The sequence below is a fragment of the Bacteriovorax sp. BAL6_X genome, from assembly GCF_000443995.1.
Lineage (GTDB): Bacteria > Bdellovibrionota > Bacteriovoracia > Bacteriovoracales > Bacteriovoracaceae > Halobacteriovorax_A.
Genome location: NZ_AUMC01000009.1, coordinates 173,015 through 230,685, shown reverse-complemented (window position 1 = coordinate 230,685; position 57,671 = coordinate 173,015). Strand labels below are relative to the sequence as shown.

At 33.9% G+C, this 57,671-nt stretch carries 55 protein-coding genes and 2 tRNA genes (2 of these 57 running past the window's edge); 42 read left to right on the top strand and 15 right to left on the bottom strand.

Going from position 1 to position 57,671, the window contains the following annotated elements:
- The 6 genes in view from pseB to M902_RS09815 are tightly spaced (at most 2 nt apart) and all read left to right on the top strand, a layout consistent with a single transcriptional unit that may run on beyond the window.
- Positions 1–85, top strand: partial view of a UDP-N-acetylglucosamine 4,6-dehydratase (inverting) gene (gene pseB, locus M902_RS09840; RefSeq protein WP_021267695.1) — the final stretch only. It extends 932 nt beyond the left edge of the window; the window shows 85 of its 1,017 coding nt (coding positions 933–1,017); the start codon falls outside the window, past its left edge; the stop codon is at positions 83–85.
- On the top strand, positions 82–1,221 hold the full coding sequence (pseC, locus tag M902_RS09835; RefSeq protein ID WP_021267489.1) for a UDP-4-amino-4,6-dideoxy-N-acetyl-beta-L-altrosamine transaminase: 1,140 nt from the start codon (positions 82–84) through the stop codon (positions 1,219–1,221). Before pseB ends, pseC begins: the two co-directional genes overlap by 4 nt.
- 2 nt (positions 1,222–1,223) lie before the next feature.
- Positions 1,224–1,922, top strand: a complete 699-nt coding sequence (pseF, locus tag M902_RS09830) for a pseudaminic acid cytidylyltransferase (protein WP_021267511.1) — start codon at positions 1,224–1,226, stop codon at positions 1,920–1,922.
- Positions 1,919–2,197, top strand: a complete 279-nt coding sequence (locus M902_RS09825; protein ID WP_021267409.1) for a hypothetical protein — start codon at positions 1,919–1,921, stop codon at positions 2,195–2,197. Before pseF ends, M902_RS09825 begins: the two co-directional genes overlap by 4 nt.
- Positions 2,197–2,892 (top strand): SDR family oxidoreductase, encoded by a 696-nt coding sequence (locus tag M902_RS09820; RefSeq protein WP_021267516.1) that lies wholly within the window; start codon positions 2,197–2,199, stop codon positions 2,890–2,892. The genes M902_RS09825 and M902_RS09820 overlap by 1 nt, the downstream gene beginning before the upstream one ends.
- Positions 2,892–4,217 (top strand): fatty acid--CoA ligase family protein, encoded by a 1,326-nt coding sequence (locus tag M902_RS09815; RefSeq protein ID WP_021267555.1) that lies wholly within the window; start codon positions 2,892–2,894, stop codon positions 4,215–4,217. Before M902_RS09820 ends, M902_RS09815 begins: the two co-directional genes overlap by 1 nt.
- Here M902_RS09815 and M902_RS09810 read toward each other — a convergent pair.
- Positions 4,214–5,179 carry a PseG/SpsG family protein gene (locus M902_RS09810; RefSeq protein ID WP_021267737.1) on the bottom strand — a complete coding sequence of 322 codons (966 nt, stop codon included), beginning with the start codon at positions 5,177–5,179 and terminating at the stop codon, positions 4,214–4,216. The two genes, M902_RS09815 and M902_RS09810, sit on opposite strands and share 4 nt — an antisense overlap.
- Before the next feature lie 37 nt (positions 5,180–5,216).
- Here M902_RS09810 and M902_RS09805 point away from each other — a divergent pair, with 37 nt between their 5' ends.
- The gene (locus tag M902_RS09805) at positions 5,217–5,741 is read left to right on the top strand and encodes a GNAT family N-acetyltransferase (protein WP_021267681.1); all 525 of its coding nucleotides are present in this window, start codon (positions 5,217–5,219) and stop codon (positions 5,739–5,741) included.
- Here the strand turns inward: M902_RS09805 and pseI are convergent.
- Positions 5,738–6,772 (bottom strand): pseudaminic acid synthase, encoded by a 1,035-nt coding sequence (gene pseI / locus M902_RS09800; RefSeq protein ID WP_021267641.1) that lies wholly within the window; start codon positions 6,770–6,772, stop codon positions 5,738–5,740. The two genes, M902_RS09805 and pseI, sit on opposite strands and share 4 nt — an antisense overlap.
- 81 nt (positions 6,773–6,853) lie before the next feature.
- Here pseI and M902_RS09795 point away from each other — a divergent pair, with 81 nt between their 5' ends.
- From M902_RS09795 to M902_RS09785, 3 genes are read left to right on the top strand one after another with little or no spacing between them, the layout of a single operon-like run.
- Positions 6,854–7,534, top strand: coding sequence for a formyl transferase (locus M902_RS09795; RefSeq protein ID WP_021267421.1), 681 nt, complete (start codon positions 6,854–6,856; stop codon positions 7,532–7,534).
- 1 nt (position 7,535) lies between these two features.
- Positions 7,536–8,189 (top strand): PIG-L deacetylase family protein, encoded by a 654-nt coding sequence (locus M902_RS09790; RefSeq protein ID WP_021267500.1) that lies wholly within the window; start codon positions 7,536–7,538, stop codon positions 8,187–8,189.
- A gap of 32 nt (positions 8,190–8,221) precedes the next feature.
- Complete coding sequence (locus M902_RS09785) at positions 8,222–9,751, top strand: hypothetical protein (protein WP_156979802.1); 1,530 nt, start codon at positions 8,222–8,224, stop codon at positions 9,749–9,751.
- Here the strand turns inward: M902_RS09785 and M902_RS09780 are convergent.
- Positions 9,746–10,897, bottom strand: coding sequence for a hypothetical protein (locus tag M902_RS09780; protein WP_021267587.1), 1,152 nt, complete (start codon positions 10,895–10,897; stop codon positions 9,746–9,748). The genes M902_RS09785 and M902_RS09780 overlap by 6 nt on opposite strands.
- Complete coding sequence (locus M902_RS09775) at positions 10,894–12,114, bottom strand: UTP--glucose-1-phosphate uridylyltransferase (RefSeq protein WP_021267535.1); 1,221 nt, start codon at positions 12,112–12,114, stop codon at positions 10,894–10,896. The genes M902_RS09780 and M902_RS09775 overlap by 4 nt, the downstream gene beginning before the upstream one ends.
- Before the next feature lie 66 nt (positions 12,115–12,180).
- Between M902_RS09775 and M902_RS09770 the strand changes: the two genes are divergently transcribed.
- Entirely contained in the window at positions 12,181–12,945 is a 765-nt protein-coding gene (locus M902_RS09770) for a glycosyltransferase family 2 protein (RefSeq protein ID WP_021267404.1), read from the top strand.
- 39 nt (positions 12,946–12,984) lie between these two features.
- On the opposite strand, the gene M902_RS09765 is transcribed toward M902_RS09770, so the two are convergent.
- Positions 12,985–13,410, bottom strand: a complete 426-nt coding sequence (locus M902_RS09765) for a hypothetical protein (RefSeq protein ID WP_021267477.1) — start codon at positions 13,408–13,410, stop codon at positions 12,985–12,987.
- Positions 13,411–13,705: 295 nt separating this feature from the next.
- Here M902_RS09765 and M902_RS09760 point away from each other — a divergent pair, with 295 nt between their 5' ends.
- The 4 genes from M902_RS09760 to M902_RS09745 all read left to right on the top strand — a co-directional run bounded on the left by M902_RS09760 (position 13,706) and on the right by M902_RS09745 (position 17,556).
- A complete protein-coding gene (locus tag M902_RS09760) occupies positions 13,706–13,975 on the top strand; it encodes a helix-turn-helix domain-containing protein (RefSeq protein WP_021267660.1) in 270 nt (89 codons plus the stop codon).
- Between the two features lie 38 nt (positions 13,976–14,013).
- Positions 14,014–14,745, top strand: a complete 732-nt coding sequence (locus M902_RS09755) for a polyprenol monophosphomannose synthase (protein WP_021267402.1) — start codon at positions 14,014–14,016, stop codon at positions 14,743–14,745.
- Between the two features lie 7 nt (positions 14,746–14,752).
- Positions 14,753–15,697 carry a glycosyl transferase family 90 gene (locus M902_RS09750; RefSeq protein WP_021267705.1) on the top strand — a complete coding sequence of 315 codons (945 nt, stop codon included), beginning with the start codon at positions 14,753–14,755 and terminating at the stop codon, positions 15,695–15,697.
- 68 nt (positions 15,698–15,765) lie between these two features.
- On the top strand, positions 15,766–17,556 hold the full coding sequence (locus M902_RS09745; protein ID WP_040314560.1) for an LTA synthase family protein: 1,791 nt from the start codon (positions 15,766–15,768) through the stop codon (positions 17,554–17,556).
- On the opposite strand, the gene M902_RS09740 is transcribed toward M902_RS09745, so the two are convergent.
- Positions 17,536–18,909 (bottom strand): sulfatase-like hydrolase/transferase, encoded by a 1,374-nt coding sequence (locus tag M902_RS09740; RefSeq protein WP_198011891.1) that lies wholly within the window; start codon positions 18,907–18,909, stop codon positions 17,536–17,538. The two genes, M902_RS09745 and M902_RS09740, sit on opposite strands and share 21 nt — an antisense overlap.
- A gap of 343 nt (positions 18,910–19,252) precedes the next feature.
- Between M902_RS09740 and M902_RS09735 the strand changes: the two genes are divergently transcribed.
- On the top strand, positions 19,253–20,014 hold the full coding sequence (locus M902_RS09735; protein WP_021267490.1) for a helix-turn-helix domain-containing protein: 762 nt from the start codon (positions 19,253–19,255) through the stop codon (positions 20,012–20,014).
- Positions 20,015–20,023: 9 nt separating this feature from the next.
- On the top strand, positions 20,024–20,422 hold the full coding sequence (locus tag M902_RS09730; protein ID WP_021267452.1) for a hypothetical protein: 399 nt from the start codon (positions 20,024–20,026) through the stop codon (positions 20,420–20,422).
- 28 nt (positions 20,423–20,450) lie between these two features.
- On the opposite strand, the gene M902_RS09725 is transcribed toward M902_RS09730, so the two are convergent.
- The gene (locus M902_RS09725) at positions 20,451–21,659 is read right to left on the bottom strand and encodes a hypothetical protein (protein ID WP_021267561.1); all 1,209 of its coding nucleotides are present in this window, start codon (positions 21,657–21,659) and stop codon (positions 20,451–20,453) included.
- A 181-nt stretch (positions 21,660–21,840) separates the two neighbouring features.
- On the opposite strand from M902_RS09725, the gene M902_RS09720 reads away from it, so the two are divergent.
- The 3 genes from M902_RS09720 to M902_RS09710 all read left to right on the top strand — a co-directional run bounded on the left by M902_RS09720 (position 21,841) and on the right by M902_RS09710 (position 24,554).
- Positions 21,841–22,968, top strand: a complete 1,128-nt coding sequence (locus M902_RS09720; protein WP_021267623.1) for an ATP-binding protein — start codon at positions 21,841–21,843, stop codon at positions 22,966–22,968.
- A gap of 410 nt (positions 22,969–23,378) precedes the next feature.
- Positions 23,379–24,137 (top strand): helix-turn-helix domain-containing protein, encoded by a 759-nt coding sequence (locus M902_RS09715; RefSeq protein WP_021267686.1) that lies wholly within the window; start codon positions 23,379–23,381, stop codon positions 24,135–24,137.
- Between the two features lie 9 nt (positions 24,138–24,146).
- A complete protein-coding gene (locus M902_RS09710; protein WP_021267745.1) occupies positions 24,147–24,554 on the top strand; it encodes a hypothetical protein in 408 nt (135 codons plus the stop codon).
- A 23-nt stretch (positions 24,555–24,577) separates the two neighbouring features.
- Here the strand turns inward: M902_RS09710 and M902_RS09705 are convergent, their stop codons facing one another.
- The gene (locus M902_RS09705) at positions 24,578–25,777 is read right to left on the bottom strand and encodes a hypothetical protein (RefSeq protein WP_021267676.1); all 1,200 of its coding nucleotides are present in this window, start codon (positions 25,775–25,777) and stop codon (positions 24,578–24,580) included.
- Between the two features lie 200 nt (positions 25,778–25,977).
- Between M902_RS09705 and ribD the strand changes: the two genes are divergently transcribed.
- The 4 genes from ribD to ribE are packed head-to-tail and all read left to right on the top strand — an operon-like array spanning position 25,978 to position 28,861.
- Positions 25,978–27,111, top strand: a complete 1,134-nt coding sequence (gene ribD / locus M902_RS09700; RefSeq protein WP_021267417.1) for a bifunctional diaminohydroxyphosphoribosylaminopyrimidine deaminase/5-amino-6-(5-phosphoribosylamino)uracil reductase RibD — start codon at positions 25,978–25,980, stop codon at positions 27,109–27,111.
- Positions 27,111–27,761 (top strand): riboflavin synthase, encoded by a 651-nt coding sequence (locus tag M902_RS09695; RefSeq protein ID WP_021267526.1) that lies wholly within the window; start codon positions 27,111–27,113, stop codon positions 27,759–27,761. The genes ribD and M902_RS09695 overlap by 1 nt, the downstream gene beginning before the upstream one ends.
- Positions 27,754–28,401: a 3,4-dihydroxy-2-butanone-4-phosphate synthase gene (gene ribB, locus M902_RS09690; protein ID WP_021267644.1), complete on the top strand. Its 648-nt coding sequence runs from the start codon at positions 27,754–27,756 to the stop codon at positions 28,399–28,401. Before M902_RS09695 ends, ribB begins: the two co-directional genes overlap by 8 nt.
- On the top strand, positions 28,394–28,861 hold the full coding sequence (gene ribE, locus M902_RS09685; protein ID WP_021267478.1) for a 6,7-dimethyl-8-ribityllumazine synthase: 468 nt from the start codon (positions 28,394–28,396) through the stop codon (positions 28,859–28,861). The genes ribB and ribE overlap by 8 nt, the downstream gene beginning before the upstream one ends.
- A 167-nt stretch (positions 28,862–29,028) precedes the next feature.
- Here ribE and M902_RS09680 read toward each other — a convergent pair whose 3' ends face one another.
- From M902_RS09680 to mfd, 6 genes are all read right to left on the bottom strand, one after another.
- A complete protein-coding gene (locus M902_RS09680) occupies positions 29,029–29,772 on the bottom strand; it encodes an RNA methyltransferase (RefSeq protein ID WP_021267428.1) in 744 nt (247 codons plus the stop codon).
- Entirely contained in the window at positions 29,769–32,576 is a 2,808-nt protein-coding gene (gene uvrA / locus M902_RS09675; RefSeq protein WP_021267634.1) for an excinuclease ABC subunit UvrA, read from the bottom strand. Before uvrA ends, M902_RS09680 begins: the two co-directional genes overlap by 4 nt.
- Positions 32,566–33,423 (bottom strand): PdxA family protein, encoded by an 858-nt coding sequence (locus M902_RS15975; protein WP_021267554.1) that lies wholly within the window; start codon positions 33,421–33,423, stop codon positions 32,566–32,568. Before M902_RS15975 ends, uvrA begins: the two co-directional genes overlap by 11 nt.
- A gap of 5 nt (positions 33,424–33,428) precedes the next feature.
- The gene (locus tag M902_RS09665; RefSeq protein WP_021267451.1) at positions 33,429–34,349 is read right to left on the bottom strand and encodes a peptidylprolyl isomerase; all 921 of its coding nucleotides are present in this window, start codon (positions 34,347–34,349) and stop codon (positions 33,429–33,431) included.
- A 90-nt stretch (positions 34,350–34,439) separates the two neighbouring features.
- A complete protein-coding gene (locus tag M902_RS09660; protein ID WP_021267611.1) occupies positions 34,440–35,246 on the bottom strand; it encodes a peptidylprolyl isomerase in 807 nt (268 codons plus the stop codon).
- Between the two features lie 85 nt (positions 35,247–35,331).
- On the bottom strand, positions 35,332–38,826 hold the full coding sequence (mfd, locus tag M902_RS09655; protein ID WP_040314558.1) for a transcription-repair coupling factor: 3,495 nt from the start codon (positions 38,824–38,826) through the stop codon (positions 35,332–35,334).
- A 152-nt stretch (positions 38,827–38,978) separates the two neighbouring features.
- On the opposite strand from mfd, the gene M902_RS09650 reads away from it, so the two are divergent.
- The 18 genes from M902_RS09650 to M902_RS09560 all read left to right on the top strand — a co-directional run bounded on the left by M902_RS09650 (position 38,979) and on the right by M902_RS09560 (position 57,004).
- Positions 38,979–39,395 carry an NADH-quinone oxidoreductase subunit A gene (locus M902_RS09650; RefSeq protein WP_021267401.1) on the top strand — a complete coding sequence of 139 codons (417 nt, stop codon included), beginning with the start codon at positions 38,979–38,981 and terminating at the stop codon, positions 39,393–39,395.
- Complete coding sequence (gene nuoH / locus M902_RS09645; RefSeq protein WP_021267529.1) at positions 39,395–40,603, top strand: NADH-quinone oxidoreductase subunit NuoH; 1,209 nt, start codon at positions 39,395–39,397, stop codon at positions 40,601–40,603. Before M902_RS09650 ends, nuoH begins: the two co-directional genes overlap by 1 nt.
- Before the next feature lie 18 nt (positions 40,604–40,621).
- Positions 40,622–41,155 (top strand): NADH-quinone oxidoreductase subunit J, encoded by a 534-nt coding sequence (locus M902_RS09640; RefSeq protein ID WP_021267514.1) that lies wholly within the window; start codon positions 40,622–40,624, stop codon positions 41,153–41,155.
- Positions 41,152–41,457 (top strand): NADH-quinone oxidoreductase subunit NuoK, encoded by a 306-nt coding sequence (gene nuoK, locus M902_RS09635; protein ID WP_021267618.1) that lies wholly within the window; start codon positions 41,152–41,154, stop codon positions 41,455–41,457. The genes M902_RS09640 and nuoK overlap by 4 nt, the downstream gene beginning before the upstream one ends.
- Positions 41,458–41,478: 21 nt before the next feature.
- Positions 41,479–43,662 (top strand): NADH-quinone oxidoreductase subunit L, encoded by a 2,184-nt coding sequence (locus M902_RS09630; RefSeq protein ID WP_021267610.1) that lies wholly within the window; start codon positions 41,479–41,481, stop codon positions 43,660–43,662.
- An 18-nt stretch (positions 43,663–43,680) separates the two neighbouring features.
- The gene (locus M902_RS09625; RefSeq protein WP_021267725.1) at positions 43,681–45,213 is read left to right on the top strand and encodes a NuoM family protein; all 1,533 of its coding nucleotides are present in this window, start codon (positions 43,681–43,683) and stop codon (positions 45,211–45,213) included.
- Positions 45,214–45,231: 18 nt separating this feature from the next.
- Positions 45,232–46,707: an NADH-quinone oxidoreductase subunit N gene (locus M902_RS09620; protein ID WP_021267433.1), complete on the top strand. Its 1,476-nt coding sequence runs from the start codon at positions 45,232–45,234 to the stop codon at positions 46,705–46,707.
- 1 nt (position 46,708) lies between these two features.
- Positions 46,709–47,008: a hypothetical protein gene (locus M902_RS09615; protein ID WP_040314557.1), complete on the top strand. Its 300-nt coding sequence runs from the start codon at positions 46,709–46,711 to the stop codon at positions 47,006–47,008.
- Between the two features lie 26 nt (positions 47,009–47,034).
- Positions 47,035–47,859, top strand: coding sequence for a hypothetical protein (locus tag M902_RS09610; RefSeq protein ID WP_021267482.1), 825 nt, complete (start codon positions 47,035–47,037; stop codon positions 47,857–47,859).
- A 428-nt stretch (positions 47,860–48,287) separates the two neighbouring features.
- Positions 48,288–48,548: a hypothetical protein gene (locus tag M902_RS09600; RefSeq protein ID WP_021267620.1), complete on the top strand. Its 261-nt coding sequence runs from the start codon at positions 48,288–48,290 to the stop codon at positions 48,546–48,548.
- Positions 48,549–48,715: 167 nt separating this feature from the next.
- Positions 48,716–49,831, top strand: a complete 1,116-nt coding sequence (locus tag M902_RS09595; protein WP_156979800.1) for a hypothetical protein — start codon at positions 48,716–48,718, stop codon at positions 49,829–49,831.
- Complete coding sequence (locus M902_RS09590; protein ID WP_021267468.1) at positions 49,828–50,667, top strand: hypothetical protein; 840 nt, start codon at positions 49,828–49,830, stop codon at positions 50,665–50,667. The genes M902_RS09595 and M902_RS09590 overlap by 4 nt, the downstream gene beginning before the upstream one ends.
- The gene (locus M902_RS09585) at positions 50,657–51,640 is read left to right on the top strand and encodes a hypothetical protein (protein ID WP_021267588.1); all 984 of its coding nucleotides are present in this window, start codon (positions 50,657–50,659) and stop codon (positions 51,638–51,640) included. Before M902_RS09590 ends, M902_RS09585 begins: the two co-directional genes overlap by 11 nt.
- Before the next feature lie 37 nt (positions 51,641–51,677).
- Positions 51,678–54,848 carry a tetratricopeptide repeat protein gene (locus M902_RS09580; RefSeq protein WP_021267512.1) on the top strand — a complete coding sequence of 1,057 codons (3,171 nt, stop codon included), beginning with the start codon at positions 51,678–51,680 and terminating at the stop codon, positions 54,846–54,848.
- Positions 54,849–54,907: 59 nt separating this feature from the next.
- Positions 54,908–54,993: transfer RNA gene (locus M902_RS09575), tRNA-Ser, on the top strand.
- A 14-nt stretch (positions 54,994–55,007) separates the two neighbouring features.
- Positions 55,008–55,095: transfer RNA gene (locus M902_RS09570), tRNA-Ser, on the top strand.
- Between the two features lie 265 nt (positions 55,096–55,360).
- Positions 55,361–55,924 carry an outer membrane beta-barrel protein gene (locus M902_RS09565; protein WP_021267420.1) on the top strand — a complete coding sequence of 188 codons (564 nt, stop codon included), beginning with the start codon at positions 55,361–55,363 and terminating at the stop codon, positions 55,922–55,924.
- Between the two features lie 99 nt (positions 55,925–56,023).
- Complete coding sequence (locus tag M902_RS09560; protein WP_021267458.1) at positions 56,024–57,004, top strand: alpha/beta fold hydrolase; 981 nt, start codon at positions 56,024–56,026, stop codon at positions 57,002–57,004.
- A 6-nt stretch (positions 57,005–57,010) separates the two neighbouring features.
- On the opposite strand, the gene M902_RS09555 is transcribed toward M902_RS09560, so the two are convergent.
- Positions 57,011–57,671, bottom strand: the 3' portion of a protein-coding gene (locus M902_RS09555) for a bacteriohemerythrin (protein ID WP_021267736.1). The gene runs 836 nt beyond the window's last position; the window shows 661 of its 1,497 coding nt (coding positions 837–1,497); its start codon lies off the right edge, out of view — the gene reads right to left on this strand; its stop codon occupies positions 57,011–57,013.

Here is a 57,671-nt window from a genome sequence, read left to right as displayed (position 1 = left end):
TACAAATACTGAATGGGTTACTGTTGAAGAATTAAGAGAACTTATTAAGGAACATGTTGATCCAAACTTTAAGGTAGTTGAATGATACCATATGGTAAACAAGATATTAGTTCTGCTGATATTGAAGCGGTAGTAGAAGTATTAAAATCACCATTCCTTACACAAGGAAAGTGTGTACCAGAATTTGAAGAAGGCCTCATTAAATATACTGGTGCTAAATATTGTTCAGTCATGAACTCTGCAACTAGTGCACTACACTTGGCATATTTGGCATTAGGTGTTGGACAAGATGATATCGTTTGGACTACTCCTGTTACATTTGTTGCTACATCAAATGCTGCATTAATGTGTGGTGCAAAAGTTGATTTTGTCGATATTGAAACAGATACATTGAATATAAGTGTTAAGGCCCTTGAGGAAAAATTAAATAAGGCGCAATTAGCTGATAAGCTCCCTAAAGTTGTTACACCTGTTCATATGTGTGGACAGAGTTGTGATATGAGAGAAATATTTGAGCTCTCTAAAAAGTTTGGTTTTAAAATAATTGAAGATGCTTCACACGCAGTTGGTGGTGAGTACCTAGATACGAAAGTAGGTTCATGTAAGTATAGTGATATTAGTATCTTTAGCTTTCATCCTGTAAAAATTATTACGACAGCTGAAGGAGGGGCACTTCTTACTAATAATTCTGAAATAGATAAAAAGGTAAAGCTTCTAAGAACTCATGGTGTTACTAAAGATAACCTCCAAAGGTCGAATGAAGGATCTTGGTATTACGAACAACATGAACTTGGTTATAATTATCGAATGACAGAACTTCAAGCCGCGCTTGGAATATCACAACTGTCTCGTTTAGATACTTTTATTGAAAGAAGAAACGAAATAGCTGATATTTATATTTCTTTTTTAAGCAAAGAAAAAATTGATTTTATAAAAGTAAAAAATGACCGTAAGAGCTCTTATCACTTATTCGTAATTAAAGTTGAAGCAAATAAACGAAAAGAGATATTTGAAAAACTACATTCGTTAAATATTGGTGCCCAAATACATTACTACCCAGTTCATAAACAACCTTATTATCAGGAAATAGCTGAGTATTCTAACTTAGGAATATCTGAGTCGACATATAAACAAATTATTTCTATTCCTATGTATTCACTACTTAAGCAAGAAGAAATTGATTATATATGCGATACTCTAAAAAATGTAATTAAGGAGTAGTTATGTCTGCAATCGCTATTATTACTGCAAGAGGAGGGAGTAAAAGGATTCCTGGAAAGAATATAAAAGACTTTTGTGGGAAGCCTATTATTGCTTACTCAATCGAGGCAGCGCTAAATTCTGGTATTTTTTCTCGTGTGATTGTATCAACTGATGATGAAGAAATTAAAAGAGTGAGTGAAGAATATGGAGCAGAGGTTCCATTTATGAGAAGCGATAAGAACTCAGATGACTTCGCTACAACTGCAGATGTTCTTAAAGAAGTAATATTAAACTTAAAAGAATTAGGTGAGAGTTACGATCATTACTGTTGTTTCTATCCTACTGCGCCATTTGTTACAGGTGATCATCTTTTAAAAGCTTTCAAAGAGTTTACTAAAGATAAATTTGATAGTCTGATCCCTGTTACAAAGTTTTCATTCCCTCCGCAAAGAGCATTTTTTTTAAAAGAAAAAAAAATATTAATTGATGATAATGAAAGTTTTCAAAAGAGATCTCAAGATCTAACTCCTTTATATCATGACTGTGGTCAATACTATTTCTTTAAAGAGAATGTAATTTTAGACAATATGGGTCTCGTAAGTAAAAATACCACTTATGTATTAAGGGACAATTTATTTGTTCAAGATATTGACGAACTATCAGACTGGGATCTTGCAGAAATTAAATTTAAATATTTAAGAGAAAAGGAATTAGTATGAAAGATAAAATAGAAACAATCATTCTAGAAGCATTAAATGAAGTTTTAGAAGATAATGGTATTGATCATAAACTTAATAGTGAAGATATACTTTTTGGAGACAAAGGTATTCTGGATTCTATGGACCTTGTTAATGCCTTAGTTGAGATTGAATCAAGAATTGCAGATGAATTTGATAAAGATATATCGATTGTAAATGAGAAGGCTTTTTCAATGAAGAATAGCCCTTTTTCTAATGTGAATCGTTTGACTGAATTTGTTAGTGAGCTTGTATAATGATTATTTTAGTAACTGGTACAAGTAGGGGGATAGGTCGTGCTACTGCAGAGTATTATCTCTCTAAAGGTTTCATAGTTATTGGTTGTAGCAGATCTTTTGATAATATAATCGAAGATAAAAACTATAGACATTACATTTGTGACGTTACAAATGAAGATAATATTAAAACAATGATCAGGAGTATAAAAAAAGAATACTCTTATTTAGATGTTTTGATTAATAATGCGGGAATGGCATCTATGAACCATTTCTTGTTAACACCAAAATCGACATACGATAAACTATTTTCCGTAAACACTTTAGGAACATTTTTGATGTGCAGAGAGTGCTCAAAAATTATGAGAAAATCGCAAAATCCTTCTATAGTGAATTTTACAACTGTAGCTGTACCCCTTAATTTAGAAGGTGAGGCTCTTTATGTTGCTTCAAAATCAGCAGTAGAGTCTTTAACAAGAGTTATATCTAAAGAACTGTCATCGATGAAAATTAGAGTTAATGCAATTGGACCTACTCCAGTTGATACATCATTGATTGCAGGTGTTCCAGAAGAAAAGATTGAACTTTTATTAAAATCTCAAACGATTAAAAGAAAAGGCAAATTTGATGATGTTTTAAATGTTCTAGATTTCTTTGTTAGTGAGAGAAGTACATTTATAAACGGACAAATTTTATACTTAGGTGGAGTTAATTAGTGTTTTCTAGTCATATTGAGAAAATATTTGAGCTTAATAAAAATAAAGTTGCTCTTGTAAAAGATACAGAGATCACTTATCGAGAAGTACTTGATTCTTATAAAAAGTGGAAAAATATTTTAGAAGAAAAGAAAATTCCTAATGGAAGCGTTTTTTCTGTAAGAGGAGATTATTCAATCGACTCTATTGGTCTTATGCTTGCTTTGATTAAAATAAATTGTATATATGTACCTTTAGCTAACACTGTAAAAGACGTAAGAGATAAGCTAAGGATTGCTGAAGTTGAATTTTTTTACGATTTTGAAACTAATAAATTTGAAGACTTAAATACACAAACGAGTCATGAAATTTTAGTTGGTTTAAAGAGAAGTATGAATCCAGGATTGATACTTTTTTCTTCTGGGACTACAGGTGAGCCAAAGGCATCTGTTCACAACTTTTCACCTATGCTTAATAAGTATTTAGATGGTGGTAAGGCAATCAATTCGATAGCCTTTTTATTATTTGATCATATTGGTGGAGTAAATACTTTACTTTATACATTAGCTAATGGTGGAACCTTAGTATTACCTCAGAATAGAAACCCAAGTTATATTTCTAAGTTAATTCAAGATTATAAAATTGAAGTACTTCCTACCTCACCAACTTTTATCAATATGCTTCTTGTTTCAAAAGCATTTTCACAGTACGACCTTTCATCATTAAAAGTTGTTACTTATGGTACTGAACCAATGCCACAGTCAACATTGAACTCATTTGTTAATGTTTTTCCAAATGTTAAGATGAAACAAACTTATGGCTTATCTGAAGTTGGTATATTAAGAACAAGATCAAAGTCTAATAATTCTCTATGGATTGAAATTTTAGAAGATAGTCATCATAGTTTTAAAGTTGTTGATGATATTATCTTTATTAAGTCTTCAATGGCCATGCTTGGTTATTTGAATGCCCCTTCTCCATTTGATGAAAATGGTTGGTTTAATACTCAAGATAAAGTACTTAAGGATGGTAACTTTTATAAAATCCTGGGTCGTATTTCAGAAATTATTAACGTTGGTGGAGAGAAAGTATATCCATCAGAAGTCGAAAGTGTGATCCTTTCACTAGATGAAGTGAGAGATGCTATTGTATTTTCTAAAGAGAATAGTCTTGTCGGAAATGTTGTTGCATGCAAGGTTCAAATTGATGATATTAACAGTCAGAAAGAAATAAAATCAAAGATTAAAATTCTATGTAAAGAAAAGTTGGAAAAGTTTAAAAGACCAGTTTATATTGAGTTTACTGATTCTGGTTTTTCAGGTGATAGGTTTAAGCGTAAACGTTAGTTGAATACTTCCATATAATTATCTGGATTGATTTCTTTTATTATCGATTTTTGCCTTTCTCTTGTTTTATGTATACTTAGTTTATCTCTTAAAGCAGTTGATATTGTTTTTTTTAGTTTGCTAGTGCATAAATCATTTATATGTCCAAGATTAAATGCGAGTTTTTGATTTATTAGTTCTTTAAAATTTTTTTCTTGGTTGTCCGCAGTCTGGATTACAAAGAATGGTTTTAACATGGATAACAGTTCAAAAGATGTAACACTGGGCGCGCTGATAACGAAGTCTTTATTTTTAAAAATATTATATATCTCAACTTCATTCAAGTTCCAGTAAAGTTCAACATTCATTTCTTTAAGTTGTCTATACTCGGGATGTAATGGATTTATAATAACGGAAATCTTTATATTTAACTCATGGAGTACTTTCACTATTTTTACTATTCCATTATATTTAATCCCTCCGCCAAGAGTGATTAATGCATTTTTAAAATTTAAACTATAATTATTTGATTTTTTTTTAATATTATTTAAAAATATAGGTCTAAGAAGGGCGTACTTAATCCCCTTGTACTGTTCTTTAATTTTATAAATTTCATTAGGACCATTTAAGTTATAGTTTATAATAGCGTCACAATTAATGTCTCGATCATTTAAATCATCTATCATTATTAGTTTTTCGCAGTTTTCTTTTAATTTTTTTTGAAATTCTAAAGTGAAGTCATAACCATCAAGAACATAAATAGATTGAGGATCTATTATAAAGTCAGGACTTTGGAATGAAGTGAATGAGTCTATATTGCAATATTTAAGTTCATTAAAACTATTGATAGAAAAATCAATGTCATTTACTATAAAGGAGATATTAAAATGATCCTTCATCATATGATATAAGCTGACGCATCTAGATATATGGCCTAAGCCTCTATTTTTATCACTTACTGTTACAATTATTATTTTTTTCATTAGGTTTAGTATACATGAGCAAATAGGGATAATGAAAATGTTTAATTTTAAAGAAATTTCTGAAAACGATCTTGAATTAGTTCTTAAATGGAGAACATCTGAACATGTAACTAAGTTTATGAATACAGATATTCAAAATTCAATTGAAAATCAAAAGAAGTGGTTTAAAGCCTATTTAAAAAATGATGAATATAAGTTTTGGATTATTAATTATGACAATAAAAGAATAGGGAGTATATATCTTGATGAAAAGGACATGTCTTGGGGTTTTTATATAGGAGAAAAAAAATATACCTTATTAGGCCCAATGGTGCTTCCATATTTTTATAATTATATATTTTTAGATAGATACAAAGATTTAGAGTATATAGATGCAGAAGTTTTCAAAAACAATAAAGCGGTAATTAAAATACATAACAAACATGGTTATGAAAAACTTAATAATGAATATAAGGTTATTAAAAGTGATAAAGAAATTGTTTTGTGTAAATATAGGTTGTTTAAGTCGAGTTGGTTGGCTCTAGAGAAAAAGTATAAAAGATTTAGAGCCGATTTTCCTTAAGAAATCGACTCCCATTTTACAGCTTCTCCGAATGAAACATCTTTGCTAACTCTTTTTCCAATTAACTCATGGAAATATTTTGGAGGAAGACCATTTCCTGGTCTAACTCGTCTAATATCTTCTTCTTTTATCAAGTCTCCTGCTTTTAGATCGTTTACAAAATAAATTGATCTTCTGTGCTTTTTGCTTGCTGATTCTTTTTCTCTGTTTGAAAAATCATCTTTCCCAAGAGACTCCCATGCTACTTTTGTTTCTTTGCATAGAGATCTTAGTTCACTTGGTTCTAAAGAGAAATCTGAATCAGGACCCTTGTCACTTCTATCTTTTATAAAGTGTTTCTCAATAACTGTTGCTCCTAGTGTAACGCTTGCGATAGCTGCTGTATTACTTAAGGAGTGATCAGATAAACCGATATCTACATTTAACATTTCTTTAATAGTATTCATCATTCTGAGATTAAAGTTTTCAGCTTTTGTGGGATAGCTACTTACACAATGTAAAAAAACAACATTATTGTGATACTTTGTTATTGTAGCATGAGCCTCCTTGATTTCTTCAAGCGTGGACATTCCAGTAGAAATAATTATAGGTTTCATTTTTTGAGCAATATAATCAATAAGAACTAAATCAGTCATTTCAAATGAAGCAACTTTATAAGCGGGCACATTAAGCTCTTCTAGAAAGTCAACAGCACTTTCATCGAATGGAGTACTGAAAATTGTAATATCAAGCTTTTGAGCATAGTTAAATAACTCTTTGTGCCATTCCCATGGAGTATATGCTTCTTTGTAAAGATTGTAGAGAGTATAGCCGTCCCATAAGCCGCCAGTTATTTTGAACTCATCTGTATCTATATCTAATGTCATTGTATCAGCGGTATATGTTTGAATTTTTACCGCATCTGCACCAGACTCTTTTGCAAGTTTGATGAGTTCTTTTGCTTTATCAATGTCTCCATTATGATTTGCAGACACTTCTGCGATAATATATGGATTATTATTTGGACCGATTTCTCTATTGTTGATTTTCATACTATTAACCTCTGTGTATGATGATTATATATTAAATATTTTGAAAAATATAGATGACGAGCTGTTTCATAGGGAGAAAAATTGGATAAATTTATTATAGCAACTTGGGGGGAGTGGAATGTTGAAAACTTTGAAAAATACTTCTCAAATGACGATAGATATATCTTAATTAAAGAAAAACATGAATTAACTCAAGAACTCTTAGAATCTATAAATCCTAAGTACGTTTTCTTTCCTCATTGGTCGCATATCATTCCTAAGTCAATTTATGATAATTATAATTGTATTGTTTTTCATATGACAGACTTACCTTACGGTAGGGGAGGGAGCCCATTACAAAACTTAATTGTAAATGGTAAATCTGAAACTAAAATTTCAGCAATTAAGGTTGTTAAGGAGCTAGATGCTGGTCCTGTATATACTAAATATGACTTGAGTCTTGCTGGAACGGCCCAGGAGATATTTACAAGAGCTTCTGAAATAATATTCCGAAAATTAATACCTATGATTGTAGAAAAAAATCCAACCCCTGTTGATCAAGTTGGAGAAGTAACAAGCTTTAAAAGAAGAAAGCCAGAAGATGGCAATTTAGAGAATTGTAAGGATATTTCTCAAATTTATGATTATATTCGAATGTTAGATGCTGAAGGTTACCCTAATGCATTCTTAGAATTTAATGATTATGTTTTAACATTCAAAAAAGCTCAAATGGAAAGTGGTGAAGTTCGAGCTGAAGTTATCTTTAAGATAAAAGAGGATTAATATGGAAGTATTAGTTATCGTTGCTCATTCTGATGATGAAGTAATAGGATGTGGTGGAACAATTGCCAAGCATGTTGCCAGCGGTGATTCTGTTTCATTGTTAGTGATGACTGATGGAGTAAGTGCTCGTGGAAGTTCTGAAGATGCAGAAATTCGTGAGACGGCTCTTTCTTTATCTTGTAGAAATCTTGGAGTAATGGAGTATAAACAATTGTCTTATCCTGACAATGAAATGGATAGTGTTAGCTTACTATCTATTGTTAAAGGAATAGAAGATTTTGTAAAAAATAGGAACCCTCAAATCATATACACACATTCTAACAAAGATTTAAATATTGATCATCAAATTACGATGAGGGCTGTAATGACAGCATTTAGACCACAACCAAATAGTACTGTTAAAGCTATTTATGGCTTTGAAGTATTATCTTCGACTGAATGGAATACTGAACAGTTTAACCCTGTTATGTACAATGTACTAGATAAAGAACATATGTATAAACTGGAGAAGTCTTTAGCTATTTATAAGGAAGAGATGAGAATTGAACCTCATTCTAGATCAGTAACGAATATTATTAGACAACGTAAGTATAGAGGTTCATGCGTTGGTCATAACTATGTAGAAGCTTTTGAAGTTTATAGGGATTTAAAATAATAATGAAAGTAGGATTAATCAATTTTTTTCCAATGCGTCCACATGTGGAACATATGTATTTCATTTCAAAATGTTTAACTAAACTTGGGCATGATATTCATTATTTATCTTGTGCTGGTGGAGAATCGAAGTGCTATTATAAGATAATTTCTCAAAAGTCAGATCGTCTAGCATGTTTTCAATGTAAATTAGGTGGCTTTAAATCATATGATGATTCAAATATATCATATGTTGATATTGATAAAAGAGCATCGATTGAAGATAAGATGTTTGATTGGCCAAGATCTTCTAGTTATACGGCATTTAGAGTTGAAGAAGGATTTGAAGAAATCTTTATGGAGAAGTCTAATAAAATATATGATGAGTTACTTCTTTCAGTAGCAACTGTTTATGAACAAACAAAAGAATGGATTAAGAAAAATAGTATTGAATATGTAATGGTTTTTAATGGTAGAATGGATATCTTACGTGCTTCTCTTGAGGCTTGTAATGATTTGAATATACCTGTGAATACAGTTGAACGTACTTGGTTTGGTGATGGTATACAGCTAAACTTTAGAGGAAATTGTTTAAACTTGAAAGATATTACATTTATTCATGAGCAATACAAAGATAAGCCATTAACAAAATTTCAACTTGAAAAAGTAAAAAGTGCATTCCTACCACGATTTAGTAATGAAGATAATAATGAATGGAGAAACTATAATAGAAATAGATCTGAATATGATTGGAATACATCCGTATCTGGTTTAAAGTGTTTAATTTTACCTTCAAGTAAAAATGAAGTTTTAGGACATCCTGATTGGAAGAATCCTCATAATGATAGCTATAAAGATGTATTTTTAAAGTGTATCGATAAATTAGGTATTGAAAGACATAATGTTATTTTACGTGGTCATCCTAATTGGTCAGAAAGAATTGGTTCTGCGGAAGGTATGCATATTAATGATGATTTTAAAAAATGGTCAAAAGAGGTTGGAATTAATTATATAGAATCTCATGATTCAGCTGATACCCTAGGATTGATTAAACAAGCAGATGTAGTTCTTCTCAACGGTAGTTCTTCTGTGTTTGAAGCTGCATTTCTTGGGACTCCTGCGATACTAGTTTCGCCTTGCTTTTATTATAGTGCTGGCATAAGTAAAAATGTTTTTACAGAAGAAGAAATCCAAAGACTAGATTTGAGTTGTATAACTAAATATAATCATGGTGAAACACTAGTTAAGGCTGCACGTTTTATCTATACTCATGGTTTTAGATATGCACAGTTTAATGAAAGTGTTAAGGCTATCACTACAACTGAATATATCTATAAATTTGATGAAAGTATTATGTCAAAGTTGAAGTATTTCTTAGAGAATAATGACATTGCTTCTAATGATGAAAATTATAGTGATTCTACAAAAGATGAAGAAGAGTTTGTTAATGCTATTCTTAAAGGTGACTTTAGTTATAATCGAAAATCTAATGCCATTAGTGATGATTTTGTTAAAGTAAATCGTAGGTTCTTTTATAAACCTATTGATTGGATTAGGTCGCTTATGAAAAGAGGTGATTTATAGTTTTTGTGATTTTTTAGTGAGACCAAGTATGTAATAACATATTATTGCTCCACTAGGAATGTATCTCATAATAGGCGTGAATATCATTGTTAGTAAAATAACTGCTAATAATGCTGTATCTTTGAAAACAAGATTTTTAATACTGATAATTAATTCTCTTAAGAGAACTCCGTAAAATATAATGAATGGTATAATTCCTTGGTTTACTAATATCTCTAAATACTGAAAGTCTGAATAAATATATTTGTCAGAAATATTAATCAGTTTAAAGTTAATTGTATTTACTGAGCTAAGTTGTGCAGATCTGTTTATAAGGCTAAGTGAAGAAGTGTATTTAAGATCTATAAACTCACTTAAGTAAGGGATTTTACTTAGCAGTATTTTTATTAAGTACATATTAAATAAATTTTCAAATGAAATATGAATTAAATAAATAATAGATGTAATTATTACTATTAATTTGAGGTAGGTATTTAGATTCTTGGTAAAGTTGTTATTTGTTAGTTGTAGTTTAATTATGAATAGATGGATAACGACCAGATAAATTACTATGGCTGCTAATGACCCACAGCTTATTATTGCAACATTTAAAATGATTAAATCGAGATAATTTAAACTCTTAGATTTGATTTCTAAACTATTATTCAACTTGAGTGTTATATAGAAAATAAGAATAAAATAGAAGTTTGCAGGTGAGCCAAGTGCTCCGATCATATCTTGTGATTCCCAAGGTGAGAAAGGGAATAAAGCTAACCCTAGAAGGATAGATAGCCTGAAATTGATAAATATGAAGTTATATACTTTTTTACTATCAAAAGAATTTAAAATATTTCCTAGAATGATTGAATATATAAGGTTTCTTTGTTGTAGTAGAATATTTAAATTTAGTGTGATAGCTAAGTTAGTCAGTGTTGGCACTATAATTGAAATTGAAAATAAATTTGTAAATGATTTTAAAATTAATTTTATATTAAGTATTAAAATAGAAATTAAAATTAAATCTTTAATAGCTTTTATATGTTTTGGTGCTAAGGAAGTGCCTTGATTAAAGTCGAAGAAATAGATATAGCCTAAGTAGTAAAATAAAAGAGAAAATAGAAAAAGTGTAATATTTTCTGATGTAAAATATTTTTGTAGGCTTCTCATAAACTTAAAGATTTGAAATGAAAGATTGTTTCATTAAAGCTCTGATTTTCTAAGATGTAATCAAAATCATCCATTTTCTTAATCGGATTAAAAAACTTCGCTCTATTTTCTTTATTCACATTAAGAATATGAACTAGATTCTTTTCTTGATCTCTTGCAATACGATCAGAATTAAGTAATACCGACCCCATTGCCCCCTCTAGCTGTACATATTCACCTTTTTGATTTTTGATTAAATCAGGAAGTGCTATTTTATAATCTTTAACTGCATTAAAATTAACGAGTACTAAATTCGTATTAAAAAAAGCATCATCGTCTTCTTCGCGTAGTCCAAGCTTTTCAAAATACTCTAACTGCCTAGCTTGTTCAGCTTGAGCTTTTTCCACAATTGTTAGATATGTCTTATCGCCTTCAACTTTAAGAGCAATCTGACCACCTTTCATATCTCTTTCTGTTTTCGTCGTCGTAACCATGACAACCGGAATATTCTCTGTGAGCATCCAGTTAACAATAGCACGATCTGGCGTTGAGCTAAGATCTTCCCCGTTTCCGATACAGGCTACTAAGTTATCACCTTCAGGCCTTGGACCTTTAAAGACTTCGTAACCAAAGATACCATGTCCAGCCGGAGCAAGGCGTTCAGTTGTAAGCTTGCCATTCTTAATTGTTGGAAGTTTTTGTTGAACAACTGAAGCTAAGCGAGAAAAATTTTCGTTTAAAAGATGTTCACGCTTTTTCCACATCTCATCAAGGTTTGGCTTCACATCATTATTAACTAGGTCCTGTAGGACCACTTTTTTAAATGAGCTTGTTTTTTTTGAGGCTTGAATAATTTGCGCTTCAGCTAGTGAGATAGCACCGAATTCTTCAGTTTCTATATAGAGGTCTGTTGATTTTGAACCAGGTGTTGAGCGGCCATACTTTTTTAAGTAGTTGCTACGATCAAGGCTTGAGCCAAGGCCGCCATGCATTTTTCTTAGCCAAAGGGTACAGTCAACGACTTCTTTTGTAGAGTAGCGTTGTTTGATGTCTTCGTATGAATGAAAAGGAAGTTCATCACGAAGGAGTTTTCTTGGAGCAATTGCTGTAGGATAGACTCCTGTGTCATTTTCAGGGGTCGCAATTGTTAAGTGTTCAGCTTTTTCATTTAACTGAGAAAGCAAACCCTCAAAATATTCGAACTCGATCGGATTAGTAATAAAATCTTTTAAATTCATAGGGCTAGAGTATGGCATAGAATTAAAGAAATTTTAATATTAAAAACTACGTGTTAAATTTATATAATGATGATTTCAGTAATAGTGATCACACTAAACGAAGAAAGAAATATCGAGCGATGCTTACAGTCGCTTGATGGCCTCGTTGATGAAATTGTCGTAGTCGATTCATTTTCGACTGACCGCACACAAGAGATTTGTGAATCATTTGAAGGTGTTCGGTTTATCAAGAATGCTTTTGAAGGTCATATTCAGCAAAAAAACTTCGCCATCTCTCATGCTAGTCACGATTATATCCTGTCTCTTGATGCTGATGAGGCCATATCAAACAAGCTACGTGATTCTATCTTGGCGATCAAAGACAATCTTGGTGACTATGATGGCTATAATTTTAATCGTCGTAACTGGTATATCGATCGCTGGATCTATCACTGCGGTTGGTACCCAGATCGTAAGCTTAGAATTTTTCATAAAGATAAGGCCAAGTGGGGAGGGGTAAACCCACATGATATTATTGAGGTGTCTCCAAATTCCAGGACTAAATTTCTTGATGGAGATCTTCTGCACTATACTTACTTTTCAATTGAAGAGCATATTGCTCAGCAGGATAAATTTTCAACTATTGCTGCGAAAGCCTATTTTGACATGGGTAAGAAGTCGACAATGTTTCAAGTGATAACGCGCCCTGTCCTTGTTTTTATAAGAGATTATATTCTTAGGGCCGGATTTTTAGATGGTGCTCGTGGCTTTATGGTTTGTTATATCAACGGGCTTTATGCTTTTCTAAAATATGCCAAGCTTCGTGAGCTTTGGCTTAAACATAATCTATAAAAATAATGCCCTCTTTTCTGAGAGCATTATTTCAATCAATTACATATTCTGAGTTAATTCGTAATCTGTAACAATATTATCTTTAAAACTGATAATGAGAGACTTTGATGTTCCTGAAAAGTCAGTACTTTCCGATTCAGAAAATGCTCCACCGATAATTCCTAGAGGTCCTGGAATTAGTCCAAGGAGAGCTCCACCTCCACTGCTTTCATTTTGGATAGAAAGTTTTGATGATGAATAGGCCCAGACTTCTGTATTGTCAGCACTCATAGTGGAGTTAGTCGGCCCACCAAATGTTTTTAATACTTCTGCCTGAGTAGTCACACCTTTTACTAAGTGCTTTTTTACAGTCATAGAATCATAAGATGTTACTTTTGCATTGTTTTTTTGTGAGTTTGATTTTGGTTGCGTTGCGCAAGATACGAATGAGAGTAGTAGTGGAAGAATGATGATTAGCTTTTTCATAGTGGTCTCCTTGTTAAGCTTTGTGGCTTTATAAAGAGATTTTGTAAAAAGGGATAAAATTTTCGAAAATGAAATACGAATATTCAAAATTGAAAAAATATTCAATAAAGCGCATGTCTTTTATGCCTTTAACTGCATATCTTAAGTGTGAAATTCAGACTTATGCACACAAGTGAATATTTTGTGAATAATTTGAAGTTATATGCACTTGAAGTAATAGTCGCACAAAAATCGATTCATGTTATAATTTAAATAAATCAATATCTGTTTTACGGATGAAACAGGGAGAAACTTAATGAGTTATGACAACTTAGACCTCGAGTTTTTTGAATATGCCAAGACGGCAATCAAGCAAAACGACTACTATGACATTGACCTAAAGGCCTTAAGAAAATCACTTGGCTTGAAGCAAACGGATCTTATTGGAATTGACCAGCCAGATGTATCTAAAATTGAGAATCGCCTTGATCTGAAACTATCTACTTTGAATAAGTACGCGAAGGCTTGTGGGCTTAAGATGGAGATTGTGTTTCACCCTAAAAACTCTGGAAAATTGGTGCAATAGACGATATCTTGAATCCCTAAGAAATTATGGAGAAATCAGTGAATCAACTTCCTTGGAACAAGTCGTTAATTATCATTCCAACATACAATGAGATCATGAATATCGAACGCATGATCGATACAATTTTTGAGAAATACCCAGAAGTATCTCTCTTAATTATTGAGGATGGATCTCCTGATGGAACGGCAGATGTTGTGAAAAAGAAAATGGAAACAAATTCAAATCTTCACATCATCGAAAGAAAAGGAAAGCTTGGTTTAGGGACGGCCTATATCACTGGATTTAAATGGGCCTTAGAAAGAGAATTTGATTTTGTCTTTGAAATGGACTGTGACTTTTCTCACGATCCAGATTCTGTAAAAGATTTATTAGCGGTAGCTCAAGAAAATGACCTTGTTATCGGCTCTCGCTACATTGATGGGATCAGAATTATCAATTGGCCATTTAGAAGATTACTTCTATCTTACTGCGCTTCAATTTATACGCGTTTTATGACAGGAATTCCTGTTCAGGATACAACTGGTGGATTCAAATGTTTTTCTAGAAAAGCACTTCAAGCTTTAAACCTAGATGGAATTATTTCTAATGGTTATATCTTTCAACTAGAGCTTAATTATAAAGTGTGGGCCAAGGGCCTATCGGTTAAAGAAGTTCCAATAATCTTTTATGAGCGTCGTGACGGACAATCAAAAATGGGTGGTGGAATTATTTTTGAAGCCTTCTTTAACGTCATTAATTTAAGGCTTAGAAAAATCTTCGGAATGTTATAGAGATCATATGAAGCAAGTATATTATCTAAAGAATGCTTTAAAGTTTTTAGTGCCTAAATGTTGGTACAGAAACAAGGCCAGTAATATACTTAAGGCATACGAAAGTTCAAAAGACACTTATATTGAAGATCGCGTAAATTATTATAATAAATTAACGAGCTCATTTACGCTTCCTGAATCTGAAAACGAATTAAAAAAAGAAAAAAATATTCCTCGTACATTAAAGATTAAAAACTTCAAAAAGTATGAAGGAACCACTTACTTCTTCGATATTCTAGATATTATAAGACATTTCCCCCAAGAGTTTAGGTTTCGTTATGAAGCTGGAGATGTGACTTATGTTCCAGAACTTCCAACTTTCATTAAAAGTAGACCTGTATCAAATAATGAGAACTCAGTTGTTTTAAAACTTAATAAGGTCAGACATTTTAATTTTATAGATGACTCTTTTTCATTTGAGGAAAAGAAAGACATGGCCGTATGGAGAGGTGCTGCTCTAGTTCCTCAAAGAAAGCAGGTCGTGGAAAAATTCTATAACCATCCTCTTTGTAATATTGGACAAGTTTCTCCTATTGAAGGGAACCCTTGGGAGAGAGAGTTTCTTTCGATTGAGGATCAACTTAAATACAAATTCATTATTTGCTTAGAAGGTAATGATGTTGCCACAAATCTTAAGTGGGCAATGTCATCAAACTCTCTTTGTATTCTTTCTAAACCAAAATATGAGACTTGGTTCATGGAAGGAAGGCTTGTTGCGGGCAAACACTATGTTGAAGTTAAGGATGATTATTCAGATCTACCTGAAAAACTCCAGTATTATATTGAGAATCCTGATGAGGCTAAGGCCATAATCAAGAATGCACATGATTGGGTAGAGCAGTTTAAAGATGAACGCAGAGAGTTATTAATTTCTCTTCTTGTTGTAGAGAAGTATTTCAACTATTTACAATGAGAAACGTTAAGCTTTTGATTTAATTGCACTCTTTTTTCTATGTTAAGAAAGTGTTAAGATAGTTAACTATGTTCTTCACTACAAAAGCACTTTGGTTTCTATATTTTTATTTCAATACATGGCTAATTTTAAAGTGGCGTCTATATAACTCGCTGCATACAGCAGATTATTTAGTTATAGCTGTTGGTTTTGTTTTGATTTACCTCTACAGTGAAGCAATAAATAAGCTTGTGAAGCCTATATTTCTTCGTGTAGTTCTAAGTATTTTTCTCATTTGTTTATACTATATTGCTGGTAAGTATCATTTTCGAGTAAAGACTAGCTTTGATTTAGTGGTTTTCATTTCTAATTTTAGAGAAACATTTAACGCTGCCAGCGGAGATGTAATTCTAAACACAATGAAGCTTAAAGACTTTTACGAAACTTTAGCACTAGTTCCATTACTTCTTTTTGCACAATTTAAATTCAAGATTTTTAATCTTAAAAATCAAATAAACCCTGTAAAAGGACTAGGGCTACTTACTTCATATCTTGTGTTGATTTTTGCTCTACCATATCCATTTGGAGAAATTTCATATTCAGTGAAGTCTGTCGTGGAATCATTTAGGCCACTAGAAGCAAAACATACTTATAAGGTAGAAAGAGAGATTTCATCTCACTTTGAACAAGTTAGAAAACCTAATATTATTTTAGTTTCGATGGAATCCTTTAATGGCCTTTATGTTAATAAGAAAACAAAGAGCGGAAAAGAGATTACCCCTGTTTTTAATTCATTGTTAAAAGAAGGTCTTTCAATTGAAGACTTCTATGGAAACTCAGTTCAAACAGTTAAAGGACAATTTGCAACATATTGTTCTCAAGTACCTCTAATTAGAGGAAAAGCTTCATATCAACTTGATAATACTTTGATAAAATGCTTACCGAAAGTATTCTCTGAAATTGGCTATCAATCGTACTTTCACAAATGTTTTCAAGACTTAAGTTTTGATAATACTCATAACTTCATGGTGGATATTGGTTTTGATCATATCCTTAAAACGGATATGTCACAAATGACTGAATATGAAAGAACGCATAATGTTTGGGGTTGGGGAGTTCAGGATGATATTTCTTATAAGCAATTTGTAAAAAATATTAAGAATATTACTTCAAAAAATGACAAACCGATTTTTGCTACAATTCATACGGTATCTCATCATATGAAATTTGGTAATGTTCCAAAAGAACAACGTGAACTTTTCCCTGAGCAAAGATCGAAAGAAGAGGCATTCCTTAATTCTTTAAATGTTTCAGATAAGTATCTAGGGACATTGATTGAAGAATTAAAAGCAAATGGATTATATGATAACTCGCTAATCATAATTACGGCCGATCATAGTTATCCTAATGGTGAACATGGATTCTATGATGCACAAACATCTTACTTTCAAGAGTTCTTTAAAATTCCATTTTTAGCTATTTGGAAAGGCGAAATTGCTCCTCAAGTAATTAAAGAAAAAACATTTTCACAAGTTGATATCCTTCCTACAGTTTTAGACTTGATGGGAATTTCTGAAAAAATTGAAACGGCCGGAGTATCAATGCTTAGTGAGCAGGGATCGACTGCCTTACTCGTTCAACCATATAATGGTGTTACACTTGCTGCTGTTGAATGGCCTTATAAATTAGTATGGCAGAAGAAATCTGATAGAAAGTTACTTTTTAACTTGATGATAGATCCAAAAGAAGAGAACCCTATTTCTGATAAACCTGAAATTACCGCAAGGCTTTGGGATAAAATGGATTATATTATTTTCAGTGAAAATCGCTTTTTGAATTTAAACTCTACAAAGAGAAAATTACTTTCTGCTAGTGAGTGATGCTTCCTCAATTTTAGGAGTAAGGCTTCTTAGAAAATTATTTGTCTTTCTTTCGTAGCGCTCAAGAAGTGTTTTTTCATTTGAAAAAAGATTCACTCCCATACCTAAACGATCATCGATTCCAAGTGCATGTAAAAGGGTTGTTCCTATATCAAGTGTAGAAGCAGGCTTGAGATTATTCATATCTTGTTTTTCTATATTATAGAAACGTAATAAATTTCTTCGTGGAATACTTTTAAGTAGATGACTCGCAGTTGTTTTAAGGGCCAAGTGGTCAGAAGCTAATATGATTAGTGTTTCACCATTATCTTCTTCGAGTATTTGTCTGATGAAATTGGCAATATTTCTATCTGAACATTTGATTGAGTTTAAGTATGGGTTCTTACCATCTTTATATTTTAAATCACAAAGAGGTGACTTGTGTCCTTTTGGATAATGGGTATCAAGCGTAACTAAGAATAGACCAAATGGTTTATTTTGACTTTTAAGTTTTAGATATCTTTGATAGCTTTCCTCTAGTAGATACTCGTCATAAACACCCCACTGGCTAAAGTATCTATCTTCTTTGTATTTATGTCTAAAAAAGTTAATACCAGTAAGACTTTTAAATCCATGATTCTTGTAGAATTGTCTTGTTCCAGCAAAATCTAGTGCACCACCTTGTATATACTGAAGATCATAGCCAGCCTCTTGTAATTTATTTCCAAGACAGCTAATTCCTCCCATGAATTTGCCAGTAATTGAAGGAACGGAAAAGACACCACATTGTGAGGCAACCATTCCCATCATTGTTGAACCTGTACCGTAGACTTGTTCTACATTTTTAAAATCGATATAAGTTGAATCATTCTTTTTAAGCTCTGTTATTAAGCCAGGAAAGATATCTTCATTAAAAAATGTTCTCTCAAAACTTTCCGCATAAATATAGATGAAACTCCTTGGTTTCTCAGTTATCACGACTTTTGAATTATTTTTTAATTTAGAAATATTAATTGAATCTATTTCATCGAAATGAGTATAGGGCCTAAACCACTCATAGAAATCACTTGTTGCTGGATTGATTAAAATAGCGATAAGACCAACTATTGTTACAAAATAATTATTCTTAGCTGTCGCCTTCTTACTTGCAATAAGTAAGAGTGCTATTGTTATAAGGATATAGAGGAGGGCCAATATTAATTGCGGAATAAACTCGCCGTAGCCTGTTCCTTCCCAACTTGTTAGTAGTTGAAACTTAACAACTTCATTTACTCCTGCACCAGTTAAACTGTTTGCGACATAGTAGCCAGCGATAAAGAATGTGTTGATTAAAATAATTGGTAGAGAAATCTCGAACCTCTGGCCCTTTTTCATGGCCAAAATATAATAGTTAATGAAGAAAATTGAGGCCAATACAAGCATAAGGTACGCGGGTCCTTTTCGTGATTTCAGTAGTTTATTAAACTCTTTGTATTTATTTTATAGTGAGTTAATCGTATTTACAAAGATTTAGAGCTTACTTATTCCACATTGAAATAATTCATTTCATTTATGAAAAATTCGAGAAATTTCACTTATGAAATTTTATTTATGTCTCATCAAATACTTAACAATAAGTTTTATTAATAGTTTTTACAGTGTTCATAAATTCTATTGGATTATGGTGTATGAAGAACTACTAAACAACTTTGGGATAATTTAGAGAGAGGAGAGCAAAATGGATAAGGTTTTTCTAGAAAGACCTTCGGTAAACGAAGTTTTGCGGGACAAGATCAGAAAGTACAAAAAAGAGCATTCCCGCTTAAGTAGCAATCAAATTGCTAGAAGGCTTGGGCTTCCGCCTTCAACATTTCATCGCCTTGAAATGGGTGATGTTAAAAACCCTGGTCTCGACATTTGTGTCACAGTCCTAAATGGCCTGTGCTCAAAAAAAGAGACTGCGGAATTTGTGAGGGAATACTTCCCTGAGGTGCATGAGAGTTTGTATGGGCATTTTCAGGAGTCACAAACACTTGAAGCTTTTGATGAGTCTGAAGAAAGATATTTTCATGATAATTCAACATATAGAATGATGATTCTTGCGACAACAAAGGCAGGCTTATCTGAGAATTATGTTTTGCAAGAATATGGACGTAAAGGGCATGCAAAGTTTATGAAGCTTGCTGCAAAAGGGATTCTTACAAATAAAAATGGCAATTTTTATGCTTCAAAGGATAGCGGACTATTATCAGATTTTACGTTGAATAAGTTATTAACTTTTGTTCACACAGATATGTGTAATGAAATAAATGAACTAGGTTCCCCTGTTAGTACTCTTAGAAATACTTGGTATGCTTCTGTTGACTTGAAGAAGGTTAGTTCAGAATTCACACAGTTAACGGATGAGTATATATATCAGATTCGAAGAATAATGAACAAAGAAGAGTATAAAGGTAATGACGTCGTTTTAATAAATAATTTAATAAGACATGTTAAATAGGAAAATAATATGAAAAAGATAATTTTAAGTTTTATAGCTGTATTTCAATTTATTAATGTTAATGCATTGAATTTAAGCTTAGTAGGAGAAACAGGTGGAAATTCAAATACCTTACCAATTGAAAGAATAAAAGAAATCTATGACTTTGATAAAGATAAATGGAATATTGGAGATTATAGTTATGATTCTTATTTAAATAGATGGATATTGAAGACTAAGACAAGAGTACTTAGTGTAGACAGTATTGAAATGGTTGATATGTACACAGATAAGCAAACAGAAGTGCTAAACGTTTCTAATGATTTTAAAAATAAGTATAAAAACAAAGTTCCAGCAAAGCTTTTAGAAAAAAGATTGAAAATGAAAGTTAAGTTTAAGGATTATAAGTTTGATGATTTTAAATATTGAAAGTAGGAGAGGTTTTACCTCTCCTTTTTTATTTACAGAATTCTAAGTCATATTTGTTAAAAGTTTTAGGGTTATATAGATATTTGATTCTTTCTTGTCTCGTTTTGTTGTCATTAAAGCTTCTAAGAATAGGACCATCGATTTCAGTTTTTGAAAAGTCCAACTTAATATCTTCAATATCACCATCGTAGAGGTAGTAATCATAATCTTTAAAACCAGCATTATTAAAAATGAAAATATCTGAGCGTACGATATAGGCTCTATGACTAATAGAAGATAAAGTTGTCTTTTCATTTATTTCAAAAATATTATTATCAAAATTGATGTAATAGTTAGAATCAATACTTGTACTTTGAGGTGCTTTTGTAAAACATTTCGTTTTAGTTACGAATCTATTTGGTTTAATAAAGTTAATTTCAAGTAATGAGTCTTCAAGTTCCATTAGCGGATATTCCATAGCAAACATTCCAATAGCGAAAGCGTCTGAAGAATCAAGATTTATAGTTATATTATCAATCTTAGATATTATATCAATTTCAACTTTTTCACCCTCAAGACTAACACCCTCATACAACGCAATCTCTTCATGCTTCTTAGTTAGAAAACCAATCACATTTCCGTCTTGAGAAATGAGTGCGCCATCTTTAACACCATCACAATTTTTGATGTTAAGAAGTTGGGATTCGTTATCGAATGAGTTAGCGTAAGCAAGTGAGGCGTATGTAAGTTCACATGATTGTTTTGTAAGGACTCCAAATTTATCAAAGCTTAATAGCTCAACTGAATTATTATCAGGGTCTGGAATTGAGATTGTTGCTAGAGTTTCCAATTCTTTGGCAGTAGTAAGTTTAAGAACTTTGTCGTTAAATTCGTTCGATAGCACTTCTTCAACTGATGTGACCTTGATTATTTCTCCGGCCGTTGTTTGGATATGAAATGTGTTGCTTGCTTCGGCGCAGTTTTGTGAGATCAGAACTTCTGTTGCTGACTCGACTATACCGGCACAAGTTACTGATTTGTCGTTTGTTTTAACTGCAATAATCCCGTCTGGGCACTCATGGCCTTCGCAGAAATTTCCAACCTTGGCATTAAGAATGACTTTGTCCGAATTACTATCTGTTGGTTCCAACTGATTTGTGTTTGGTGTGTTGGAGCTTAAGACCTTTTGTGCATCCTTTGAGCACGAGGCCATCGAGAAAGCTAAGATTAAAATAAGTGGTGCGATTAACTTGTTCATGAAGCTAATTTAGCGAAATATTTGATCAAGTTGTTGCTTAGTGAATTTTATTTAGAGGGTGTTATATAATTTGACGCTTTTTTATCTTTCTATCTTACTGTTTTTACTAGGTTTTACATTATGCTAGAAGGCTCTATTGTTTTTACTAGTATGGTCTAGTATTTTGTGTTAATCTTTCGTTATGAAGATAATAGTTCGTGATATAAATCAAGAAGTGATCGATAAGCTTGAAGTGCTTAATGATCTAATCCACGTCATTATTGGGCCTAGGCAAGTTGGTAAAACGACGTCTGTGAAACAAATTGCAGAAAATGTTTCATATAATTCATTCTATACTACAGCTGATGGTGAGATCTCTCGCTCTCCAGAATGGTTAAAAGTTAATTATAATAATGCTATTAATGCTGGCGTTGAGCTTTTAATTATTGATGAAATTCAAAAAGTTGAAAATTGGGCAGAAGCTTTGAAGGAATTATGGGAGTATCGGGAAAAAGGGACGATGAGGGTTGTTGTTCTTGGTTCTAGCTCTTTAGATCTTCACCGTGGATTGTCTGAGAGCTTGGCAGGCAGATTTTATCTTCATCATTTTAATCACTGGAGCTATCCTGAAACTTTAAAGCTCATTGATATTAGTTTTTCTGATTACCTTAAATACGGAGGTTATCCTGGATCTTATGTTTTACTGGGCTCGAAAAGAGATTGGCTCCATTATATAAAAAATTCAATTGTCGATGCAGTTGTAAGTAAAGATATTCTTTCATTTACACATGTAAAATCACCTGCACTTTTTAGACAGTCATTTGATTTAATTTGCAGCTATGCCGCTCAAGAGATTAGTTATACAAAGCTACTAGGTCAGCTCCAAGATAAAGGTAATACTGATCTTGTTAAAAATTATATTCAACTTTTTGAGAAAGCTTTTCTTATTAAATCACTACAAAAGTTTTCGAATAAGGCACTTAAAAAAAAGTCATCTTCACCTAAGCTATTTCCATTGGCCCCCTCACTATTTTCCTCTGCATTGGATCTAGATTGTGATGATGAATATTATGGCCATGCATTTGAAATATCTGTTTTACAAGAACTTTTAAAGCTGCCTGGTGAGGTCTATTATTGGCGAGAAAGAAATGCAGAAGTAGACTTTATTTATCAAGAAGGAAAGACGATTCATGCAATTGAAGCAAAATACAAAAAATCTCGTAGCTTGAAAGGTCTTGAGGCTTTCTCCAGGCTATATCCTGAATCAAAAACCTATGTTGTTAATAAAGACAATTATCTAGAGGTCATCTCTAAATTATCGAAAATATAATTAAGGGTAAGAGGTACGTCGATACTTTTCGATATTCTCGAGTGTTAGATGGCATTAAGGACCTAAAATCCGTGTTTTCAGATAAATTATGAATCATTCGGTTCAGTTTGATGTTTGGAATATAGTTAAGTTATTGAAATTTGAATTGGTGATAAAGTTTACATGCTGGATTTCAAGCTAACTTACTGATTTATCGAAAAGTATCGATGTACCACATTCCATTTTGAAATAATTCATTTCATTTATGAAAAATTCGAGAAATTTCACTTATGAAATTTTATTTATGTCTCATCAAATGCTTAACAATAATTTTTATTAATAGTTTTTACAGTGTTCATAAATTCTATTGGATTATGGTGTATGAAGAACTACTAAACAACTTTGGGATAATTTAGAGAGAGGAGAGCAAAATGGATAAGGTTTTTCTAGAAAGACCTTCGGTAAACGAAGTTTTGCGGGACAAGATCAGAAAGTACAAAAAAGAGCATTCCCGCTTAAGTAGCAATCAAATTGCTAGAAGGCTTGGGCTTCCGCCTTCAACATTTCATCGCCTTGAAATGGGTGATGTTAAAAACCCTGGTCTCGACATTTGTGTCACAGTCCTAAATGGCCTGTGCTCAAAAAAAGAGACTGCGGAATTTGTGAGGGAATACTTCCCTGAGGTGCATGAGAGTTTGTATGGGTATTTTCAGGATGTAACTAAACTTGAAGCTCACGATAAAGATATTGAAAAGTATTTTCAAGAGCAACTTACTTATAAGATGATGTTAAAAGCGAGTTCAGCAGCAGGTTTAGTAGAGAATGAAGTACTTCAAGATTATGGTCGTGAAGGTCATAAAACTTTTATGAAGCTTGCGGCAGATGGAGTTTTTATAAATAAGAATGGAAGATTCTTTCTCTCTGATAGTGACTTAAGAATGAGTGGTTATTCTGCAAATAAGGTTAATGAGTTAATTTATAAAGAGTTGGCTGAAGAGTTTAGTTTGACACAAAGAAATAAAAAGTGCTCTAGGTCTTTATGGGTTGAATCTTTAAACTTAGAAAAAGTTCTGCCTGAGTTAAGAGAATTGACTGAAGAATATGATTATAAAATGAAAAAAATAATGATGAATCCAGATAATTTTGGAACAGACCTAGTTGCTTATTCATCATTACTAAAAAAACTATAAGGATATATTATGTGTAAAAAATTATATTTAATAATGTTACTTTCAAATATTATATTTGCTGGTACAGGAGACCTTGGTGGTGTATGGAGAGGAACAGGAGATTTAACTGATGATTGGAGAACTTTACCTATTATTGAAGTTGAAGAAAGATCAGGTGATGATTTAAAATCTCTTAATTCGGGTGACTTTAAGTTCGATTCACTTTCTGACAGATGGTTACTTAAAACTAAATCTAGAGTACTTAGTGTTGAAAATATTGAACTAATCGATAGTTATAAAAATAAGCAAATTGAAGTTGAAGATGTTTCTTTTAATGTTAAAAGAGCTAGAAAGAACATGTCTGCGAATATATTGAAAAGAAGAATATTAACTAAGGTAAAATTTAAAAATTATAAAATAGAAGATTTTAATTATTAATCTAGGGGCCTTGAGCCCCTTTTTTATTTGCAAAAATCGATGTTTTTAGTCTTATAACGATCGTCATTTACAGGTGTAATAATATAAAAAATATTTTCAGTTTTGTTAATGTTAGAATAGTTATTTGCTTGTGCTAATTCGTTTATACTACCGCTGTATATAATATGCTTATGGCTCTTATTAAACTCACCTAGTGATTGGTTGAAGTCCGCTACTAGGCTATACTTCATTGGTATATAGGCTATGTTTTTTAGAACTTTAATTTTCGATCTTTCATTAAATTCATATATATCATTATTAAAAACTATTTTTATCTTTTCATCTTCATAAGCTTCTTCTAATTCTTTATTTAGACATAAAGTATTCACTTCAAATGTGAAGTTCTTCTCATTAAAGATAATCTCCTGATTACTATATTCACCTTCCATAAGTGGAATTACAGATGCATATAAGCCTAATACAAGTGCATCATTATTATCATAATTTAAACTTAATGAATCTATTTTTGAAGTTATTGATTCAGTCGTAATGGTTCCATTCAGCGAAACCCCCTCATACAACGCAATCTCTTCATGCTTCTTAGTTAGAAAACCAATCACATTTCCGTCTTGAGAAATGAGTGCGCCATCTTTAACACCATCACAATTTTTGATGTTAAGAAGTTGGGATTCGTTATCGAATGAGTTAGCGTAAGCAAGTGAGGCGTATGTAAGTTCACATGATTGTTTTGTAAGGACTCCAAATTTATCAAAGCTTAATAGCTCAACCGAATTATTATCAGGGTCTGGAATTGAGATTGTTGCTAGAGTTTCCAATTCTTTGGAAGTAGTAAGTTTAAGAACTTTGTCGTTAAATTCGTTCGATAGCACTTCTTCAACTGATGTGACCTTGATTATTTCTCCGGCCGTTGTTTGGATATGAAATGTGTTGCTTGCTTCGGCGCAGTTTTGTGAGATCAGAACTTCTGTTGCTGACTCGACTATACCGGCACAAGTTACTGATTTGTCGTTTGTTTTAACTGCAATAATCCCGTCTGGGCACTCATGGCCTTCGCAGAAATTTCCAACCTTGGCATTAAGAATGACTTTGTCCGAATTACTATCTGTTGGTTCCAACTGAGTCGTATTTGGTATATTGGAGTTTAGGATCTTCTGGCTATCCTTTGAGCACGAGGCCATCGAGAAAGCTAAGATTAAAATAAGTGGTGCGATTAACTTGTTCATGAAACTAATTTAGCTAATAATTGAGAATTATTGCTTCTTAGTGAAATTTATTTATAGGGTGTAAAGAAGTAGAACGGTTTCTAAGTTATTAATATTATATATAATCTAATTGGTTCGGTTCTATGGGCCCAGTATTGTCAAAAGTATCGACGTACCTAATAAATGAGTGCGAGTTATGGCCAGATATGTTATGAAAAGGCATGGAAAATCAGGCTTCTAGAGATATTGCTTATATGCAAATGGCGCTTAATTTAGCGAAATTGGGTGAGGGAACAACTTCTCCCAATCCGATGGTTGGTGCTGTGATTGTAAAAGATGGGATTGTACTTGGAAAAGGTTGGCATAAAAAGGCCGGGCTTCCACATGCAGAACCTGAGGCAATCTCTGACGTGGCCGTAGATCAAAAGGCCGAACTTAAAGGCGCAACTATTTATGTAACGCTTGAGCCATGTTGTCACACAAATAAAAGAACACCTCCATGTGCACATGAATTATTAAAACATGGTTTTGCACGTGTTGTTGTCGCCTGCCTTGATCCAAATCCACAGGTTGCTGGAAATGGAATTAAGATTTTAGAAGCTGCAGGAATTGAGTGCAAGGTTGGCGTGCTTGAAGAAGAATCAAAAGAGCTTAATCGTGTTTTCTTTAAATCTATGCAAAGTAAGTTACCATTTGTTCATTTAAAACTTGCTCAAACTCTTGATGGAAAGCTATCTACAATGACAGGTGATTCGAAATGGATCACAGATGAAAGTGCCCGCAAGATGGTTCACGCTTTTAGAAAAAGATATGACGGTGTCATGGTTGGTCGTAAGACTCTTAACAACGATGATCCAAGCTTAAATATTCGTTTTGGCCTTGATGATAATGGGAAAATTCCATATCGAATTGTAATGGGCTCTATTTCTAAGATGGACCCACTTTCAAAAGTATTCAATGATCAGCACACGAAGAAAACGATAATTGTTACTACGGGAGCAGACTATCAATCTGCACCTGATGATGTTGTGAAGTTCTTTACTGAAAAACAAATACGAATTGTATTTGCTAAGTGTGATAGTAATGAAATTGTTATCGAAGATGCCATGGCACAACTAAAGGCCATCGGCGTTCAATCAATTCTAGTAGAAGGTGGAGGAATGCTTGCTTCGACTATTTTAAAGAAGAAGTTAGCGGATAAAATGACAATCTTCGTTGCACCTAAGATTTTAGGAAATGGTATTGGTTATTATGATGAGCAACTGGACTCAATGGCCGATGCTTTAAATTTCAAAAATGTAGAAGTTAAAAATATAGGATCTCAAGCAATGTTTGAGATTGATACGAGGTCATAGTGTTTACTGGACTAGTAAAAGAAATTGGAAAAGTTGTAAGTGTTCGCTCAAATGCTGAGGGGAAACTTATTGAAGTAAGCTCTAAAGAGCTACTCCCTGAAATTGCAATTGATGATTCAGTTGCAATTAATGGCGCTTGTCAGACGGCCGTGAAGGTTACGGACTCTACTTTTGTTGTACAAACAGTACATACGAGTTTGGATAAGACGACTCTTGGAAGTCTTAGGTCTGGTGAAGAGGTAAACTTAGAGTTGGCACTTCGTGCAAGTGATCGACTAGGTGGTCATATCGTTCAAGGTCACGTCAATGATGTTGGCCAAATTATTCAAATTCAAAGTCGAGGTAATAACTATCTTGTAACGATTAAAGTAAATTCAAAGCAAATGAAATATATTGTGAAAGAAGGATCAATAACAATTGATGGGATTTCACTAACTGTGGCCGATGTCTTTAAGGCCGATTCATCATTTCAACTATCAATCATTCCACATACTTGGGAAAACACGGTTTTAAGAAATCGCAGTGTTCAGAGTTTTGTGAATATTGAAGTGGATATCTTGGGAAAATATATAGAAAACTTGCTTTTTAACGGTGCTAGACGTAGTAATGGAGCAAGCACACAAAATTTGGAGTCATTTCTAAATGATTAAATTTGATAAAATTGAAGAGGCCATTGAAGATATTCGTCTTGGGAAGATGGTCATTGTAATAGATGATGAAGACCGCGAAAATGAAGGTGACTTCGTTATGGCAGCGGACCGTATTACACCTGAAGCAATCAACTTTATGGCAACAATTGGTCGCGGCTTAATTTGTGCACCAATTACGAAAGAGCGTGCTGTTGAATTAGATCTTCCACTTATGGTGAAAGAAAACGATTCAGTTCATCACACAGCATTCACTGTTTCTATTGATGCTGCAAATGGTGGTACTGGTATTTCATGCCAAGATCGTGCGCTAACAATTTCGTTACTAGCTGATAAGAATTCAACGGCCGACAGTTTTATGAGACCAGGTCATATCTTTCCATTAATTGCTAAAAGTGGTGGAGTGTTAGAAAGAGACGGTCACACTGAAGCTGCTGTTGATATGGCCCGCATTGCTGGCTGTTATCCGGCAGGTGTTATCTGTGAAATTATGAGTGCAGATGGAACAATGGCAAAAGCTCCTGAACTTTCTAAAGTTGCTCAAGAGCACGGTTTGAAATTTGTTACGATTAAAGACTTAATTAAATATAGAAAAGAAGCACTTGGTGAAAGTGCTGATAATTTAGGAGAAACACATGCCTAGAAATCTAGAAGGTAACTTAAATGCATCTGGAAAGAAATTTGCTGTTGTAGCAGGACGTTTTAACGAACTAATTACAAGCAAACTATTAGGTGGTGCAGTTGATTGCATTAAAAGACACGATGGAAACGTTGATGAAATGGATATTGCGTGGGTACCAGGTGCTTTCGAAATTCCATTAATTGCTCAAAGACTTGCAGCTTCAAAAAAGTATGATGCTGTTATTACTTTAGGTGCAGTTATTCGTGGATCGACTCCACACTTTGACTTTGTTTCAAATGAAGTTGCTAAAGGAATTTCAAAAGTATCACTTGAAACAGGTGTTCCTGTAACATTTGGTGTTCTTACAGTTGATACTATTGAGCAAGCTATTGAAAGAGCTGGTACAAAAGCTGGAAACAAAGGTTGGGAAGCTGCTATGTCTGCAATTGAGATGGCAACACTTTTAAAATCTATTGATTAAAATCATTTAAAAATATTCTTAAAAGAAAGGCCACTGACATAGTGGCCTTTTTTATTGGAAAAAACGAAAAAGATACAAACTCTATCGGTGTGTGGTGATGAGCTTATAGGCCTAAGTTATAGACTAACATGATTAATGTCAGGTTAATAAAAATAAAAAAAGTCTAATTAAAAGATCGAGTGATAAAGAAAAATTGAAGCTGCACTTGCAGCATTTAAGTGTGCAACATAATTTGTAATAGGTATAAAAAGCTTTTTATCACAAGTGTCAATAACTTCACGATCCATACCATTGCCCTCATTTCCAATAATTAAGGCCACTTTCTGTGGATACTTGAAGTCCGTAATTGATATGGCACCTTCTTCATTGGCCGTAGCACAAACTGCATAACCAAGTTTCTGAAGTAAAGAAATATCTTCTAGAAGGTTAAGTGACTTACATATATTTGCTTCAAATGCATTCCCCATAGAAACTCTAATACAGCGTCTTAGGTAAGGAGAAGCACTCTTTGCATCATAGATAATATTATCGAAACCAAATGCCATTGCTGCTCTTGTCATCGTCCCAACATTTTCTGGTGAAGTAACGCCATTAAAGATAAGAATTTTATCTCCAAGTTCATCAATTTTTTTTAGGGCATTAGTTTTAACCTTGGCCAGTATTCCATGATGAAGCTTAAAGCCAGTGATCTCTTCTAACTCTTTCTTTTCTTTAATTAGTACATGATTGCAATTATTATCAATTAATACTTTATTGGCTTCGTAGAACTCTTGAGTTGCAATGATCTTTTCTACTTCATGTTTTGAAACAAGTGCTTTGCAAACGACTTTTTCAGTTTCAGCGATACAGTAATCTTCTTTAATAAGATTCTTATCTTTTAAGTTATAGAATTCTTCAAAACCATTTATCACTTTAAAATTTCCTTTAAAAATTTACCTGTATGAGACGTTTTGATTTTTGCTATCTCTTCTGGTGTTCCTGTACCAACAATTGTTCCACCTCGGTGTCCACCTTCAGGTCCTAAATCAATTATTTGATCAGCAACTTTAAGTACATCTAAATTATGTTCAATGATAAGCACCGAATTATCACTTTCGACAAGTTCATTAATTGCTTTCATTAGAACTTTAATATCTTCAAAATGTAGTCCTGTTGTAGGCTCATCAAGAACGTAGAGAGTGTGTCCTTTTGTTGACTTAGCAAGTTCTCTTGCAAGCTTAAGTCTTTGGGCCTCTCCTCCAGACAGTGTTGTGGCCGGCTGTCCTAGAGTCATATAGCCAAGACCAACGTCATTCATTGTCTTTAGGATCTTTCCGAGTCTTCGATGATTTTTGAAGAATTCATATCCCTCTTCAATTGTCATCTCAAGAATATCTGCGACTGACTTTCCTTTATAGAGAACAGATAGAGTTTCATTATTATAACGACGGCCATTGCACTCATTACACGTTACATAGACATCTGGAAGAAAGTGCATCTCAATTTTTTGAGTTCCATTTCCTTCGCATTCCTCACAGCGTCCACCCTTAACGTTGAAGCTGAAGCGACCTGGTTTATAGCCACGAATCTGAGATTCACTAGTAGCAGCAAATAACTTTCTTACATCATCAAATAAGCCAGAATAAGTTGCTGGGTTTGAATGAGGAGTTCGGCCAATTGGTGATTGGTCTAGTTCAATAACAGTTTTGATCTTATCAAGCCCTGTGATTGATTTATAATTGGCCTTTTCGTAAATTGATCGATTAATTCGTGTTAGTTTACTTTTTACCGCTGGGATTAAGACTTCGTGAACAAGCGTTGATTTACCAGAACCAGAAACACCACTGATACAAACGAGTCCTCCAAGAGGAAAGTCTACATCGACTTTCTTTAAGTTATTATGCTCAGCACCTCTAAGTTTGATAAACTCATTAAGCTTGCGTCGCTCATTAGGTACTTCGATTTTTACTTTATGGTTGAGGTAATCAGCAGTAAGAGATTTCTTCTTAAGGAAGTCTTTAGTTGTTGCATGAGCAACGATCTCTCCACCGTGAACTCCTGCACCTGGTCCCATATCAATAATGTAATCACTTGCTTTCATCGTATCTTCGTCGTGCTCAACAACAAGAACTGTGTTACCTAGATCACGTAATTCTTTTAATGTATGAATTAGTCTTACATTGTCTCTTTGGTGAAGGCCGATACTAGGCTCATCTAAAACATAGAGAACACCTGAAAGAGCAGAACCAATTTGCGTTGCTAGACGAATACGTTGCGATTCACCACCACTTAAAGTTCCGGCAGAACGGTTAAGTGTTAAATAATCAAGGCCTACATCATTTAAGAATTTAAGACGTGAAGTAATTTCAATTAATAGTTTTGCACCGATCTTTTCTTTAATACCTTCTAGCTTTATGTCTTTAAAATATTCGTATGTTTCACTTAGTGGTACTTCACAAAGTTCAATAATATTCTTTTCACCTACTTTAGTGCTTAAGGCGATAGTATTAAGACGGCGTCCCTTACATTCTGAACACTTTTGTACTCGCATACTCTTTTCAAGTTCAGAACGTACTCTCTCTGAAGATGATTCTTGATACTTCTTGTCCAGCCAGTTAATTAACCCTGGGAATGGCTTAGAAAATTCAAAGACAGAGTTTTCAGATTTGAATTTATAGGTATAAACCTTTTCTGTTCCTTCAGTTAGAATTTTAAATATCTTCTTTGGCATTTTAGAAAGAGGAAGTTTTAAGTCAAAACCTTCTTCTTTAAGCATGCACTCAACCATCTTGTGAAGGAAATTATTCTTCTTTGTTAAAAGTGGAATTGCGCCCTTAAGAACTGGAAGTGAGTCATCGAAAATAATTTCGCTAAGAACAAATTCTTTTGATTCGCCAAGTCCATTACATTTTCCACATGCACCAACAGGTGAGTTGAAAGAGAAGAGCCTAGGTTCAAGATCAGGAAAGGCTTCGCCTGTTACATGAGACATATTGATCTCTGAATATGTATGGTATTCATCATCAATCATGACGTGAATAATTCCATTACCAAGCTTTAGGCCAAGCTCAACAGAGTCTGTTAAGCGCTTTTCGATATCTGCTTTTACTAAAATTCGATCGATAACGACGAGGATTTCATCAGATGCTTTTAGTGATTTTATTTCACTACTATCAAGTAGCATAATTTCATCATTTACGATAAAGCGGGAAAATCCCATTGAAAGGTACTTGGCCATTTGTTGCTCAAGAGCTTTTTTAGTTTCATCAGTGATTTCAACTGTAATATGAAGTTTTGTTTTTTCAGGTAGATCCATAAGGTCACGTGTAATCTGGCCTGGTGTGTAGCTAATAACTTTTTCACCATTGTTTGGATCGTAGAGATCTCCTACTCTTGCAAAGAGAACTCTCATATAATCATAGACTTCAGTAATTGTTCCTACTGTTGACCTAGGGTTCTTACTTGTTGTCTTTTGGTCAATTGCAATGGCCGGTGAAAGACCTGTGATCGACTCAACATCTGGTGCTTGCTGTTGTCCAAGAAATTGCCTCGCATAAGAAGAAAGAGATTCGATATAGCGCCTTTGGCCTTCAGCATATATTGTATCAAAAGCAAGAGAACTTTTTCCCGATCCGGAAGGACCTGTAATAACGGTCAATTGATTTTTTGGAATATCAATCGTGACGTCTTTTAAATTGTGAACACGTGCTTTTACGACTTTAATTTCATTGTTCATTTTTTATAACCTTTAAAGCTAGCTTTAAAACATAGTAACAGCCCATATAATTGGCACAATCTTTTCCGTAAAGATCAAAGGCCGTACCGTGATCAACACTTAGGCGAAGAAAGGGCATACCTAAGGTGATATTTGCACCCTTGGATTTAAACATCGTCTTAAATGGTGCAAGACCTTGGTCGTGATACATATAGACGAAGAGCTTATCACTTGCAAAATTATCATTTAGAAAGAGACCATCTGCTGGCAGAGGGCCAATAATTGTTTCATCGATATTAAGTGCTTTAATTGCTCTAATAATTTCTTTTTCTTCACTACCTAGGATACCACCTTCTCCGGCATGTGGATTAATTCCAGAAATAATGACATCATTTAAATGTCCAAAATATTTTTTGTAATTATCCACACAAATCTTAACCTTGTTGTGAATAAGGTCATGATTTATTTTCGCGGCGACATCCTTAAGAGGAATGTGATCAGTAATTAAAAGTACATTGGCATCATAGGACTTAAAGAACATCACAAGATTTTCATTTTTATATCTCTTGCGAAAATACTCTGTATGTCCCGACACTGGCCTGCCTTCAAAAAATAATTCATCTTTTGTTGTGGGCATCGTTACGAGGATGTCGCTAGGTCCACAAAGATCACAAGCTTGTTCAAGAGCATTATGTGAATAGGGGATCTGGACTAATGTACGATTTAATTCGGTAGGTAGTTGGTCTTTAAATTCTTCACCGACAAAGAGGTGGAATTTAGACTGCTGACTTGATGATAGAAGACTCCAAGCTTTTAAAAAAACTTCAAGTCCTATCCCTTTTTCATGGCCAGCAGTAACATAGATCATTTCTTCTATAATGTTTTTACATAGTGATTTGCTTTTTCTCTCTCAAACCACATTCTTGTAACTTCTTTTGCTTTAGCTTCATATAATTGAGCTCTAATTCTATTCTTAGCACTTTGAAATAGAGAGGACTCAACAACATCACGTGTTTTTACATAGAATATATGTGTTTCACCCATCATATTAATTGGTTGAGTGAATTGTCCTTCTTGTGTCTTATTAAGAAGTTTTTGCAACTCTGCAGTTAGACCATCGGCCGTGATATCACCAAGTGTTGAAGTTTCAATAGATCCATACTTACTTGGTAGAGGTCCACCTTTTTGAAAAGATTCCATCGTCTTCTTAAACTTAGCATAGTCTTTCTTTGTTACAATTGACTGATCAATTGAAAAGTCCACAAGAGTATAGCGGTAAGATACAGTCTTATTGTTTACATTCTCTTTAAAGAATTCGTTTTTAATTTCTTGTTCACTTACAGAGATAAGTGGAATGATAACAACCGAGTTAAAGTGATTAAACTCAATAGCTTCCTTGTTAAGTTCAAAAAACTCTTCAAAATTAGTATTGGATTTTTTAAGAAATGCGATTAGGTCTTTACGACTCAGGCCTAGCCTTTGTTCTTTTCTTTTAATTTCTTTTTCAACCGTTGAATCTGAGATTACATATCCCTGTTCCGCAAGAGTTGAACGAATAATATATTTTCTAATGATAAGATTAGAGATTGCCTTATCAGTATACTTCATTTCTTTCTTGTAGATAAATGGAGATATATTTTGGCGAATAGGTAGTGATTTTTTCACACGTTCGATCATTGATTTTGTGATGACGTGTTCATCAACTACTGCTGTAATCTTATCTAAAAGTTTTGTATTTTTTGCTTGTAGGTTTAATGTTGAAAAAAGTAGGGCCAAAAAAAGAAAAAGCCTCATGAACACCTCTTATTACTGTTCTTTCATCGATGAAGTATAGAACAATAATTTATCGTGCCCATGAGGCTTGTGCAAATTATTTAATCTTATTTATTTTAGATTTTTGTCTAAAATTTTAATATTGGCTTTTTTACGTAAGCCAGCGAAATAATCTTCAATAATTCTATCGCGCTTCCTGTCATAAACAAACTTTTTATAAGCGCCCATATTGATTTCTTCGTACTTTTTGACTCCAAGAACTTTAATTACGTGATAACCAAGTTGAGTGCGAACTGGACGTGTAATAAAGCCATCTTTCTTTCCCTTAATGGCCGCAAAATACTCTGGTGCCATAAAGAAAGCTGGTTGATATCCTACGTCACCCCCAGTATGAGCATTAGGTGATTGTGAATACTTATTAGCAAATTCAGCGAATTTTGCAGGCTCTTGTGATACTTTTTCATGGATTTCGAAAATCTTCTTTTGAGCAGCATTAATTTCATTTTCAGATGGAGCAACTCTTACTCTTAGTAAGATATGTGCTGTACGATACTCTGGAAATTCACTATAGAATTTCTTTACATCAGCATCTGTAACTTTAATTTTTTGGAATTCACCCTCTAGGTCTTTTGAAACTTGTGCGTTAAAGATTACTTCCTCTAATTTTCTAACAACGATAGGGTCCTTATCAAGCTTTGCCTTCTTAGCTTTTTCAACACCTAGCTTTTTGTTGATTAGGTCTGTAAGAACTCTTTTCATCGTTACAGGATCATTAGTAACAACATACTTATTTAGTAGGTATGCTTGATCTAACTCTTCTTTCGTGATTTTTTGACCATTTACTTCAGCTACGATTTTCTTTGGTGCAGCCTCAAGCCCTAGTGCAAGTAGTAAAACTAAAATGATTTTACCGTACATATAGATATCCTTTTCAAATTATCGAATTCAAATTCTTAAACTATATCTAATTGTACCAAAAATTCTTAAAAACTTATAAATTTCACTAAGATGGAACTATTTTTTCCGCAATTTCCTGACAAAACTCGACTAAACCACTCGGAGATATTGTGGTTTTATTAGTGAATATCAGTTTGAAATCTGGAGTGAAACGATATTTTCGTGGCATTCCTAAGAAATTATTCAAAATATTATTACGTAGCTGTTCATTTGCCTCAACGACATTTTGATCAAATTGAAAAATAAGCGTGTTATCAATTAACTGCGCCGACTTTACACCACAAGGCATCAGGTAGGAACGAGCTTCAAGAATGGCAATCAGTTGATTAAATTCTTCAGGGCCTGGGCCGTAGATATCAAAGATTGTCTCTTTTAAAGCAGTGATTTCATCAATTGATTTTGAATTTGATAATTGCTTGTAATATTTTAAACGCTCACTTGATTCACTAATAAAGTGGGCAGGAATGAAGGCCGCAAATGGTGTGTTGATTTCAATATCTTTTGTGATGACTTTCTTCTCACCACGAAGCTCCTGAATGGCCTCAGTTAGAAGTTCCATATAAAGCTCTAGACCAATGGCCTCGATATGCCCAGATTGATGGGCCCCAAGAATATCGCCGGCTCCACGAATTTCCAGGTCACAATTGGCAATTTGAAAACCGCTTCCCATATCCGCGTAAGTTTGGAGGGCCTTGAGACGTTTGGCCGCAATTTCTGTAATATTGCGATTATTTGGAACGACAAAGTAACAATAAGCTTTCTTATCTGAACGTCCAATTCGGCCACGAAGCTGGTGAAGTTGTGCTAGCCCATAACGGTCAGCACGATCAACAATCATCGTGTTGGCATTTGGAATATCAATTCCTGATTCAATAATAGTAGTCGAAATTAGAATCTGGTAAGCACCGTTGTAGAAAGCGGAGATACGAGACTCAAGTTCTTTTTCTGCCATTTGTCCGTGAGCAAAAACTATCTTTGCTTCTGGAACAAGCTCTCTAATATAGGCAGTGTAATTTTCTATATCTTGAACTCGATTATGGACAATAAAAACTTGGCCACCACGTTTAAGTTCACGGTTGATAGCCGCTTGAATTGTGTGATCATCTTCTTTAATCACATAAGTCTTAATCGACTGTCTTCTAGGAGGAGCCGTCTTAATAAGAGCAAGATCCTTAAGTCCTAAGAAAGATAGTTGTAGTGTTCTAGGAATTGGTGTTGCCGTTAAAGTCAAGAAATCAACTGAAGATTTTAGAAGTTTAAGTTGGTTTTTATGGCCAACACCAAAGCGTTGTTCCTCATCAACAATAACAAGACCTAGGTCCTTATAGCGAATAGTTTTACCAAGTAATTTATGTGTACCAACGATAATATCAATTTCACCTTTTTCTAATTTTTCTTTTGTTTCTTTTTCATCTTTTCCAGTTTTAAAACGTGAAAGATAGTCGATACGAACTGGGAATTTTTCAAAGCGCTTAATAAAAGAATTATAATGTTGAAGGGCAAGAACTGTTGTCGGAACTAAAACGGCAACTTGCTTTCCATCTAGAACAGCTTTAAATGCTGCACGCATGGCAACTTCTGTTTTTCCAAAACCAACATCTCCACAAACAAGAAAATCCATAGCTGTACTTGCTTGCATTTTATCAATAACTGAATCAATAGCGTTCTTTTGGTCTGGAGTTTCATTAAACGGGAATGAAAGTTCAAACTCTTTAAAGTCATGATCTGGAGGAGAGAATTGAAAAGCTTTAGCAGACGCTCTTTCGGCCTGAAGCTTTAGGAGGTCAAATGCTAGCTTCTTAATCGATTCGCGAGCTCTTGAAGTTAGTGCTGAGAATTTATTTGTTCTTAAGCTATCGACATTAACATTCAATTCTCCGCCGGCATGCTTTTGAATAAGATTCATCTTATAAATTGGTACGAATACTTTATCATTACCTTTATAAAGAAGAACTAGGTAGTCTGTTTTAGACCCACCAATATCCATTGCCTCTAGTCCTAGATATTTTCCAATACCGTGTTTAGAGTGAATAACGTAGTCACCTTCTTTAAGTGAAGCCAGTTGCTCTGCAAATAAATCGTAGTCGTGAATCTTTGAAACCTTGGCCTTGTCTCTTCTTATAGAAAATAAATCACTATCTGAAATCGTGAGTAATTTATCACTAGGGTAGAAGAAGCCTTCACTCAATTTGAAAGGAACAAACTCGATACGTTTCTTGATTTCAGGTTCTACTTCAAATGTTTCAATTAAATGTTCAATTTCTTTTCGAGAATTCTCATTTTGAATTGTAAAAATAATTTTCCCGGAGTATTTGAACTCACTTTTAATATGCTTAAAGAGTCCTGTTAAAAAATCCTTTTTAACTAAGTAGTTAATTTCGTGATAAGATATATAAGACTTGAATGGCCGAAACCCAAGGTCGACGATATTGCTGTCATTATCGAGGTTAACAGTAATATTTAAATGATTGAGGTTTAAACAAGCAATATCTTTTAAACGATCAATTGTTGATAAGTCATAAAAATATTTAGGGTCTGGAAGTAATTCTTCACAGTCTTCAAAATCTCTAGCGAGATCATCGATGTAATTTGAAAAATAGTCTTCAACATTGTCACGATCAAAGATTGAGACAATCCAATTTTCGTTAATGTAGTCGAGAAGTGTTGCAGTTTCATTTTCATTAAAAAATAAAGGCGTATAGATTGGATGATTTTCAAAAAGCATTCCACTTGAAAGCTTGCTAAAAATATCATTACGTTTTTCTAATAAGTCTCTTTGATTGGCCCTAGGGCGTGGGATATTATTTCGTAAATTATTAGAGTATTGTGACTCGCAAAAAATAGTAGGCCCAGGTGCAATGATAATTGACTCAAGTTTCTTATCCTTAATAGTCTTTAGGGTTTCTTTATCAATTTCATAAATCTCTTCAATCATTTCATCAAAATAATGAATACGTATTGGATGATGACCAACAGGATAGATGTCAAAAATTTCACCCTTCTTAGAAAATGTTCCTTGTTCTTCCACTGTAAAAGAAGAGCTGTATCCAAGTTTAACTAATTTTCCAGCTAGCTCATCAGGAGAAATGATATCTGATTCAGTAATTTCAATTTTAGTTTCATTAAAAAAATTGGCCGGTGGAACTTTTAAGCCAAGAGATTCTATTGAAGTGATAACTATTAATTCTTTATTTTCAGCACGTATAATTTTTTCCAATGCTGAGTGTCGGGCAAGTTGTGCACTTTCTGAGGCAAACATTCCCGAATAAGGTGACGCATCTAGTCCTGGGTAGAAAACAAGTTTTGTTTTAGAAAAGCTGGTTTTTACAAGCTCATAGAACTGTTCTGCGTCATCATAATTTTCAAAAATAAATAAATTCGATGGATTAAATTTACCATTTTTTTCTTGTAATAAGTACTTAGCAAATGCCCAGTGCTCCCTATTAATACCGTCGATGGTAAGGTCGTGTTGCCTAGTGTCTAACCAAGTATCTAGTTTTGTGCGTAGTGGTGAAAATAAATCCATGTCGTTTTTTAACATAAAATATTGTGAGAACAAAGAATTTATGCATTGGCCCATGCGTTACTAAATAGAAGATATTACTCAAAAAAAGAGGGGCCAATTTATTTCCAAAGTGCTAGTAATCGTGTAATATTTGGGAACTTACTTTACTTATACATGGAGATAAATCGATGTCGCAAAACTTTGACGTCTATATGCCGGTGTTAATTTTAGCCGCTGTAGCAGTTGTCGCTTTCTTTGGAACATTACTTGTCGGTCGTCTTGTAAGGCCAAATAATCCAACAGAATTGAAACTTACGCCATATGAATGTGGTGAGGAACCAACTGGTAGTGCTTGGTCTAACTTTAACGTTCGTTTCTATGTTATTGCTCTAGTATTTTTAATCTTTGATGTTGAAGGTGCTTTAATGTTCCCTGTTGCAACAGTTTATAAAAACTTTGTCGACATCGGACAGGGTGGTGCAGTTCTTGGATCACTTCTTCTATTCATTGTTATTTTAAGTTTAGGTTTAGTTTATTGCTGGAAAAAAGGTGACCTTGATTGGGTTAAATCTTTCCAAGCAAATATTAATGGAAAGGATAAATAATGAATTCAACGATTGTATCGTATTTATCACAAGCACCAGGCTTTTCTATGGCCGTGGATGCACTATCAAAACTTTTAGGAACTGATGCAACTGGAATCGTAACTTTTTTACTTTTCTTAGTTTTCTCATTAATCATCGTGGGTGCTCTTGCAACTATTGGTGGTCTTGGTACTTATGCAGAAAGAAAGATTTCTGCCGACCTTCAAATGAGGCAAGGTCCTAACCGTGTTGGTCCTTTTGGTATTCTTCAGTTTTTAGCTGATGGTGTGAAGATGATTCTAAAAGAGGATGTTGTTCCACGTGATGCGGACAAGTTCCTATTTAACATTGCACCACTACTGGCTTTAGTTGGTGTATTCATGTCACTTGCTGTTGTGCCATTCTCAAGCGGATTTACTCTAACTCACCTTAATGTTGGTGTTTTCTACTTATTAGGTGTTTCTTCACTAGTTGGTGTTGGTATCTTTCTTGGTGGTTATGCATCTAACTCAAAGTGGTCAATGCTTGGTGGTATGAGGGGTGCTTCTCAAATTATCTCTTACGAAGTTCCAGTAACACTTTCAATTCTTGCAATTGTAATCATGACTGGTTCATTATCATTTAAAACAATTACAGAAGCTCAGGGTGGTTTACCTCACCAGTGGTTTGTTCTTCATAACCCATTTACTTTCATTGGGTTCTTCGTACTTTTTATTGGTGCACTTGCAGAAACAAACAGAGCTCCTTTTGATCTTCCTGAAGCAGAGTCGGAACTAGTTTCTGGTTACCATACTGAATTTACAGGTATGAAGTTTGCATTTTTTGCACTTGCAGAATACATCGAAGTTTTCGTTGTTTGTGGTGTTTGTGCTGCTTTATTCTTAGGTGGATATCAAGTTCCTTTTGGTCTTGGTACAGGTGAATTCGTAAATAAATTAATTCCTTCAGCTCACCCGATGATTGGTAAGCAAGTTGGAAACTTTTTACAACTAGGTGCTTTCGTAACTAAGACACTTGCTCTTTATTACGTTGTTATTTGGATTAGATGGACACTACCAAGAATGAGAGTTGATTCTCTTATGGTACTTTGTTGGAAATATCTAACTCCAATTGCACTATTTAATATGATTGGTTGTGCTGTATGGCTTTACCTATTTAATGGTAAATCTATGTGGGCAATTCTTGGAAAAGTAATCGCATCTGCATCTGCTGGTGCGGGCGGACACTAATATTTAAGGATATTTGAAATGTTTATTAACACAATGTTTTTAATTTCAGCAGCGGCTACAGTTATAGGAGCATTCCTTGTCGCCGTTTCAAAAAATTTAATGCATGCATGTATCTACCTTCTTCTTACTCTTTTTGGAGTAGCTGGTCTTTATGCAACTTTAGGTGCTGACTTCTTGGCGGCCACTCAGTTAGTTGTATATGCGGGTGGTGTTGTAATTCTCATGCTATTTGCCATCATGTTAACTGGTGGAATTGAACAAGCTTATAATAAGCTAGGGATAAAAAAAGTAGCAGCAATGGGAACAGCTAAGACGTACTCTATTGCAGCAGTCATGATGCTTGTAATTAGTTTTGTATTAATGAAAATCCTAGCACCTGTTCTGAAGATTCAAAAACATGTGCAAATGGAAGATATGCAATCAACAGTTGAAGAGATCGGAACTAAGCTTATTACAGACCATGTTCTAGCTTTTGAAATTTCTTCAATCTTGCTACTTGGAGCTCTTGTTGGTGCAGCAGTAATTTCTAGACCAAGGAGATTAAAAAAATGATGACTTTATCTTCTTACTTACTAATTTCTTTCTTCTTATTCCTTGCAGGTGTTGCAGTAATGGTAGCAAGAAAGAATATTATCGCTATCTTACTTGGTGTTGAATTGATTTTAAACGCAGCTGCACTGAACTTCGCTGCTTACACAAGATATGCAAACCAGAATATTGACGGAAATATCATGTCACTATTCATTATTATTGTTGCTGCTGCTGAAGCGGCCGTTGGTTTAGCAATCGTGATTCGTTTCTTCCAGGTTAAAGATTCGATTCATATTGATGATGCAACTGAACTAAAAAGTTAATTAGAGATATAAGGGAAAAAAATGGATTATACGATTTCAAGTATTGCTCCAATTGTTTTACTACCGTTCTTCGCTTTCGTGATTAATGCGTTTATTGCATCACGTTTTACAAGAACTGCTGTAGCGATCAGTTGTGCAGCAATCGCAGGTTCGACAATTTATGCGTGGAGAATTTTTAGCGACTTCGTTTTCGGAACGTATTCTGCTGATTATCATATCCACAAAGTATTTACTTGGTTTGACCTAACTGGTGGTGGACAAGAGTTCGTAGTAAATATGGGTATCTATATTGATAACATGACTGCTGTTCTACTAATGATGGTTACGGCCGTTGCTACTCTTATCCACGTTTTCTCAACTTGGTATATGAAAGATGACATGAACTACGGTAGAAACGGACGTTTCTTTACTTATATGTCACTCTTTACTTCTGCAATGCTTGGTCTTGCACTATCTGATAACTTATTTTCAGTATTTATCTTTTGGGAGCTTATGGGATTCTGTTCATACTCTCTAATCGGTCACTACTACGAAAAAGAAGTTGCTGGTGCTGCTAACGTTAAGGCCTTCATGACAACAAGAGTAGGGGATGTTTTCTTCCTACTAGGTATTGTTGCTCTGTGGACTGTTGTTGGTTCAGTAAGTTTTGTCGACCTATATAAAGCAATCGACGCTGGTGGATTAGCTGGTCAGGCGGTACTTGGTATCCCTCTAGCAACATTTGCTGGTTTCTGTATCTTTATGGGAACAATTGGTAAGTCAGCTCAATTCCCTTTAAACGTTTGGCTACCAGATGCGATGAACGGTCCAACTCCATGTTCAGCACTAATTCACGCTGCGACAATGGTTGCTGCTGGTGTTTATCTATCACTAAGAATTTACCCGCTACTTGATGCTGGTGGACTTTTAACTTTTGTTGCTTATATCGGTGGGATTACTGCCTTCGGTGCTGCAACAATTGCACTTGTTCAAACAGACTTCAAAGCGGTACTAGCTTTCTCAACAATCTCTCAACTAGGATACATGGTTCTAGGTATTGGTGTTGGGTCATACAATGCTGCTTTCATGCACCTGATTACACACGCTGTTTTCAAGGCATGTCTATTCCTAGCGGCTGGTTCAGTAATTCACTCTCTTCACGATCACCACACGCATGCTCACGTACAAGAGATGCCAAGAATGGGTGGTCTAAGACATAAGATGAAATTTACTTGGTTTGCAATGTGGTGTTGTACTCTTGCAATCGCAGGAATCCCGTTCTTCTCTGGTTTCGTTTCGAAAGATAGAATCCTAGGAGATGCATTAATTGAAGCACTTCACTCACCAGTAATGGTTGCTCCGGCAGTTCTTGGTTTCATGGGTGCTCTACTAACAGCTTTCTACATGTGTCGTATGATGTTCCTTGCTTTCCACGGGAAGCCTAGAGATAAGGAAGTTTACGATCACTGTCATGAAGAAAAGCTTACTTGGAACAGAAACGTACCTCTACTCATTCTAGCTGTATTTACTCTAGGTGTTTGGTTCTCTGGTTCTCTAACAGGACAAGGTTTTGTTAAAGTTGCAGACAAGGCAAATGGTAAGTATGAGTGGTTCCAGACTTTAATTCAAAAGCCTAAGAAGGGTCAGTTCGAAAACTATAAGCGTGAACAACTTGGATCAATTGATGTACGTGAAAAAGGTACATTTACAACTTCTAAGTACGATTCGACTTACGGACTTTCTGAAGAAGAAGCACACCACATTCACCAGGTTCACTATATTGGTGCTGGTATGTCGATTGTGATTGCTTTCTCTGGTGTATTTATCGCGATGATGATGTACCTATGGGGTAAATGGAATCCTGGGTTCTGGGTTAATACATTTAACCGTTACTATAGAACACTACAAAACAAATACTTTATGGATGATCTTTATATTGGTGGTTTCATCAAGAAGGGACTTCTTCCATTTAACAACTTATTAGCTAAGTTTGACATGGGATTCTATGACAGATACGCAGTTGATGGTTGGGCAACAGTTACACGTTTTGTAATGAGAGTTTCAGCGTGGTTCGATAACTTATTTGTCGACACAATGATGGTAGATGGTACTGGAGCAAGTGTACGTTTATTTAACGTTATCTTAAGAACGATCCAAAACGGAAAGATCCAGTTCTACATCGCAATGATTATTTTAGTACTATTTGGTTATATTTTAGCTTTATAAGAGAATTAAGGAGTTACAGTGAACGCACATTCTAATCTATTAAGTTGGATTCTGTGGATGCCTATGATCGGTGTTCTTGGGGTACTTTTATTACCTAAGACGAAAGAGACGGCAATTAGAGTATGGTCTTTGATTAATACTGTGATCACACTTGTTTTATCAGGTTGTCTATACATGAAATTCGACAATACTGTGCCAGGTATGCAAGAGATGTTTACAATTAAACATTCTTGGATTTCGCAGTTTAACATTTTTTATCACCTAGGAATTGATGGTATTTCATTACCAATGGTTCTTTTAACTTCGCTTCTTTTTGCGATCTGTATCCTTTCTTCATGGACAGTTAAAAAGCAAGTTAAGGGTTACTTTGCATTACTACTAATGCTTCAATCAACTGTTTACGGTGTATTCTTATCAATGGATTTCTTCCTATTTTATGTTTACTGGGAAGTAATGCTGATCCCAATGTTCTTCCTAATTGGAATTTGGGGTGGTGAGAATAGAGAGTACGCAGCTGTTAAATTCTTCTTATATACATTCTTTGGTTCAATCCTAATGCTTGTTGGTATGGTTGCTCTATACTTCGTAACAGGTCAAGGTGTTGATTCATTCAATATTCTAGCGCTTTCAGGCGGTAAATTTGTAAACGAAACTGTAAATATCTTTGGTATGGCCCTTCCATTTGCAAAAGTATTCTTTGTAGCACTTTTCATTGGTTTCGCGATCAAAGTTCCAGTTTTCCCATTCCATACGTGGCTACCACACGCACACGTTCAGGCACCAACAGCGATCTCAGTTATCCTTGCCGGTGTACTACTTAAGATGGGTACTTATGGTTTCTTAAGAATTGCATTCCCAATCTTCCCATCAGCTTCTGTTTACTTTGCAGATGCAATTGCATGGCTAGGTTTAATTAACGTTATTTACGGAGCATTCTGTGCCATGGCACAAACAGATGTTAAGAAACTTGTTGCATACTCTTCAGTTTCACACATGGGATTCGTAATGCTAGGTCTTGCTGCAATGACAGTACAAGGTATGAACGGTGCTGTTCTTCAGATGTTCAACCACGGTACTTCAACAGCTATGATGTTCCTTCTTATTGGTATTCTTTATGAAAGATCACACCACAGATGGATCGTTAGACCAGATGGTACAAAAGGTTTTGGTGGTCTTTATACACAACTACCAAAGTTCTCAATTGTTTTCATCATCGCGATGTTCGCATCAATGGGTCTTCCAGGACTTTCAGGTTTCATCTCTGAAGCTCTAATTTTCCTAGGGATCTACAATAGATTTACAACAATCACTGTTCTTGCAGTTGTTGGTCTTCTTCTTGGTGCTGCTTACCTACTATGGATGTTCAAGAGAATGTTCTTTGGTGAAGTTATTGAAGAAAATAAATCTTATACAGATATGAATGCTAGAGAAATCTTTTACATGGTTCCACTATGTGTTGCAGTAATCCTATTTGGTATTTGGCCATCTCCATTACTAGATATGATGAAGGCTTCTGTAGGTAAACTAGTTTCATTATTAGCGACTTTTTAATAGTCAATAGGTGAAGTGATGGCTTTAAATTATTTAGCGAGTATCTCACATTATATTCCGGAGCTTTTAGTATGCTTCACGATGGGAGCCTTAATCCTCATCGAAGCTACTTACGGAAATGATGAAAAAGGTAGCTCAAAAAACATGTTTTACTGGGGTTCAATGCTTGGACTACTATGTGCGCTTATCTACCAGGTTAAAGGTCTTGGTATTGAGCCGACACATATTTTTACTAAGTCTTTAGTTATTGATCACTTCTCAGGTTTTGCAAAGATCGTAATGATCCTTAGTACAGCTGGTGTTATTTACCTTTCTAAGATCTCTAAGGATCTTTATGAAGGTACAAAAGCTGAATACACAATTCTAGCAATGGGTGTTTTAGTTGGTGGGATGCTTCTGGCTTCTGCAAATAATATGCTCCTATTCTATTTAGGGATCGAAACTCTTTCACTACTATCATACGCAATGGCCGCTCTTAAAAAGAACGACGAACGTTCGACTGAAGCCGGGCTTAAGTATGTACTATACGGTGGTGTAACTGCTGGTATGATGTTATTTGGTATGAGTCATATTTTTGGTGTTCTAGGGACAATCAACTTCTCTGAACTAATGCCAATGCTATCAACTCTATCTACTGAACAAACGGCAATTCTTATTCCTTCGTTCTTACTTTTCTTTGTAGGGATTGGTTATAAGATTTCTTGTGTACCTTTCCACATGTGGTCTCCAGATGTTTACGAAGGTTCACCTCTGCCAGTTACAGCATTCTTCTCATTAGTTCCTAAGTTTGCAGGGATCGTAGCTTTTGCTCGTCTTACTCAGGTATTCTTTGGTGGAGATGTAGGAGTTCTAAAAGACTCTTGGTTAGTTCTTCTAAGTATCGTAGCAGCTCTTACGATGACAGTTGGTAACGTATCAGCTATCGGTCAGCGCTCAATTAAGAGAATGCTTGCTTTTTCTTCAATTTCACACGCTGGTGTAATGATGCTTGGTGCGATTGTACTTGGTAAATCAGGATGGACTGCAATACTTTTCTATTCTGTAACTTACTTATTTATGACGCTTGTAGCATTTTATGTTGCATCATTTATTCAAGATCACTATGGTAATGATCATATCGATCGTTTCTCTGGTCTTATTAAGAAGCATCCAGTTATGGCCATTGCTATGGCGATTACAATGTTTTCTCTAGCTGGTCTTCCTCCATTATCGGGATTTGTAGCTAAGTTCAACATTCTTGCTGCTATTATTGATAAGAAATTCTATGTACTAGCGGTTATTACTGCTCTTAACTCTGTAATCTCTCTTTACTACTACATGAAAGTTGTTCGTGTAATGATTCTTAAAGATGCAGAATCTGATGAGCAAATCGGTGGTTTCGGATTTATCAACCAATTAGTAATTGGTGCTTATACGCTTCCAGTTGTACTTCTTGGTATTTTCTGGCAAAAGCTTATCGCTCTTGCTAACGGGGCCTTGCTCCTAATTAAGTAGTATGGAATTAGTACTACTAACATCCTTAACTTTTTTTATTATTCTTGGGGTAGTCTTAGGCTACCCCTTGTTTTTCAAACCTAAAATGGCCCAAGCTCCTTTCAAGAAATTGAATCGTGAATCACATCTGGCCAAATCAAACTTAGTTTCATTAAAGATGACATTTAAGCTTCTTGTTGTTTTTCAAGTTATTGCCATGATTACAGTTGTTATTCTTGGTGCACAAACACTAGATTTTTATAAAGAAGCGTATTCAATATTGATTGGTCTTGCTACAATTTTAATACTACTTATTTTGTAATTATCTAAAATTAAAGAGGATAGTTCTTGGAACTAATTATTGCTTTGCCACTCTGGCTAATCGTTATTCAATTAATGGGTTCTCTTCTTAACTCGAAAGAAATCTTACCGACTTTGAGTTTGAGGAAATATTTAGCAGCTTCACACGATATTGCGAGTGTAGATGCTTTATGTTTTAATTCTTTTATCGTCATCTTGTTCTTGGCCATCTTCGGACAGACAATATCTGCGTTTTTTATACTGACAAACGAAATTAGCTATATCTTACCATTCTATGTTCTTATGGTTGCTGTCACAATTTTTGTTGGTATTTTTAGATTTAGACTCTCATTGATACGTTCAGAAATCATCGAAAAGACGCAAATAATTATTTGTCAGCTTATAGTCTTGAGTACTTTTTTAATAATTTATTCATTAATTCAAACAAACAGTTTTCTTATTAAGTTACTTTTTGGCCTACCGGTGTTAGCTCTTTTTTATACAACTGAGATTGAAGTTATAAAGGCAGGTTCTATATATTCAGATAAGAAATATCTTAGTATTCAATGTTCCTACGTAAGACTTTTATATCAGAGCTTTATTGCTCTCTTTTTTATTAATTTAACTTTTACTAATACCGATTGGTCATTGCTTTTTAAAAGTAAGTTTGAATCGGTTGCTCTTTATTATTTTGTCGTATCTCTCTTTGTTTTATTTTATCAATCGGTTTTAATTATCTTAAGTAATACTTATCTTAAATTTCAACCACTCAAAGACTATTCGACTATACTAAGTAGTGCTCGTAGTAGAGCAGTCTTTAGCTTAGTAGTCATAATGATTTTATGTATTACAAAGGTATTCAATGTATTTTAATATCTTAATCATCATATTCTTCTTATTGGCCGCTTTCTCAAAAAAGAGATACACGATGATTCTATATCCTGTATCTCTAACGCTGCTTCTTTTAAATTTTTTAGGTATTTCTTCTACTATATTGTTATATTTCTTATTTATTTTCTTATCTTTGTTTATTCTCGTTCTAAGTGTAGTTGAATATTGTTTTCCAACGTCTGAGGTAAGATTTAAGCGTTTTGAGTATTTACCGTATTTTCTATTTACAACAATAGTACTGGGTGTATTCTCTGTTAATATCTATCATCTTAAGAGTAGTGGTGGATTAATTGGTTCAATTAATAATTTTAATGTTGATACACATGTTGATTGGACAATCTTATTAAAATTTAGTGTATTGCTTGTATTTATAGCATTTTTATCAATTGTAAATTTAGATGGAGATAAGAATGCATAATATCGATCCTTTTACATTATTATCAACTCTGTTTATTATAAATATTGGCGTTTACCTTTTTACTAAGCGATTTACAAAGAAGCTTTTTTCCCTTTTTACAGTCATAGTAATCTTTCTTTTACTAATTGATCTAAGAGTCCAAGAATCAATCAGCTTAGGTGATGGAGTCATGATTTTTATTTATTCAGCTCCGATCTTTCTTATAATTAATGCTATTTTTAAAGAGTTTAAAGTAAGGCAGGGCCTGAAATGATCTATATAAATATCTCATTATTCATCCTTAGTCTCATTGGCCTTCATTTTAGTAGTCGTTTGAATAATTACTCTAAGACTACTATTAGTATATTTCCTATAATCTTAAATTTTATTTATTACTTTTCTGGTGTCGAATTTGATTTTTTTAACACCATTATACCTTTTGTGTTCTCTTACTTGATTATTGATCAAAGCAAACGAAAGGTTTATGAAGTTTTACCATTTGGTATTCTACTACTACCTATCGACATTAACTTAAAGATCATAGGTTTTAGTACATGTAGTTTTTTTAACTTCTCTCAGGCAGACTTTAAGTTTAGATCCTTAGCAATTTTAAAAATAGCGATAATTTGTTTTCTTACTTTAGTTGATAAGTCTGCTTCATTTAAATACCTGTTTTCTGTATATCTATTTTTGAGTTTTTTACATTCTAATGATGATGACTTTGCCATTACAGACGGTGTAATTATTTCATTTTTGTTATTATCGAATATCCAACATATCTCAATGACTCTTAATGTATTTCTTATTACTTTATCAATTCTAATATTTTTAACTATAATGAGTAAGAATAGTATCTTTAAAGCGGTTTTCTTATTAACTTCAATTATTGCTGTCTTATTGAACTTAGAAACATTATTGATGTCGATTATCGTTTTCTACTATGTAGGTAAGTCATTTATCTCTACAAAAAATATACTGTTACAAGAGACACAAGTACTAAAAAAGTACTTTTCATATGAGTTATTTGATCAGATCTGGTTAATCGGACTATTTACATTGGCCTTTACAATTGGAAATTCAACTATTCTCGTCTTAACATTCTTTGTTGCAATGATCGTATTTCTTCTAAATACAGAATCAACTCAAAGAAACCGTGAAGCGCTTCAATGGTTTGAATTTCTATATAGTTTAATAACAATAAGTCTAATTTCTTTTGGGTTAATATTTTTCCAAAGCCTAGTTGGTGATATTGACCGTGAACCTATTTATTATGCAACAGCTTCTTATGTTACTTTAAATTTTCTAGTATTTGGCCTTGCAGTTAAATTTCCTCAGCTTACAACAATGATTGGGACGAGAATTAATTTAGGTAATACGAAGCGATTTACATTCATTGATGAAATTTTTTCGTCAAAAGATAAGGTAGGTTCTCAGGTTACCATGACTCACTCACATATTGGTGCATTTGCTCTGTCTTATCGTAGTGTTCGTGCATTAAGTATGATTCTTATGGCATCGTACTTTCTCGTGCTTATTATCCAGGTGGTAATGAAATGAGCTTCACTAAAGAATATATTATACTTATAGCTTCTATATTTATTTCAGCAATTTTATGTTTCGTACTCAGTGGCATACTTTATTCAACAGGATTCTCAGGTCTCACTTTGGGAGTAGAGTTTGGTTTCTTACCGGTGGTGGGTGCCTTATTTAGTTTATACCTTTTAAGAAAGTCTGATTCGTTAAGCTTAATATTAATGGCACCCCTTGCTTTCGTAATATTTGGTGCTTCTAATATGGCAACTTTCTTACTAGGGACGATGTCTCTACTTTCAATTGCTAAATTACATAATTTCAAGTTTCTAGCTTACTTATTTGTAAATTTAATAGGTCTATTAATTTTTAAGGATCAATTTTACTATCTTTTCTACGCTCTAGTGATTTCTTCATTATTATTTATTTTCTTTTCTAAAGAAGATAGTGTCTTACTATCTCTTATGATTTTGAAATATTTAACACTTATTAATTATGTAGATTATGTTTCAAGTACATCAATATTCATTGTTCCATTTATTGTACTTCTGTTAATTGGACTTCATTTTAGACTAAGAGTTACTAATTCGATTAATATTCTTGCTCTATCTCTATTGCTACTTACTCAAGTTCAAACGTTACCAGTTTTACTTACGGCACTTAGTTTGCTTGGTTTGTCTGAGTTCATTAAAGGTTCTAAAGAACGTATGCAATTTATTATGACAGCTAATATTTCAATGATGACGATAATTCTATCTATTTCATTTGTTTCGGGCCTAGCAAAACTGATACCTTTAATGGTTCTACTTACTGTATTTGTCGACTTTTGTAACAAGAGTGTGGAGTTAAACCATGCAAGCTAGTTTTTATTCACTATTATTATTTTATCCTGTCACATATTTTTTAAACTCTATTTTAGAGAAGTATTCAGGGGTTAATGAAAAACAACGTACATCTATTCTTTCAATGATTTTTTTAGGTGTGTTTTATTTTCTGTTTAAGGATTTTGTTTTCTCTTCAACTGAGAGAAGTTATTTTGCTGTAACAGCAGTAACTTTTTCATTTTTCTTTTTCAATAGTAAGGGTGACTTAAGATCTTTGTTCAAAGGATTTACACTCTTATGGTTTTCACTTTTTAATATATGGAACTTTACTGGTGTTACTGATATTGTTCTTCTTCTTGGTGCCCTTTGTTTTTTTGACACGGATAAAAAGAGTGATCATAGTTTATTTTATATTCTCGCATGGATTATCATTACAGTAGTTTACTTCTTTGTTAAAGAATTCCAAGGTGTTGAGTTAGGTAACTTTTTCTATGAAATTCTAATTGTTGTTACGACAACTTTATTAATGCCTAAAGAAAAAAAGCGTCCATATCTTTCAATCCTGCAATATATATTCTGCTTATCTGTTTTAGAAAGATTTATTAGTTTGAATATAGAGTTAAGCCCTTATTTTTACCTATTATTCTTATGCGTACAGGTGATATTTTCGTTTATAAAAGTCGATACCCGTTATCAGGCCATTCAACTGATGTCGATTTGTTTATTTAGTGCAGTTATCTATCTTCCAACTTTTGGTATTGATAGTTTTTATCAGTTGTTCTTAGTCATATACTTGTTAATATTTGCTATTAAAGTTGATTATTCTCCACTTGTATCTAAACTCATGGGGATTATACACGTGGCCTATTTATTCTTAATAGGACATATCGTTTATTTACACATGGATTATTTAACGAATTTACAATTACTTTCGACGATATTCTTGATTATTTCACTAGCATACAGACAGAATATATTTGGTATTGTGAAAAATAATCCACGCACTGCCTAGATTTGATTTAAATTCAAATACTTAGGATAATGAAGACATGATAAAGTTTCGTGTCAAAACCAAATCAAATAAGGTTTTGGGCCCTTTTGTATTTTCAGAATTAATTGAGTTGGGTCATAAAGATGCAATCGATGACTCATGTCTATTTCAAAAGTTTCCAACAGGGGATTGGGCCCCTGTAAACGCAATTCCAGAACTAAGCGAACTCTTTTCTAAAATTGAAGAGCCAGTGTCGGTTAAAGAAGAAACACAAAAAGAAGTAAAATATGCTCAAACAGATAGTGAGCAAAAGCATCATACTTTGATAGGTGAAGATAAAACTGCCTTTAATGAGTTTAAATTTTCTAAAGACAAAGAATTCGATATTGATTATCAAGAAATTGAAGAGAAATTTAAGGCCAAGAAGGAATTAGAAGACGAAGCAAAGGATGAGATTGGGGAAGAAGGACCACCTCCAATTGATAAAACAGTTCTTGTTAATGTCTCTAGTTTAAAAAAGAAAAGTATAGATAAAGAAGAAGACGAGGATGTTGCCAAAACTGTCGTTGTAAATAATTTTAGAGATGAATTTGATCTTGATAGCGATGGTGAAGATTCTGATGGTAGTGATGAGGAGGAGGGGAAAGATAAAATGCCTGAACCTGAGCCTGAAGAAGTTGTTGACTCCGATGCAGCTACCCAGATGTTCAATCTCGCAGAGTTAAAGAAAGAAGAGCTTCCAACAAAGACTGAAGACTATAGTGATATTGAACTTCAGATTATGCAAGAAGAGCGTAGGCTTAAAAAGAAACCTAAGAAAAAAGTTGTTCAAAAGCATGTCGAAAAAAAGGAAGTTACTAATAATAAGAAAAGAAACTTAGTTGTTGTGTTATTTCTTGTCGTGACGATAATTTTTCTATTGCCTGAAGAGAAGAAAGATATTCAAACAGTTGTTGTTCCAAAAATATCATTCCCTGTTGCAACTGAAGTTGCACAGCCGCAAAAAGCGCAATTGGCCTATAAAGAAGGTATGGCCTTGTTTAAACAAGAAGGTTTTGTAAATCGTATTAGTGCGGCAAATAAGTTTAATCTCTCGCTTCGTTACAAATTCTCAGGAAATCCTGCTATTAGCAAATTGATCCACGCTTATAGTGATTTACTAATTGATACACAAAATAAATTTGAAGCAGGTCAAGTTCTCTCAAAACTGATAAGAATTGAAGATTCAAAGCTTTTGTCAGATATTGATGTCGTTATCGGGGCTGCTCAGTTTTATGCCTATTTTCAAAAATATGAAACAGCGATATTCACTATTGAAAGGTATAATTATTTAAAATCGAATAAACCCTCTATTAAGATGTTTTCAATATACTTGAACTATCTCTTAAAAGCTGGTGAGCTTGATAAGGCCAAGATTGTTTATGACAAGCTATTTCAAGCTAAGCTAAGAACTGTTGAATCGATTGATGCAATGGTTAACTATCTACTCTTAAATGAAAATAGTACTGATGCCCTTAAACTTATTACTGAGAATAAGGAAAAGTTTCAAAGTGATTACAGGTTTTTAATTATATATGGGGATCTCCTCTTAGAGTTAGAGAAAATGGGGGAACTAAATAAGATAGCCTCAATCTTAATTGCAAAATATGGTGGTGGGTCACCATATAACTTTGCTCAAGGTCTAAAGTTCATGGGCTTTGTTAAGGCCTATAATAAAGACATTCAAGGTGCAACAAAGCTATTCCAACAATCACTTAAGATTTATGATGATGAATCTTTAAGAGATACTCTTGCAACTCTTGATGTTGCTGGAAGTGATCTTACTCAAAAGGTTATCTCAACAAGTAAAATAAAAGTTCTCATAAGACAATCAAAAGACGAAGTCGCACTTTTAAACTGGGACAGGGCATTTGAATTGGCCTTAAGAGCAGTTTCATTGGATGAGACAAGTATTGATGCAAAACTTTACTTAGCAGAGCTACAAGTCAAAAGAGGTTATTTTGATTTTGCGATAACAACTCTAACTAAGTTAAGAGCATTACATCCAGTTAATCCTCGAATTAATTATGCGCTTATTAAAGCAAATATTATGTCCTATAAAAAAGACGAAGCGAAACGATTACTATCAGCTTTATCGACAAGTGAGAAGTTTAGAGAGACTTTTGAATTTCATATGCTCTTAGGACTTTATTATAACTTAATTGCAAATGATAAGATGGCCTTTGATAAGTTTAAGGCCGCTGCAAGAGTAAATCCTCTTAGTGATATCGCTCAATTTGAAATGGCCAAGATCGCCTTCAAAAATAAAAAATTTAAACAAACAAAGATATTCTTAAATGAAGCGATGGGATTAAATCCATCTAATATTGATTATAAAATTCTAAATAGTAAGGTCTTATACGAAACAGATGGTGTTACAACTGCTATTGGATATCTTCGTCAAGAGCTCTTAGAACATAGAGATAATCCAAAGCTTTATGGACAAATCGCAGTCTTCTACTATCGTGATCAGAATTATGAAGCTTATCGTGAGATGAAAGAAGTTCTCGATCGTCTGAATAAAAAAGACGGTGCTCTATACTCTTACTTAGTTGAAGTATCTGAGATCGAAAGAAATTATAAAGAGTTGATCGAGAATGCGATTAAGCTTCTTGTATATGAGCCAGGAAACCTTCTAGTTAGAGAAAAGTTAATCATAACTTATATTCATATGAATAACTACGGCCTCGCTAGTCAGCATTTAGACATTTTAGAAAAGAGATTACCTACTTACCCTAGGATTAATTATTACCGTTCTAAGATTCTCTTTAGTCAAAGAAAGTTCAGAGATGCTGAAAAAGCAGCACTTGTTGAAATTGAAAAACATCCAAATTCAGAATTTGGTTACTATATGTTAGGGGAAATTTATTTAATAGGCAAAAAAGTCCAAGAGGCCAAAAAGAATTTATCTAAGGCAATTCAGATTAATAAAAACTATTTTGATGCTATTTTCTCAATGGGTAAATTAACATTTCAAACAAGAGAGTTTGTACCCTCTCTACAGTTCTTTCAGCGCGCTAACAGGCTTAATCCGAATGATCCAGACTTAAATAAGATGATGGGTTTTCTGTATAAAGAACTTGGTCAACCTAACCTTGCAATCGATAAATTTCAAAGATATTTGACGCTCAGCCCAGCTGCTAGAGACCGTCAAAATATTCTTGCATTAATAAATGCATTAAAGCGTTGACAAATGTGTGTAAGAATCTTAATAATATATCTCACGAATGCAAAATATTTGTATTTTGCGGAGGATTGGCTGAGTGGTCGAAAGCGGCGGTTTTGAAAACCGTTGAGCGCGAGCTCCGCAGGTTCGAATCCTGTGTCCTCCGCCACTTTTTTTCTTAGTGGAGAAGTGGGAGAGTGGCCGAATCCAGCACCTTGCTAAGGTGTCGTACCTCCGGGTACCGCGAGTTCAAATCTCGCCTTCTCCGCCATTTTGAATCAAATAATTCTATTATTAAATCCAACATCAAACTGATCACAAAAAAACTGGCGCTTACGCTTGTTTTTTTCTTATGCATATTAAGCAGACTCAACGTCACTGTGCTAACGCACGTGCCGCAGGTCAGTCTCCGCCATTTTAAAATCCCCAATTAAATGTAAGATCGCAAAAGCGGTCTTTTTTTGTACCTAAATTTTACCTTAGGCCAAATTTACCTCTCAAATACATTGCCCCTATAGACATGCAATAATAGATTTATGAAAACTCAACTACTACTAGCTGTACTTACAATTATTATTTCTCTTTCAACTTTTGCTCAAGGTCGAAGCTTTGGTGGCTTTAAGAGCGGTAATTTGGAAATTGAGCCTGTAGTAGGGTATGAGCGTGTACAAAAGATTCTTCCAACTCCTCATACGTCTAGTCGTCTCTTTTACGGCCTAAGAGCAAACTATGGCCCAAAGTACTTATCACTTGAAGCAGAGGTAACACAGGCGAAAGAAGATGAGTCCTTTGATACAGGAGTTGATATCAGTGATAATTCAACGAATTACATGCTTGGGCTAAGAAGTTCATTTAATATTGGACGAGCTCTTAATTGGTATTTAAGGGCCGGAGCGCACGCACGTGATAGTAAGTATGAAAGAACTCAAGCAGGTGTGACAACAACAATTGAACCCGCCACATACGTAAATCCATATGCAGGTACAGGACTTGCTATTAATTTAATGAATGTATTTACGTTAAATGCCGGTATGAATGTTATTTTTACTGATGATGAGCACGAATATCAATCGTCATTAGGTTTTGGAATTCGTATCTAAGTATCCGACTTAAACATTTGATTTGTTAACTCTTTGTCAGATGGGTTTACATCCGCGCTAGTCGTTTTTAAAATTTTACATGCTAACAAAGGATGTAAAATGAAAATTATCTTGACGCTATTTTTAGCGCTATTTCTAGCTTCTTGTGCTTCTAACACTGAAAATAAACTAAGTTTCGATGCCGAATTATCTCAGTTTAAATATCCCTTTCCGGTAAAAACATATGAGCTCGCTTCTCAAAGGCAGAAGTTAAAAATGCGTTATATGGATATTGGTAAATCAAAACATAAAGTGGCCGTTCTACTTCACGGTAAAAATTTTGCAGGATTTTACTGGGAGAAAGTAGCAAATGATCTCGTAAAAAAAGGCTATCGAGTTATCATTCCTGATCAAATTGGCTTTGGTAAAAGTTCAAAGCCTAAAAATTATAGTTACAGCTTCCCACAGCTCGCTAAGAATACTCATGACCTCTTAAAGTCTATTGGTGTAAAAAAGTATACTGTCGTTGGTCACTCGATGGGAGGAATGCTCGCTGTTAATATGGGGGCCATGTATCGTGATATCAAAAAAGTCGTTTTGGTTAATCCTATTGGCCTGGAAGCATATTTGGATTATGCAGAATATAAAGATCCAGACTTTTTTTATAATATTGAAAAGAATAAAACTGTTGATGGTGCCAGAAATTATCAAAAGAAAAACTATTATGATGGTGCTTGGGCCGAGTCTTATGAAGAACTTCTAACGCCCTTTAAAGGCTGGCTAAATGGCCCTAATTATGATGATGTTGCTTGGAATGCGGCCTTAACATATGGCCCAATCTTTAATGATAATATTGTCGTAAAGTTTCCAAAGATTAAGGCCAAAACTGTTTTAATTTTAGGTACGCGTGATCGCACAGGTCCTGGCCGTGGTTGGAAGAAAAAAGGTGTTAAAAGAAAATTAGGTCAATATCAAAATTTAGGTAAGGACTTAAAAAAGGAAAACCCTAAACTTAAGCTAATTGAATTAGATGGTTTAGGGCATATGCCTCAATTTGAGAATTACTCTAGATTTGCTAAAGTCTTTTATCCTGAGTTTTAAATCTAATTAGGCAGCGAACTTTCTTGTTCGCTGCTTTTTGGCATGATCTGCATACTTAGTATCAATTCCCATAATATGCGTAAATAACCAGTTCTTTAAGAAGCTCGCTAGTTTATCTTTTTCTAAAGTGCCGTTATGTAGTTGTTTCTCAAAGCGTGCTACTGCAGATAAAAGCTTCTCGTGAACTCTTTTATGTGATTCGTATGAAGGATAATTAATACTTTGCATATACTCTTCTTCTTCGTCGAAATGGAAAACAGTATATTCTTTAAGAGATTGAAATGCCTCTTTCATTCCCTGATTCATATTCATAGAATTAATTAATCCGTTGATTTTACGCAGTAATTCTTGGTGTTCATTATCTACTTTTGAAATACCAATATTGTACTTATCTTCCCATGGGATTAATTCAATATTTGTATTGATTTTAATATTTTGTGACATTTTTGTATGATCGATTGATCCAGAAAGTTCACCAAGATATAGGTTTATTGTATTAGCTAAATTTAGCGTCTGTGAGACAACAAGTGCACTTCTTTGTGTAGAGTTATTAATAGCATGAATCGCATCACGTAGTTCAATTACACCGTTCTCTTGCTCTTTTGCTGCAATAGTGACCTCGTGAATTTGTTCATTCATTTTGACAGTCTCATCATTAGTTTGATTA

Coding starts and splice junctions, on each gene's coding strand:
- pseC (WP_021267489.1), top strand. CDS start 82: ATGATACCATATGGTAAACAAGATATTAGTTCTGCTGATATTGAAGCG.
- pseF (WP_021267511.1), top strand. CDS start 1,224: ATGTCTGCAATCGCTATTATTACTGCAAGAGGAGGGAGTAAAAGGATT.
- M902_RS09825 (WP_021267409.1), top strand. CDS start 1,919: ATGAAAGATAAAATAGAAACAATCATTCTAGAAGCATTAAATGAAGTT.
- M902_RS09820 (WP_021267516.1), top strand. CDS start 2,197: ATGATTATTTTAGTAACTGGTACAAGTAGGGGGATAGGTCGTGCTACT.
- M902_RS09810 (WP_021267737.1), bottom strand. CDS start 5,179: ATGAAAAAAATAATAATTGTAACAGTAAGTGATAAAAATAGAGGCTTA.
- M902_RS09805 (WP_021267681.1), top strand. CDS start 5,217: ATGTTTAATTTTAAAGAAATTTCTGAAAACGATCTTGAATTAGTTCTT.
- pseI (WP_021267641.1), bottom strand. CDS start 6,772: ATGAAAATCAACAATAGAGAAATCGGTCCAAATAATAATCCATATATT.
- M902_RS09790 (WP_021267500.1), top strand. CDS start 7,536: ATGGAAGTATTAGTTATCGTTGCTCATTCTGATGATGAAGTAATAGGA.
- M902_RS09785 (WP_156979802.1), top strand. CDS start 8,222: ATGCGTCCACATGTGGAACATATGTATTTCATTTCAAAATGTTTAACT.
- M902_RS09780 (WP_021267587.1), bottom strand. CDS start 10,897: ATGAGAAGCCTACAAAAATATTTTACATCAGAAAATATTACACTTTTT.
- M902_RS09775 (WP_021267535.1), bottom strand. CDS start 12,114: ATGAATTTAAAAGATTTTATTACTAATCCGATCGAGTTCGAATATTTT.
- M902_RS09770 (WP_021267404.1), top strand. CDS start 12,181: ATGATGATTTCAGTAATAGTGATCACACTAAACGAAGAAAGAAATATC.
- M902_RS09765 (WP_021267477.1), bottom strand. CDS start 13,410: ATGAAAAAGCTAATCATCATTCTTCCACTACTACTCTCATTCGTATCT.
- M902_RS09760 (WP_021267660.1), top strand. CDS start 13,706: ATGAGTTATGACAACTTAGACCTCGAGTTTTTTGAATATGCCAAGACG.
- M902_RS09750 (WP_021267705.1), top strand. CDS start 14,753: ATGAAGCAAGTATATTATCTAAAGAATGCTTTAAAGTTTTTAGTGCCT.
- M902_RS09745 (WP_040314560.1), top strand. CDS start 15,766: ATGTTCTTCACTACAAAAGCACTTTGGTTTCTATATTTTTATTTCAAT.
- M902_RS09740 (WP_198011891.1), bottom strand. CDS start 18,909: ATGAAAAAGGGCCAGAGGTTCGAGATTTCTCTACCAATTATTTTAATC.
- M902_RS09735 (WP_021267490.1), top strand. CDS start 19,253: ATGGATAAGGTTTTTCTAGAAAGACCTTCGGTAAACGAAGTTTTGCGG.
- M902_RS09730 (WP_021267452.1), top strand. CDS start 20,024: ATGAAAAAGATAATTTTAAGTTTTATAGCTGTATTTCAATTTATTAAT.
- M902_RS09725 (WP_021267561.1), bottom strand. CDS start 21,659: ATGAACAAGTTAATCGCACCACTTATTTTAATCTTAGCTTTCTCGATG.
- M902_RS09720 (WP_021267623.1), top strand. CDS start 21,841: ATGAAGATAATAGTTCGTGATATAAATCAAGAAGTGATCGATAAGCTT.
- M902_RS09715 (WP_021267686.1), top strand. CDS start 23,379: ATGGATAAGGTTTTTCTAGAAAGACCTTCGGTAAACGAAGTTTTGCGG.
- M902_RS09710 (WP_021267745.1), top strand. CDS start 24,147: ATGTGTAAAAAATTATATTTAATAATGTTACTTTCAAATATTATATTT.
- M902_RS09705 (WP_021267676.1), bottom strand. CDS start 25,777: ATGAACAAGTTAATCGCACCACTTATTTTAATCTTAGCTTTCTCGATG.
- ribD (WP_021267417.1), top strand. CDS start 25,978: ATGGAAAATCAGGCTTCTAGAGATATTGCTTATATGCAAATGGCGCTT.
- ribB (WP_021267644.1), top strand. CDS start 27,754: ATGATTAAATTTGATAAAATTGAAGAGGCCATTGAAGATATTCGTCTT.
- ribE (WP_021267478.1), top strand. CDS start 28,394: ATGCCTAGAAATCTAGAAGGTAACTTAAATGCATCTGGAAAGAAATTT.
- uvrA (WP_021267634.1), bottom strand. CDS start 32,576: ATGAACAATGAAATTAAAGTCGTAAAAGCACGTGTTCACAATTTAAAA.
- M902_RS15975 (WP_021267554.1), bottom strand. CDS start 33,423: ATGATCTATGTTACTGCTGGCCATGAAAAAGGGATAGGACTTGAAGTT.
- M902_RS09665 (WP_021267451.1), bottom strand. CDS start 34,349: ATGAGGCTTTTTCTTTTTTTGGCCCTACTTTTTTCAACATTAAACCTA.
- M902_RS09660 (WP_021267611.1), bottom strand. CDS start 35,246: ATGTACGGTAAAATCATTTTAGTTTTACTACTTGCACTAGGGCTTGAG.
- mfd (WP_040314558.1), bottom strand. CDS start 38,826: ATGTTAAAAAACGACATGGATTTATTTTCACCACTACGCACAAAACTA.
- M902_RS09650 (WP_021267401.1), top strand. CDS start 38,979: ATGTCGCAAAACTTTGACGTCTATATGCCGGTGTTAATTTTAGCCGCT.
- nuoH (WP_021267529.1), top strand. CDS start 39,395: ATGAATTCAACGATTGTATCGTATTTATCACAAGCACCAGGCTTTTCT.
- M902_RS09640 (WP_021267514.1), top strand. CDS start 40,622: ATGTTTATTAACACAATGTTTTTAATTTCAGCAGCGGCTACAGTTATA.
- nuoK (WP_021267618.1), top strand. CDS start 41,152: ATGATGACTTTATCTTCTTACTTACTAATTTCTTTCTTCTTATTCCTT.
- M902_RS09630 (WP_021267610.1), top strand. CDS start 41,479: ATGGATTATACGATTTCAAGTATTGCTCCAATTGTTTTACTACCGTTC.
- M902_RS09620 (WP_021267433.1), top strand. CDS start 45,232: ATGGCTTTAAATTATTTAGCGAGTATCTCACATTATATTCCGGAGCTT.
- M902_RS09615 (WP_040314557.1), top strand. CDS start 46,709: ATGGAATTAGTACTACTAACATCCTTAACTTTTTTTATTATTCTTGGG.
- M902_RS09600 (WP_021267620.1), top strand. CDS start 48,288: ATGCATAATATCGATCCTTTTACATTATTATCAACTCTGTTTATTATA.
- M902_RS09590 (WP_021267468.1), top strand. CDS start 49,828: ATGAGCTTCACTAAAGAATATATTATACTTATAGCTTCTATATTTATT.
- M902_RS09585 (WP_021267588.1), top strand. CDS start 50,657: ATGCAAGCTAGTTTTTATTCACTATTATTATTTTATCCTGTCACATAT.
- M902_RS09580 (WP_021267512.1), top strand. CDS start 51,678: ATGATAAAGTTTCGTGTCAAAACCAAATCAAATAAGGTTTTGGGCCCT.
- M902_RS09565 (WP_021267420.1), top strand. CDS start 55,361: ATGAAAACTCAACTACTACTAGCTGTACTTACAATTATTATTTCTCTT.
- M902_RS09560 (WP_021267458.1), top strand. CDS start 56,024: ATGAAAATTATCTTGACGCTATTTTTAGCGCTATTTCTAGCTTCTTGT.